Here is a 57671-nt window from a genome sequence, read left to right as displayed (position 1 = left end):
CTTCGACCTGTACGGGTGTCGAGATGTTCCGCAAGCTGCTCGACGAGGGCGAGGCCGGCGACAACGTAGGTCTGCTGCTCCGCGGTATCGACAAGAAAGAGGTTAAGCGCGGTATGGTAGTCGCTAAACCCGGCTCGATCACCCCGCACACCGAGTTCGAGGCTGAGGTCTACATCCTGAAGAAGGAAGAGGGTGGCCGTCACACGCCGTTCCACAACAACTATCGTCCCCAGTTCTATCTGCGTACGATGGACGTGACCGGTGAGGTTCACCTGCCCGCAGGCGTAGACATGGTTATGCCCGGCGACCACGTGACCATCACCGTGAAGCTGATCTACCCGGTAGCTATCAACGAAGGTCTGCGTTTCGCAATCCGCGAGGGTGGCCGTACGGTAGGTGCAGGTCAGATCCTGAAGATCGTGAAATAATTTTCACAACCTATAGGGAAGCGGTGTTCCGCACCGCTTCCCGCTTTTAGGAGCATAGTTCAAGGGTAGAATAGCGGTCTCCAAAACCGTTGATGGGAGTTCGAATCTCTCTGCTCCTGCCAAAGAGTAAAAGAAAAAAGTATGTTCAATTACGTTAAAGAATCCTACAACGAGCTTGTAAACAAGGTGACGTGGCCCACGTTTCCGCAGCTCCAGAGCTCTACGATCGTCGTGATGGTGGCTTCGGTCATTTTCGCCATTGTCGTGCTGGCTATGGACCTGACGTTCGAGAACCTGATGGCCGTCATTTACAAGACACTGGGTAATCTTGGCCGTTAATTGTTGCTGAAACGATGAGCGAGATTAAGAAGCAGTGGTATGTCGTCCGGGCTATCGGCGGTAAGGAAAACAAGGTCAAAGAGTATATCGAGGCCGAAATCCGCCATAATAATCTGGAGGAGTACATATCTCAGGTGCTGATTCCCACCGAAAAGGTATACACCATCCGCAACGGAAAGAAAGTCTCCAAGGAGAAGGTTTCTTATCCGGGCTACGTATTGGTGGAGGCCGCGTTTGTAGGTCAGATTCCGATTATAATTCGTAACACTCCCAATGTGCTGGGTTTCCTCGGCGATACCAAGGAAGACAGTCGCAAGATGAATGCCACGCCGCTGCGTCCGCAGGAGGTGGCCCGCATCCTCGGCCGCGTCGATGAGATGAACGCCATGGAGGAGGAGAACGAAATACCATTCTTTGTCGGCGAGACCGTCAAGGTCACCGATGGCCCTTTCTCAAGCTTCCAGGGTACCATCGAGGCCGTCGACAACGAGCGCAAGAAACTCACGGTATCGGTGAAGATATTCGGGCGCAAGACTCCTATGGAGTTGGGTTTCACACAAGTAGAAAAAGAATAATTAACCAAGGAAAACTATGGCAAAAGAGGTTGCTGCATTTATTAAATTGCAGATCAAAGGTGGTGCCGCCAATCCTTCGCCCCCGGTTGGTCCCGCATTGGGTTCTAAGGGAGTCAATATCATGGACTTCTGTAAGCAGTTCAATGCGCGTACCCAGGACAAGGCAGGGAAGGTTCTCCCGGTCATCATCACGGTTTACAGCGATAAGTCGTTCGACTTTGTTGTAAAACAGCCGCCTGTAGCTATTCAGCTCAAGGAAGCAGCCAAAGTGCAGAAGGGTTCCGCACAGCCTAACCGCGACAAGGTCGGTCAGGTGACGTGGGATCAGGTGCGCGAGATCGCTCAGGACAAAATGCCTGACATGAACTGCTTTACCTTAGAGGCTGCTATGCGTATGATCGCTGGTACCGCTCGCAGTATGGGTATCAACGTCGTCGGTGAATTTCCTAATATGTAATCGAAGATGAGTAAGTTGACAAAAAATCAAAAGATCGCCTACGCCAAGGTGGAAGCCAATAAGGCTTACAAGCTCTCGGAGGCTGCCGCTCTTCTGAAGGAGATTACGTTCACGAAATTCGACGCTTCGGTTGATATCGACGTGCGTCTGGGAGTCGATCCCCGCAAGGCCAATCAGATGGTCCGCGGCGTTGTGACGCTGCCCCACGGTACGGGTAAGCAGGTGCGCGTGCTGGTGCTCTGTACTCCTGAGAAGGAGGCTGAGGCTCAGGCTGCCGGCGCCGATTACGTAGGTTTGGACGAGTTTGTTGATAAGATCAAGGGCGGCTGGACCGACGTTGACGTTATCATCTGCACGCCGAACGTAATGGGCAAGGTTGGTGCGCTGGGCCGTATTCTGGGTCCCCGCGGCCTGATGCCTAACCCCAAGACCGGTACGGTTACGATGGAGGTGGGCAAAGCCGTTCAGGAAGTGAAATCGGGTAAGATCGACTTCAAGGTCGACAAATTCGGTATCATTCACACTTCGGTAGGTAAGGTTTCGTTCTCGGCCGATCAGATCGTGGACAACGCGAAAGAGGTGCTGAACATGATTCTCAAACTGAAACCGGCTGCTGCGAAAGGTTCTTATGTGAAGAGTATTTATCTCTCGACCACGATGAGTCCCGGCTTGCAGATTGATTCCAAATCAGTAGAAACCAAATAAGAAGGAGGAGAGAAGAGATGACAAAGGAAGAAAAACTGGTCGTTATTAACGCCATTGCCGAGCAGCTCCAAGCTTATCCTCACTTCTATATCGCCGACATCGCGGCGCTTGACGCAGAGCAGACCGCTGCCCTGCGCCGCAAGTGCTTCGAAAACGACGTCAAACTGGTAGTCGTGAAGAACACGCTGCTGGGCAAGGCGCTGGAGAAGGTGGAGAAGGCTGACGCTGATCTGGTAAAAGTATTGGAGGGTCCGACCTCGATTATGTTCGCCAACGTTGCGAAGGCTCCTGCGGTCCTGATCAAGGAATTCCGCAAGAAGTCCGACAAACCCGTTCTGAAAGCGGCTTTCGCCGAGGGATGCGTTTACGTGGGCGACGATCAGCTGGACGCTCTGTGTAACATCAAGTCGAAGGAGGAGCTTATCGGCGATATCATCGCACTGCTCCAGTCTCCTGCGAAGAATGTTATTTCTGCATTGCAGGCTAATGCAGGCCAAAAGATTGCGGGCATCGTGAAGACGCTCGAATCGAGAAACAACTAATCACAATCAAGAATTAAACAAAATTTAATAAGCTTACAACTATGGCAGACGTAAAGAAACTTGCTGAAGAACTGGTAAACCTCAAGGTTACCGAGGTAAACGAATTGGCTACCATCCTCAAGGAGGAGTATGGCATTGAACCGGCTGCTGCCGCTGTTGCCGTTGCAGCTCCCGCTGCTGGCGCAGGCGAGGCTGCTGCCGCCGAGAAGTCGACTTTCGACGTGATTCTGAAGACCGCCGGTCAGGCAAAACTTCAGGTTATCAAGGTCGTTAAGGACCTCGCTGGTCTTTCGCTGGGCGACGCTAAAGCTCTCGTTGACGGCGCTCCCAAGGCTGTTAAAGAGGGTGTCTCCAAGGAAGAGGCCGAGTCGATCAAGGCTCAGCTTGAGGAGGCTGGTGCTGAAGTTGAGCTTAAGTAGCATTGCTGCTTAAGTCGTTTCAGACGATTCAGGTATAGGGCTTACCGGCGTGTAAGCTCTATGCCTTTTCTTGGTCTAAAGACTGGAAGTGCCGAGCAGGAGCTGTGTCCACTCTTTGGAAGAAAGGATGCTCCCGGGGCGAAATACGCCTGCAAACGGGGGCATTGGCGGGATAATAAATACCCGGCAACGCGGGGGAGCGTAACCCACCAGAATTACACTTCAACATAATTTGGATTTTACGATGTCCACAGCAAAAACACAACAAAGAATTAGCTTTTCTACAGTCAAGAACCGGGTGCCTTATCCCGATCTGCTGGAGGTACAGCTTAAATCATTCCGGGACTTTTTCCAGATGGACACCACGGCCGAAAATCGTAAAAACGAGGGGCTGTACAAGGTGTTTCAGGAGAATTTCCCCATTACGGATACCCGGAACAATTTCGTTCTGGAGTTCATCGACTACTATATCGACCCGCCGCGCTACTCGATCGAGGAGTGTCTGGAGCGCGGGCTGACGTACAGCGTTCCCCTGAAAGCCAAACTCAAGCTTTACTGCACGGACGACGAGCACGAAGATTTCGGTGTCGTCGTTCAGGATGTGTACTTCGGTACGATTCCCTATATGACCGAACGCGGTACGTTCGTCATCAACGGTGCGGAGCGTGTCATCGTATCCCAGCTGCACCGTTCACCGGGCGTGTTCTTCGGACAGAGCATGCACACCAACGGCACGAAGCTCTATTCGGCGCGTATCATTCCTTTCAAGGGTTCGTGGATCGAATTTGCAACGGACATCAACAACGTGATGTATGCCTACATCGACCGTAAGAAGAAGCTTCCCGTCACCACGCTGCTGCGCGCCATCGGCTACGAGGCGGACCAGCAGATTCTCGAAATCTTCGATCTGGCGGACGAAGTGAAGGTCACGAAGGCCAACCTCAAGAAGGCTGTGGGCCGCAAGCTCGCCGCACGCGTGCTTTCGACGTGGGTCGAGGACTTCGTGGACGAAGACACGGGCGAGGTGGTTTCCATCGAGCGCAACAACGTTATCGTGGACCGCGAGACGGTCCTCGAAGAGGAACATGTGGACCAGATTCTCGAAAGCGGCGCCAAGACGATCCTCCTGCATAAGGAGAGCCTGTCGGGCATCGACTTCTCGATCATATACAATACCCTGCAGAAAGACCCCTGCAACTCCGAGAAGGAGGCTGTCGTTTACATCTACAGGCAGCTGCGCGCTTCGGAGCCGCCCGATGAGGCGACGGCGCGCGACGTCATCGAGAAGCTGTTCTTCTCGGACAAGCGCTACGACTTGGGCGACGTGGGCCGCTACCGCATCAACAAGAAGCTGGATCTGGATACCGATCCGGCCATTCGCACGTTGACGCGCGAGGACATCATCGCCATTATCAAATACCTGATCCAGCTGATCAACTCCAAGGCCGACGTGGACGATATCGACCACCTGTCGAACCGCCGCGTGCGCACCGTGGGCGAACAGCTGTCGAATCAGTTCTCGGTAGGTTTCGTGCGCATGGCGCGTACGATCCGCGAGCGTATGAACGTGCGTGACAACGAGGTGTTTACGCCGGTGGATCTGATCAACGCCAAGACGTTGTCTTCGGTGATCAACTCGTTCTTCGGCACTTCGCAGCTCTCGCAGTTCATGGACCAGATCAACCCGCTGGCCGAAATTACGCACAAGCGCCGTCTGTCGGCCCTCGGCCCCGGCGGTCTGTCGCGTGACCGCGCCGGTTTCGAGGTGCGAGACGTACACTACACGCATTACGGCCGTCTCTGCCCGATCGAGTCGCCGGAAGGCCCGAACATCGGTCTGATTTCGTCGCTCTGCGTTTATGCGAAGATTTCGCCGATGGGATTCATCGAGACTCCCTACCGGAAAGTCGAGAACGGACAGATCGACATGAACAACGACGACATCCGCTACTACTCGGCCGAAGAGGAGGAGGGCAAGATCGTCGCGCAGGCGAACATGCCGATCGACGACGAAGGCCACTTCCTGCAGCCCGACCGTATCAAGGCGCGCGAAGGCGCCGACTTCCCGGTGGTTACCGCCGAGGAGGTGAATCTGATGGACGTGGCTCCGAACCAGATCGCTTCGATCGCCGCGAGCCTTATCCCGTTCCTCGAACACGACGACGCCAACCGCGCCCTGATGGGTTCGAACATGATGCGTCAGGCCGTGCCTCTGGTGACTACGGACGCTCCTATCGTCGGCACGGGCATCGAGAAGGACATGATCTCTGACAGCCGCATCCAGATCGTGGCCGAAGGCGACGGCGAAGTGACTTTCGCCGACGCGACGAAGATACAGATCAGGTACGAGCGTACGGAAGACGAGATTCTGGCGTCGTTCGAGCCGGAAGTGACCACATACGAGCTTCCGCGCTACCGCCGTACCAACCAGAATACTTCCATCACCCTGAAGCCCATCGTACTGACGGGCGACAAGGTCGTGAAGGGACAGATCCTTACCGAAGGCTATTCGACGCAGCACGGCGAGCTGGCTCTGGGCCGCAACCTGAAGGTGGCGTTCATGCCTTGGAAGGGTTACAACTTCGAGGACGCCATCGTGATTTCGGAGCGTATCCAGCGTGAGGACATCTTCACGTCGGTGCACGTCGACGAGTACATCATGGAGGTGCGCGACACCAAGCGCGGTGTCGAGGAGCTGACTTCGGACATTCCGAACGTGAGCGAGGACGCCACCAAGGACCTCGACGCGAACGGTATCATCCGTATCGGCGCCAACGTGCATCCGGGCGACATCCTGATCGGTAAGATCACCCCGAAGGGCGAGAGCGATCCTTCGCCTGAGGAGAAGCTGCTCCGCGCCATCTTCGGCGACAAGGCCGGCGACGTGAAGGACGCCTCGCTCAAGGCGCAGCCTTCGCTGCACGGCGTGGTGATCGACACGAAGCTCTACAGCCGTGCCAACAAGGAGGGCAAGAAGGGCAAGAGCGCCGAGAAGGTGCAGATCGAGAAACTCGACGAGAAGTTCGCAGCCGAGATTGCGGAGCTGACCAAACGGCTGGTGGCCAAGTTGTGGACCCTGCTTCAGGGCAAGACCACGACCGGCGTCACCGACTACTTCGGCGTGGAACTCTATCCCGCAGGCACGAAATTCTCGCAGAAGATGCTGGAGGAGATCGCCCGCAAGACCACGGACGAGAAGACCGGCGTGGTGATGGGTTATCTGAATCTCGGCACCTGCAAGTGGACGGGCGACGCCCACACCGATGCGCTGATCGAAGCTACCATTAACAATTATACCATCGAATGGAAGAAGGCCGACGCCGCCATCAAGCGTGAGAAGTACAACATCACCAACGGCGACGAGCTTCCGCAGACGGGCGTCATTCAGATGGCCAAGGTCTACATTGCCAAGAAGCGCAAGCTCAAGGTGGGCGACAAGATGGCAGGACGCCACGGCAACAAGGGTATCGTAGCCCGTATCGTGCGCGACGAGGACATGCCGTTCCTCGAAGACGGTACGATCGTCGATATCTGTCTGAACCCGCTGGGCGTGCCTTCGCGAATGAACCTCGGACAGATTTACGAGACCGTGCTCGGATGGGCGGGCCGTGAACTGGGCCTGAAGTTCGCAACGCCGATCTTCGACGGTGCGTCGCTCGACCAGATCAACGAGTACACGGCCAAGGCGGGTATTCCGCACAGCGGCCGTACGTACCTCTACGACGGCGGCACGGGCGAAATGTTCGACCAGCCGGCGACGGTGGGCGTGATCTACATGCTCAAGCTCGGCCACATGATCGACGACAAGATGCACGCCCGTTCGATCGGTCCCTATTCGCTCATCACGCAGCAGCCGCTCGGCGGTAAGGCCCAGTTCGGCGGCCAGCGTTTCGGTGAGATGGAGGTTTGGGCGCTCGAAGGCTTCGGCGCCGCCAACATCCTGCAGGAGATCCTGACCATCAAGTCCGACGACGTGATGGGCCGCGCCAAGGCTTACGAGGCGATCGTCAAGGGCGAGAACCTGCCCAAACCGGGTATTCCGGAGGCTATGAACGTGCTGCTGCACGAGCTTCGCGGTCTGGCCCTGTCGGTCAAACTCGAATAAGGTATAATTTGAGGATAAGAAAAACGAAGAACAAATATGTCAATTTCCAAAGACAATAAGACGAACAATGGTTACAGCCGCATTTCGATTGGCTTGGCCTCCCCTGAGGAGATTCTGGCCCAGTCGAGCGGCGAGGTGCTCAAGCCCGAAACCATTAACTATCGTACCTACAAGCCTGAGCGCGACGGTCTGTTCTGCGAACGCATTTTCGGTCCCGTCAAGGACTACGAATGCCATTGCGGCAAGTACAAGCGTATCCGCTACAAGGGTATCGTCTGCGACCGCTGCGGTGTGGAGGTGACCGAGAAGAAGGTGCGCCGCGAGCGTATGGGCCACATTTCGCTGGTCGTGCCCGTGGTTCACATCTGGTACTTCCGTTCGCTGCCCTCGAAGATCGGTTACCTGCTGGGTATTCCGTCTAAGAAGCTGGAGGCGATCATCTATTACGAGCGTTATGTCGTGATCAACGCCGGCGCCGCCGCCGAGCAGGGCATCGAGCGTCTGGCCACGCTTTCGGAGAAGGAGTATCTCGACGTGCTGGCCGCGCTGCCGAAGGGCAATCAGGCGCTGGATGACAGCGATCCCAACAAGTTCGTCGCGCAGATGGGCGCCGAGGCGATCTACACGCTTCTGAAGACCGTGGACCTCGATTCGATGTCTTACGCGCTGCGTCACAAGGCTTCGACCGAGACTTCGCAGCAGCGTAAGAGCGAAGCCCTCAAGTGCCTGAACGTCATCGAGTCGTTCCGCGCGTCGGAGGGTAAGAACAAGCCCGAATGGATGGTGCTGAACGTCATCCCGGTCATTCCGCCCGAACTGCGTCCGCTGGTGCCGCTGGACGGCGGCCGTTTCGCCACGTCGGACCTGAACGACCTTTACCGTCGTGTCATCATCCGCAACAACCGTCTGAAGCGGCTCATCGAGATCAAGGCTCCGGAGGTGATTCTGCGCAACGAGAAGCGCATGCTGCAGGAGGCTGTCGATTCGCTGTTCGACAACTCGCGCAAGAGCAACGCCGTGAAGAACGAGTCGAACCGTCCGCTCAAGTCGCTGTCGGATTCGCTCAAGGGCAAGCAGGGACGTTTCCGTCAGAACCTGCTGGGTAAGCGTGTCGATTATTCGGCCCGTTCGGTCATCGTCGTCGGCCCTGAGCTGAAGATGCACGAGATGGGTATTCCGAAGGACATGGCGGCCGAGCTTTACAAGCCGTTCGTGATCCGCAAGCTCATCGAGCGCGGCATCGTGAAGACGGTGAAATCCGCGAAGAAAATCATCGACCGGAAAGACCCCGTGATCTGGGGTATTCTGGAGAATGTCATAAAGGGACACCCCGTGCTGATGAACCGCGCCCCGACCCTGCACCGTCTGGGTATTCAGGCGTTCCAGCCCAAGCTGATCGAGGGCAAGGCAATGCAGCTCCACCCGCTGGCATGTACGGCGTTCAACGCCGACTTCGACGGCGACCAGATGGCCGTGCACCTGCCGCTGGGAAATGCCGCCATTCTGGAGGCCCAGCTGCTGATGCTCGGTTCGCACAACGTCCTTAACCCCGCCAACGGCGCGCCTATCACCGTGCCGTCGCAGGACATGGTCCTCGGTCTGTACTACATCACCAAACCCCGCAAGGGCGTGAAGGGCGAAGGCCGCGTATTTTACGGTCCTGAGGAGGCTATTATCGCCTACAACGAGCGTCAGGCGGACCTGCACGCCATCGTGAAGTGTCTGGTGGACGACATCGACGAGAACGGCAATCCGATTACCGAATTGAAGGAGACGACCATCGGCCGCATCCTCTTCAATCAGGTGGTGCCCAAGGAGGTCGGTTATATCAACGAAATCCTCACGAAGCGTTCGCTGCGCGACATCATCGCCGTAGTGATGAAGAAGGCCGGTGCCGACAAGGTGGCCGCTTTCCTCGACGATATCAAGCACATGGGTTACCAGATGGCCTTCCGCGGCGGTCTGTCGTTCAACCTCGACGCCGTGATTATCCCCGAAGAGAAGGAGAAACTCGTGCAGGAGGGTTACGAGCGTTCGGACTCCATCATGGAGGACTACAACATGGGTCTGATCACCAACAACGAACGTTACAACCAGATCATCGACGTCTGGACGAACATCAATACCAAGCTCACGAAGGTCGTGATCGACACGCTGATCAAGGACGACGACGGTTTCAACCCGGTATACATGATGCTTGACTCCGGCGCCCGCGGTTCGAAGGAGCAGATTCGTCAGCTGAGCGGTATGCGCGGTCTTATGGCCAAGCCGCAGAAGTCGGGCGTCGAGGGCGGTCAGCAGGTCATCGAGAACCCGATCCTCTCGAACTTCAAGGAGGGACTTTCGGTGCTGGAGTACTTCATTTCGACGCACGGTGCCCGTAAGGGTCTTGCCGATACCGCGCTTAAGACCGCCGACGCAGGTTATCTGACCCGTCGTCTGGTGGACGTTGCGCAGGACGTGATTATCAACGAAGAGGACTGCGGTACGCTCCGCGGCTTGACGGCTACGGCCATCAAGCGCAACGACGACGTTGTGCAGACACTCTACGACCGTATTCTCGGCCGTACGGCACTGAACGACGTGATCCATCCGCTTACGGGCGAAGTGATCTGCAAGGCCGGCGAGGAGATTACCGAGTCGATCGCCGAAGCGATCGAGAAGTCGCCGCTGGAGTCGGTCGAGATCCGCTCGGTGCTGACCTGCGAGGCGCGCCGCGGCGTATGCGCCAAATGCTACGGCCGCAACCTTGCCACTGCCCGCATGGTGCAGAAGGGCGAAGTGGTCGGCGTGATCGCCGCCCAGTCGATCGGCGAGCCGGGTACGCAGCTTACGCTCCGTACGTTCCACGTCGGCGGTGTGGCCGGCGGTACGGCCGTCGAGACCAATGTCGTTTCGAAATACGAAGGCCGTCTGGAAATCGACGAACTGCGCACCGTCAAGGGCAAGAACGCCATGGGCGAGGCGATTGACATCGTTATCTCGCGTCAGTCGGAGTTCCGCATCGTCGATCCCAAGACTGAAATCGTTCTTTATACGCACAACCTGCCTTACGGCGCGACGCTCTTCATGGCGGACGGCGCCGAAGTCAAGAAGGGCGACATGATCTGCGAGTGGGACCCCTACAACGCCGTTATTATTTCGGAGTACGAGGGCCGCGCCGTTTACGAAAACATCATCGAGGGCGTTACCTACCGCGATGAGCGCGACGAGCAGACCGGACTTTCGGAGAAGGTGGTCACCGAGTCGAAGGACAAGACCAAGAACCCCGTCATCAAGATCGTCAACAAGGAGGGCGAGGAGGTCAAGCAGTACAACCTGCCCGTTTCGGCCCACGTCGTGGTGAAGGATAACGCCAAGATCAAGGCCGGCGATATCCTGATCAAGATTCCGCGTGCCGTCGGCAAGTCGGGCGGTGACATCACCGGCGGTCTGCCGCGTGTTACCGAGCTGTTCGAAGCCCGCAACCCGTCGAACCCCGCCATCGTTTCGGAAATCGACGGCGAGGTGTCGTTCGGCAAGATCAAGCGCGGTAATCGTGAGATCATCATCACCTCGAAACAGGGCGATATGAAGCGTTACCTCGTGCCCCTGTCGCGTCAGATCATCGTGCAGGAGAACGACTACGTGAAGGCCGGAAGCCCGCTGTCGGACGGCGCCATCACTCCGAGCGACATCCTCAATATCCTCGGCCCGACGAAGGTGCAGGAGTACATCGTCAACGAGGTGCAGGAGGTGTACCGCATGCAGGGTGTGAAGATCAACGACAAGCACTTCGAGGTCATCGTCCGCCAGATGATGAACAAGGTGCGGATCGAGGATCCGGGAGACACCCGTTTCTTCGAGGACCAGACCGTCGACAAGTGGGAGTTCATGGACGTCAACGACGAACTTTACGACAAGGTGGTCGTTACCGATGCCGGCGATTCGACGTCGCTGCAGCCCGGACAGATCGTTTCGCTGCGCAAGCTCCGCGACGAGAATTCGAGCCTCAAGCGCCGCGACATGAAGCCCGTGCAGGTGCGCGATATTATTCCCGCAACCTCGACGCAGGTGCTGCAGGGTATTACCCGCGCCGCGCTGCAGACTTCGAGCTTCATCTCGGCCGCATCGTTCCAAGAGACCACCAAGGTGCTCAACGAAGCTGCCATCCAAGCGAAGGTCGATCCGCTGGAGAACCTCAAGGAGAACGTCATCTGCGGTCATCTGATCCCCGGCGGTACGGGTCTGCGCGAGTACGACAACCTGGTGGTCGGTTCGAAAGCCGAGCTGGAATCGCTTCAGCAGGCGCAGTAAGCCGACGTTACCTATACGATTCGAAAGAAGCCGTTCCCAAAGGAACGGCTTCTTTTTTACCGTGTCCGGATTATTTCATTGTCTTTATCACGTCACTGTCCCGATAATTATGCGTAAATCGAAATGGTTCATACTCCCGGCGGCTTGGCTAGCCGTTTTCTTATCGGTCGGATGCGTTGGCCGCCTCAAACCGGGTGTTGCGGCGCAAGCGGAGATGACCGCTGACGGAGTTGCTGCGGATGGCTGAAAATCCTGTACGCTGCAGCGAAGCGTGCTTGGCGCTGTTCGAACTTACGGGACCGGTGAAAACCTGCCAAGCAGAAGCTGGCAGACCGGAACAGCCGAAAAAAAGTGCGAGGAGTGGAGGGGATGCGCAGGCCGGGATGTCGGCAGTGCTGACCTGTGATACCGCAGGCCGGATCGTTGCGCAGAGGCTCGAATACGGGGGCGATGCGGTGGGGGACGGCGAGCGGCCTGCCGAATTTTCATACGATGACGCCGGGCGGCTGACGCGGACCCATGCGAATCCCGGCCCGTAAAAACGGCGGGTTCCTGCCGGGGAGAGCCTGTCCGGGTTATTTTTTGTCGTTGTAACGCTTGGCGAGACCTCCGGTCGATGTTTCGCGGTAGAGACTCGGCAGGTTGTGGCCGGTTTCGTTCATCACCTCCACGACCTTGTCGAAACTGACCATATGCGAACCGTCGGAGAGCGTGGCGTAGGCGTTGGCGTCGAAGGCTCTGGCCGCGGCGATCGCGTTGCGTTCGATGCAGGGGACCTGCACAAGTCCGCAGACGGGGTCGCAGGTCAATCCCAGATGGTGTTCGAGTCCCATCTCCGCGGCGTATTCGATCTGCGCAGGCGTGCCGCCGAACAACTGGCAGGCCGCGGCGGCAGCCATGGCGCAGGCCACGCCGACCTCGCCCTGACAGCCGACTTCGGCGCCCGAAATCGAAGCGTTGGTCTTGGCGACGTTGCCGAAGAGTCCCGCCGTGGCCAGCGCCCGCAGGATGCGGATGCGCAGGAAGTTGCGCGAATTGGCCAGATGGTAGAGCACCGCCGGGACGACGCCGCACGAGCCGCACGTCGGGGCCGTTACGACGGTGCCGCCGGAAGCGTTCTCCTCCGAAGTCGCCAGCGCATAGGCGTAAATCTGGGCGCGGGATTTCAGCGAATCGGTGTAGCTCTTCGATTTGACCCAGTAGGTGCTGGCTTTGCGGGCGACTTTAAGCCCTCCGGGCAGTACGCCGTCGTTGTTCAGGCCGCGCTGGATCGTCTCGCACATCACGGTCCATATCTCGTCGAGGTAACCCCAGATTTCGGGACCTTCGCAGTCGGTTACGTATTCCCAGTAAGTCTTGCCTTCGTGGCTGCACCACGCTTTGATCTCGCTGACGGTAGTCAGCGGGTAGATGCTGTGCGGCGTTTCGAGACGCGACGTCTCGTTTGCCAGCGCACCTCCGCCGATGCTGTAGATGGTCCAGCTGTCCGCGACATTGCCTGCCTTCAGCCCTTCGAACAGCATGCCGTTGGGGTGGAAGGGCAGCACGACCTCCGGTTTCCAGACGATTTCGGTCGGAGCGAGAGACGCCAGCACCGAGAGGATCGCGGCGTCGGTAAGGTGGCCTTTGCCGGTGGCGGCCAACGACCCGTACAGCGTCACGCGGTAGGCGTCCGCATCGTGACAGCGTTCGGCGAAACGTTCGGCGGCTTTCTTGGGACCCATCGTGTGGCTGCTCGACGGGCCGTTGCCTATTTTGTACAACTCCTTGAGTGATTCCATCGTATCGTTGTTTTCGGGGCAAAGACAGTGCAGGCCGGGGGCAGAGACGAATTTATTCGAACCGTGCCGGGACGCCGCCTGTCTGAGCGGAGGTTTATCCGCCGCAAAGATAATGTAAATGTCGGAATTTTCTCTTCCCGAAAGAGATTTGAAGAGATCGGAGGCCTGCCCGGCGGGTTTATAAAACAGGAGAGAAACCGAGGTTTCTCTCCTTGTAGTCTCACCGCGACTCGAACGCGAATCTAGGGTTTAGGAAACCCTCGTTCTATCCCTTGAACTATGAGACCCTGAAAAAAGCGGTGCACCTCCGATGAAGCGCACCGCAAAGATAATAATTTTTCCCGTTTTTAGAAACTGAAACCTACGCCGATCGAGAACGTGTGGGCGCGGGCGGTGTAATTACCCGAAAAATCGGCGATCGGGCTGGTGAGCTGGCTTTCGGGAACGCCTGCCGCCGTCAGTTTTTCGTTCACGATGCCCAGCACCGAATTGGTGTAGGGATAGGAACCCGTGCGCTCCGGATCGGCCGAATTGACATAGCCGTAGGCGATGTCGATGTTCATCCATTTGATCGGGCGGAAGGTGACGCCGGCCGTATAGGCGAGCTTGGTCATCGACGGGGTTTCGGGATTGAGGTAGTCGCTGCGCACGGGGCTTTCGTCCACGTACATACCCATGCGGGCCGTCAGCCAGTCGAGAGCGTGGTACTGGCCGCCGAAACGGAACGCCAGCGTATTGGAGTATTTCTTGTCGCTGACCGGAATGTTCAGCACGGGAGTATTGCTGTCGGGGTCGAGAATCCGGACGTCGAGCTGGTCGTAGGCGCTCCAGAGCACATATTGCAGATCGACGGCGAATTCCCACTTCGGAACGGGGCGGAAGCTGACGCCCCACGTCAGCGACGCCGGCAGGGGCAGTTCGGTCTTCACGACGGCCGACGTGAGTTTGGCGGGGTCGAGACCCAGCTGGGGCAGGAGCTGGCCGATTGCCTGAGCGATCTGGGCGTTGTCGATCATACGCAGGTCGATCGAACCCGAATCCACCTTCATTTTGAGTTTCGAACGGTAGGTGAAGCCCAGCGACCACTGTTCGTTGATGTCCCACATCATGCCGAGGTTGACGCCGACGGCCATCTTGGCTTTGCCTTCGAGGCCCAGCGACATCAGGTTTTTGTCCCCGGCCATTTCGAAGAGGTTGGGCATTTGCAATGCGCCCATGAGCGCATTGTTCTGCGCGTTGTCCGCACCGATAGGCAGCAGCGAACGCGAAAGGTCGAATTTACCCCAAGTCATCATCAGACCGCCGCCGACGGAGAGGTGCTCGCAGAGTTTGAACGAGACGGTCGGCTGGACGTTGTATGCCTTGAGATTGATCGACTGCACGAGCTGCGCTCCCGGCCAGTTGTTGCCCCAGTCCATCGAGGAGCCGAACGGCGTGTTGAAGGCCAGACCGACCGACATCCAGTCGAGGGGTTTGTAGTTGAAGTAGGCGTAAAGCGGAGTGGCTATGCTGTTGTCCGAGGTGTAGTGCTGCGGTTTGGTCTTGCCCGTATAGTCGGGGAGCGACGTATAGGTAGCCTTCGAAGCGATACCCGTGATGCCGACCGAAATGTCGAACTCGGAGTCCTGAAACGAAGCGGCGGCGGGGTTGAACCAGATCGATTCGGAGTTGAGTTTCATGGCTGTACCCACATGGCCCATACCGTTCTGCTTCGAGGAGAGGTTGTTCACCTGATATCCTTCGGCGTATGCTCCGGAGGCGGCGGCAGCGGCGGCCAGAAGTAGGAAGATTTTTTTCATAACGTATTGGTTTGGTTTATACTGTCCGCACTGCGGAGTGCGAAAAATCGAGGGCAAAAGTATAAAAACTATTCCCGCCACCCAAACTTTTTGGCCTAAAATTCCTGAAAATTGACCTGAATGGTATAGGATTGGCCGAAAGGACGGGTGGGGCGGGGGATGCGCTGCCGCATGAAAAAAGTGCGGCATGTGTCATGCCGCACCTGAGTCTTCGTTCCATGCCGGATTATTTCCGGTTGTTGTACGCTTCGAGCGCTTTGCCCAGAATGAGCAGCGAGCGTTCGAGGTCCTCTTTCTTGAGGACATAGGCGATGCGGACCTCGTTGCGGCCGCGGGTCGGGTCGGAGTAGAAGCCCGAAGCCGGGGCGAGCATGACGGTCTCTCCCTCGTATTCGAAATCCGAAAGACACCATGCGCAGAAGTCGTCGCTGTCTTCGACCGGGAGCCGCGCCACGGTGTAGAAGGCGCCCATCGGAATCGGCGAATAAACGCCCGGAATGCGGTTGAGACCGTCGATCAGGCACTTGCGGCGTTCGATATACTCTTCGTAGACTTCGGTGCTGTAGGAGCGCGGAGCGTCGATCGAAGCTTCGGCGACGATCTGGCCGATCAGCGGCGGCGAGAGCCGCGCCTGACAGAATTTCATCACCGCGTCGCGCAGTTTTTTGTTCTTGGTGATGAGCGCGCCGATGCGGATGCCGCATTCGGAGTAGCGTTTCGACACCGAGTCGATCAGCACGACGTTCTGTTCGACGCCTTCGAGGTGGCAGGCCGAAATATAGGGCGAACCGGTATAGATGAACTCGCGATAAACCTCGTCGGAGAAGAGGAAAAGATCGTATTTCTTCACCAGATCGCGGATGCGCTCCATCTCCTTGCGGGTGTAGAGGTAGCCCGTGGGGTTGTTGGGGTTGCAGATCAGGATGCCGCGCGTGCGCTCGTTGATCAGTTTTTCGAACTCCGCGACGTCGGGCAGCGCAAAACCCTGTTCGATCGACGAGACGACCGGACGGATCACGGCGCCCGCCGAGATGGCGAAAGCCATATAGTTGGCGTAGGCCGGTTCGGGCACGATGATTTCGTCGCCGGGGTTCAGGCACGACATGAAGGCGAACAACACCGCTTCGGAACCTCCCGTGGTGACGATGATCTCTTCGGGCGAAAGTTTGATCTGGTATTGCTGGTAGTAGCCCGCCAGCTTTTCGCGGAGCGACCGGTAACCGTCGCTGGGGCTGTATTCGAGTACTTTGCGGTCGATCTTCTTCAACGCTGCGAGTCCCGTCTGGGGCGACGGCAGATCGGGCTGGCCGATGTTGAGGTGGTAGATTCTGATTCCCCGCGACCGGGCGGCTTCCGCCAGCGGAACGAGTTTGCGTATCGGAGATGCCGGCATCAGCTCGGCGCGTTGTGAGATTTCGGGCATGCGTGAAAAGGTTTTTGAATGACGCAGCAGACTATTCAAGCTCGATCGTCGGACGAAATTTGACGGCCTTGCGGGGCGGGATCTTCACGGCCGCACTCGTGCGGGGATTGCGGCCTACGCGCGCGGCTTTCTGCTGCACGCTGAACGTTCCGAGACCCGTGAGGGTAAGACGCTCCCCTTCGCGGAGCGACTGTACGGTCACCCGGATAATGGCATCGACGGCTTTGCGCGCGTCGATTTTCGAAATGTTCGCATCGAGAGCGATAGCCTCGACCAACTGCGCTTTGTTCATATTATTTGCGTGTGAAAAGTTGCGTCTCTTCCTAACCTATTGGCAAAGATATGCAATTTTCCTAAAAGTCAAAAATTATAGTGCGGAATTGGAACTTTGCCGCCCTCCGTCGGGAATAAACGGGATAAAGATTTGGCAGAATGGAAAATCCGTGCTACTTTTGTCCCCGGAAAGATGGCAGAGTGGTCGATTGCGGCGGTCTTGAAAACCGTTGAGCTGCGAGGCTCCGGGGGTTCGAATCCCTCTCTTTCCGCCAAAGTACTACGAATCGACAGTAAGAGGGGCTATTCAGCAGCCCCTCTTATCTTTTGGTTGTGATTGTCACCCGTTTTTGGATGCAGCTATCGCTCGCTCAGCTCCTTATAGCGTTCCAGCCGCAGTTCGCAGTAGTTTTCGATTATTTCGGCCGCCTTTTGAACACGATCCATGTGCATCTCCAACTCCTGCGGAGCCATGTAAAACTCGGCGCTGTAAGGTGTTTTCATCAGTATTTGTTTCAGACACGGCAGCGTAAAGATGTTTTCAATATGGTTGTCGTCGAATACCAGCATTAGCTTCGTTGAAAGTGTCCGCATCCGGTCGTGCATCACCACCGGATCGTGGATGTCGAACTCCATCCCGTGATAGACGTAATAGAGCGTATGGTAGAAATAGACTACGGCCTGCGCCGTGAACTGCGCCGCCAGACGCACGTTGCGGCTCTCGACAAACGCATCCTGCGCCTGTTCCAATAGGTCGTTGCCCAGCGTGCGGAAGGTGTCGAAATGGAATCTGGCATCGGCGTAGGACGCGGCGAAATTGCAGGGGTGCTTCGGGCGGCGGAAATGGTGGCGGTCGCTGCAATAGAGTAACTCACCCTCGCTGCGGGCGAAGTAGAGGAACGGCGTCCAATTCGATTCGACATAGTTCAGCGGCAGGATATAGAGATTGATGTAGGTGATCTTGCGGTGGCGGTAGGGCATGCGGTACCGCAGGATGCGTTTGGCCCGAATCCAATCGTATTCGGGTGTTTCGCGCACGACCATCAATAGGTCGTAAGCCATCGCGTCGCTGTGGGGCGTGCCGCCGACCAGTTTGCCGAAAAGCAGGATGTATTCGGGGTCGAAATAGCCGTCGGTCAGGTGGAGGACAATCTGCGCCGCTTCATTGGGGTCGTAAAGTTGTCCGGCGGGGGCGGGGTGATCGGGTTGAAGTTCAGGGACAGATTGTTCCGGAGTGGTGGCGGGCTGTTCTGAGGCGGATTGCGCGTTCGGTTGTCCCGGAACGAGTTGTTGTCCGGGCTGAACGGTTGCGGACGTTTCGGGGACTATGGGTTGCGCAGGATTTTCGTGCGCGGGATTTTGATTCGTTTCCATTTTTGTTCGATTTTTTTAGATTGCAGACGAAGCCTGCGGGGTTTGAAAACATGCGCAGCGTGTTTGCAGACCTCCGCCGGGGACGGCTTCGGTCTGCCGCTGCCGATGGCAGCGAATACGATGGGCATAAAAAGGGCTGTCCTTATCGTGCGACGAGGCACAACAAAGAGAATAACAATTTGGTTAGCAGTCGTTTGCTAATCGGGTGGGGGCCGAAACGAGTGGTTGCACGGCGGAAACCGCCTGCGGCTGGCCTTGCGGCGTGTCTGTACCGGAGTACGGACGGAAGATAGTGTTCGCATAATACAAAAAAAGTGTGCGCAGCTGCGAACACTATCTTCACCTTTTTATGGGCTCAATACAGGTGCCGTTCGCGGGATTGCTCCCCAACGGCTCTGCGCATACTTTTTTCGTGGCTTCCCATATTGAGAATCCTAAAAAGGTATTACTGAAAATAATGTTCGCAGAAGCAAAGGTAAGAAAAAAATGTGATGCAGAATAAATTAAAAGAATTATTCTTATATTTAAATACCCAAGCAAAATAAATTTACTTTTATGAATGAAGAAAAAGAGTGTATTGTCATTATTGACAATTCTAATGTCTGGATTGAAGGTATGAAATTGTCTGCACTGAAAGAAGGCATTAAGTCATCACCTATAAAAGAAAAAGAACCATGTGATTATTCTTGGAGGTTAAGTTTTGGAAATTTATTGAACAAAGTATCAGAGGGCAAAAAAGTTGTAAGTACTTTATTAGTTGGTTCTCGTCCCCCCAAAAATGATAGTTTGTGGACTTCCGCAAAGAAACAGGGCTTTCAAGTTAGTGTTTTTGATAGAAATACTCAAGGAAAAGAAAAAGCCGTGGATGCACAAATCGTTGCTCAAGGGACAAAAATGATATGCACACATCCAAATAAAGGCGTATTGATTTTATTGTCAGGAGATAGTGATTTTATTCCACTACTGGAAATTTGTAATGAATTAGGCTGGGAATCTGAAATATGGGCCTTTAAAAGTGCTCTTCCTTGCGCTAAAAAAATGATACAATATGTGACTCGTGTTAATTATCTTGATTCAATATTTTCTGATATTGGCTATCGTCAAAAGAAAAAATAAATTGAACGGGAATTTGATATTTTAAATTAGAAATATACTTTTGTCTTAACCAAGTGCAACACAGGGTGAAACAATGCAAATCGGCTGTGGGCTATTCGGTGTACTCATATTGAAGTCGAAACACAACAGACTGATATACGGATGATTCAGGGAATGATTCAGGGAATGATTCTGTTCCCTCTCTTTCCGCCAAGGAAGAGTGCGACAATTTAGGTTGCATTCTTTTTTATATGTTTCAATTCGGAGGGGGGGGGATGAAACAAGCCCCGAAAAATCGGGGCTTGTTCTATTGCGGTTATTTGCGTTTCTTGCCTTTGGCGGCGATTCGCTGGGCGGCCGTGACGGTCCGCTTGGGTGTCTTGCGGACGCTTTTGGCGCCCTTGCCTTTGCCGTTCTCGTCGCGGCCCCATGCCGTGCCGTCGTCGAATTTCATGAAGGCCGACCAGTCGAAACCTTCGTTCGACATTTTGCTGAAATCGGGGATTTCCGGACGGGGTTCGGTTTGGATCTTGGTTTTGAGCTTGCGGCGCGGCGCGGCGGATTCGTCGCCGGCGGCCGGGGCGGTTTGTGCCGGGGCGGCCGGTTTCTCCCTGCGGACGGATTTTTTCGGGGCCGGGGCGTATTCCTCTCCGCCGGCGTCGGCCGTTTTCGCGCGCCGGGGTTTGCGGGCTGCGGCTTCCTCGCCGTCGCGGGCGATTTCGGCTATCGGCCGGCGGCCCCGGTTCAGGCGGTTGAGCTTGCGGACGATCTCTTCGGCATCGTGGAACGGCACGCTCACGAACGAGAAGTTGTCCGAGATCTGGACGTCGTTGATGTATTTGTCGCGCAGGCCGCACTTGAACTTGAGCATATCGACCAGCTTGCGCGCCGTGTAGCCGTCGCGTCTGCCCACGGCGAGGAACAGCCGCGCCGTGCCTTTGCGGTCCACCGAGAACGAACGGATTTCGGGGTAGTTGCTCTGGTCGAGTTCGCTGCGGAACGCCAGACGCAATAGGGCGCCCAGCGCCACGTCGGGCGTGTATTCGGCCAGCAGTTCTTCGGCGAACTCCCGGTATCCGTCGTAACTTTCGTTTTCGACGATCTCCTGCATCTCATCCTTGATCTTCAGCCGTTTCATCTCGACGATGTCCTGCGGCGAGGGGAGGGTTTCGCGCTTGATCTCGACCTTGATGTCGCGCATCAGGTTGTTCAGTCCCCGGAATTCGGAGGGCGAGACGAAGGTGATGGCTGTGCCCTGCTTGCCGGCGCGGCCCGTGCGGCCGATGCGGTGCACGTAGCTCTCGGAGTCCTGCGGCAGCGAGTAGTTGATGACGTGGGTCAGATTGCCCACGTCGATGCCGCGCGCCGCCACGTCGGTGGCGACGAGGATATTGACCGAGCGGTCGCGGAACTTGCGGAGTATCTTTTCGCGCTGGGCCTGCGAGACGTCGCCGTGCAGCACCTCGGCGGCATAGCCGCGGGCGGCGAGCCGCGATACGGTTTCGTCGGCCCCGATCTTGGTGCGGGCGAAGATGATGCCGTAGAATTCGGGCTCGACGTCGATGATGCGGGTCAGGGCGTCGAACTTGTCGGCTTCGCGCACCTCGAAGTAGATCTGCTCGGTGAGGTCGGTCGTGAGCTGCTTGTTCTCGACGCGCACGATCTCCGTGTCGCGCATGTAGGTTTTCGAAAGCCGGATGATGCGTTCGGGCATCGTCGCCGAGAAGAGCAGCACGCGCCGCTCCTCGCTGGTGTGGCTCATGATCTCCTCGACGTCCTCCACGAAGCCCATGTTGAGCATTTCGTCGGCTTCGTCCAGTACGAGGTAACGGACGTTTTCGAGTTTCAGCGTGCCGCGGCGGATGTGGTCCCGCACGCGGCCCGGCGTGCCGACGACGATATCGACGCCTTTGGCGAGCCGGCGCAGCTGTTCGCTCATTGCGGCGCCGCCGTAGATGGCGGTGATCGAGAGCCGTTTTTCGCGGTTGTAGGAGAGCAACTCCTCGGCGGCCTGCAGCGCCAGTTCGCGCGTCGGCACGAGGATAATGGCCTGAACCGGTCCGCGGGCGGGTTCGAGTGACTGGAGTATCGGCAGGCCGTAGGCCGCGGTTTTACCCGTACCGGTCTGCGACTGGGCTATGATGTCGTTGGTTTTGGTAAGCAGGTGGGGGATTGTGAGCTTCTGGATTGCGGTGGGCGTCTCGAATCCCTTGGCGCGGACTGCGGTGAGCATCTGCTCGGAAAGCCCCAGTGCGCTGAAATCGTCTGTAATGGTCATGTGCATATTTTAATCGGGGGCAAAGGTACGATAAATAAAGCAGATAGATACTGCGGCGCGCGAAAAAAGATGAAAGTCCGGCGGCGGGCGTTTGCCGGGATGCAGCCGATTTATACCCGATCCGGGCGGTCGGCGCGGTCGATTGAAATATTTTTGTTATATTTGCCCGAATTTTTAATCTAAATAGGATGGCATACAATTTATTGAAAGGCAAGAAGGGCCTTATTTTCGGAGCACTCAACGAGCAGTCGATCGCATGGAAAGTGGCGGAACGCGCCGTTGAAGAGGGTGCCGAAATCGTCCTCACGAATACTGCCGTATCTATTCGCATGGGTACAATCGGCCGGCTGGCTGAAAAATGCAATACGATCGTCGTTCCGGCCGACGCCACGAGCGTCGAGGATCTGGAGAATCTGATCGACAAGACGATGGAACATTTCGGGGGCAAGTTCGACTTCATGCTCCACTCGATCGGCATGTCGCCCAACGTCCGCAAGGGCCGCACGTACGACGATCTGGATTACGATTATCTCTCGAAGACGCTCGATATTTCGGCCATTTCGTTCCACAAGGCGATTCAGGTGGCACGCCGCAAGGACGCCATCAACGACTGGGGTTCGATCGTGGCGCTGAGCTATATCGCCGCGCAGCGTACGCTTTACGGCTACAACGACATGGCGGACGCCAAGGCGCTGCTGGAGTCGATCGCACGCAGTTTCGGCTATATCTACGGTCGTGAGAAGCACGTGCGCATCAACACCGTATCGCAGTCGCCGACCCCGACGACCGCCGGAAGCGGCGTGCTGGGACTGGGCGACCTGATGGAGTTCGCCGAGAACATGTCGCCGCTGGGCAACGCTTCGGCGGAGGACTGCGCCGACTATGTGCTGACGCTCTTCTCGGACCTTACGCGCAAGGTGACGATGCAGAACCTCTACCACGACGGCGGTTTCTCGTCGATGGGTATGAGCCGCCGCGCCATGAAGACCTACGAGAAGGGACTTCGTTTCGACGACGTGCACCAGAATCAGTATCCGTTCGGCGATGGCGAAAAATAGCCGGCGGAAAAGGTCGGAATAAAAAAAGGGGGAAAGTCTCAGACTTTCCCCCTCTTTCGTGTCAATACATATGGTCGTTCCCGCGTATCTCTTCGCGGGTGATCGGCTTGCGGTTCATGGCCCGCCATGCGTACCAGATATAGGCTGCGACGAACGGGATCATCAGCGAGACGACGCTCATCACTTTGAGCGTGAATTCGCTCGACGACGAGTTGTAAATCGTCAGCGACGACTGCATCTCCGCCAGCGACGGGTAGTAGGCCGTGTTGTTCCATCCGGCGCACAGCAGCAGGGCCAGTACCGTCAGCACGGTGCCCGCGCCGCCGAACCAGACGGCGTTGCGCTTCCCGCGCCAGCCCGAATAGATGCTCCACAGCACCGATACCACGCCGATCAGCAGCGCTGCGGCCACGTAGGGCATTTCGAGCATGTTGTGCAGGTATTTATAAGGCTCAGCCGAAATGCGGCCTGCGGCATCGACCGCCAAGCCGTCGGAAAAGAGCAGCCAGACGAAGAACGTCAGGAAGAAGACGAGGAACGGGGCGGCGAGCGTCAGCATGCGCCTGCGGGCGCGGGCGAAGAGCGTCTCGTCGGCAATGTTGTTCATGAAATACTGGCAGGCCAGCATCCCGGCGAGGAACATCACGGCCAGCCCCAGCGCCACGTTGCGCATGTCTCCGAGCGCTTCGAGACCGTGCCACGGCGTGGTCCACTGCGAGATGACCGTTGCGCTGCCGCTGCCTGCGCCGTTGGCCAAGTTGAGGCGGTCCACCGTGAAGTTTGCACCCGTGAAGAGCGTCCCGACGGCCGTGCCCAGCAGCAGGGGACCTGCGATGCCGTTGATCGTCAGGAAGACGTCGAACGTCTTTTCGCCGAAAACGTTGCCCGCCTTGCGGCGGAACTGGTAGGCGACGGGCTGTATGACGAAACTCAGCAGAATGGTCATCCACACATAGTAGGCGCCGCCGAACGAGGTGGAGTAGAAGAGCGGGAACGAGGCGAAGAACGCGCCGCCGAACGTCACGAGCGTCGTGAAGGTGAACTCCCATTTGCGGCCCAGCGAATTGACCAGCATGTTGCGTTCCTCCTCGGTCCTGCCGAGGCTGTAAAGCAGTCCCTGTCCGCCCTGCACGAAGAGCAGGAAGACCAGCAGCGCTCCCAACAGGGAGATGATCAGCCACCAATAATGTTGCAAGAGTGTTATAGTTTCCATAGTAGTTTATTCTTTTTCTTGTTCGGGACCGATTTTAATCTGACGGAACAGAATGCTCAGTTCGGCGATCAGCAGCGCTGTGAAGAGCGCGAGGAAGATGAAGAAAGTGGCCGTGACCGACGTGCTGCCGATCTTCGACGCGGCGATGCCCACGGGCATCAGGTCCTGAATGGCCCACGGCTGCCGGCCGACTTCGGCCAGCACCCAGCCCGCCTGAGACGCGAGGTAGGCCAGCGGTACGGACCATACGGCGATCCATAGCAGCCAGCGTTTGTCCGCCAGCCGGTCCTTGCGGTTTAACCACCAGACGACTCCCAGCAGCAGGATGAAGAAGCATCCGGCGCCCACCATCACGCGGAACGAGTAGAACAGCAGCGGCACGTCGGGAACGATGTCCTGCGGTGCGTCGAGGTAGCCGTAGCCGAAGTAGGCGAAGTATTCGCGCAGGAACTCCTCGCCTTGGGGCGTCGCGGGATCGAATTTGGCGGTGACTTCGTCGATCGTGGCTTGGTCGCCCTCGTCGAGCGCCTTGCGGTAGCGGGCCAGCTCGCCGACGGCCACGCGGCCGCGTTCGATTTTCTCGCCCGCCGACATGACGCCGTACCGCTCGTTGCCGTTCACCAGATCGTTGATGCCCGCCACATAGGCGTCCGCATCGCGGAAACTCATGATGGAGAGCAGTTTCGGAATGTCGATTTTGAAGTAGAACGCGTCTTCGTTCGACGTGCGTTCGGCTTCGGGCTTCACGATGCCGATCGCCGTCAGGGGGGCGCCTTGCGAACCGTCGTAGAGGGCCTCCATGGCCGCGAGTTTCATCGGCTGCACGCGGGCGATGACCGCGCCGGACCGGTCGCCGGTCGTGGCTGTGATCAGCGCGAAGATGAAGCCGAAGGCCGAAGCGATGGCGATGCTCTTGCGGGCCATCTTCTGCTCGCGCCGCCTGAGCAGGTACCATGCGCTGACGCCCACGACGAACAGCGACGCCAGCACGAACGACGAGGTGACGGTGTGGAAGAACTTGTTCATCGCCACGGGCGAAAAGAGCACGTCCCAGAACGAGGTCATCTCGTTGCGCACCGTTTCGAGGTTGAACGTACAGCCTACGGGATACTGCATCCATGCGTTGGCGACCAGAATCCACAGGGCCGAGAGGTTGGCCCCGATGGCCGTGAGCCATGTCGCCGTGAGGTGGAAGCCCTTCGAGACCTTGTTCCATCCGAAGAACATGATGGCGATGAAGGTGCTCTCCATGAAGAAGGCCATGATGCCCTCGACAGCCAGCGGGGCGCCGAAGATGTCGCCCACGAAATGCGAGTAGTTGGACCAGTTGGTGCCGAATTCGAATTCGAGGATGATGCCCGTCGCCACGCCGATGGCGAAGTTGATGCCGAACAGGCGCATCCAGAATTTGGTGGTCCGTTTCCAGAATTCGTCGCCCGTGCGGACGTAGAGGGTCTCCATGATGGCGAGGATGAAGCCCAGTCCCAGCGTGAGCGGCACGAAAAGCCAGTGGTAGATGGCCGTCATGGCGAACTGCGCACGCGACCAATCGACTGTTTGCAAGTAATCGGATAGCATAGATACGGAGTTATTTTTCGGGGGTTAGTTCCTTCATCACCGAGCGGCTGCGCTCTTCGGGGCTTTGGCCGGCCAGAAAATCGGGAAAGAAAAAGAGTTTGAGAATGGCGAACATGATGAACAGCTTGACCAGAATGATGGCCCAGAGTGTCTTGCCTACAGTCATGCTGCGGAAGCCGTCCACATAGAACCGGAACACTTTTTTGAGAGTCTGAACTGCCATTGTGTCTGCATATTTAATCAAAAATAGATAAAAAATCGGAAATAAAAAAGAATGCCGCCCCGAAAAGCCGCACCCGTATATTATCCGGCCGGAAATGCTTATCGCCGGTCATGCCGCAGGCGCTCTTTCGCCCGTCTGCGGGGAGTGTCGTATTTGCTGGGCGCCCGAATTGATTCTGGAAAACGATAAATATTTTCTATATCTTCGGTTGAAAGAAAATTTATTTACTAAGCATTTTGGGGTGGTGTTTTGGGTTAGTCGTCAGATATTCAATATGTTTGTGTTATTGCGCTCTGTAAAAATATTTTATTTGTGTTTATTTTAAAGTAAAAAATATTATTATAAAAGTTTTGTATAATAATTTTAATTATTACATTTGTTGGCGAACATACAATAAATCTGTTCAGAATATATATAAGGTATCCGAACCGAACCAAAACCCAATGCTGACTGAAATATGAAACTAAAATTTCTTGGCTTCGCCCTGCTTGCTGTCTGCGTCTGCGCCGTGTGCTGTATGTGCGGCAGCGATTCGAAAACGCCCGACTATGAATTTCCCGACGGACCTGATCCCGATCCCGACCCTCAGCCGGGCGATTATCCTGCCGGCCTGACCGTAACCGAGTTCACGGACGATCTGGGCGGCGGAAAACAATGTCTCGGATTCGTGGCCGTGGCCGACCTGAAAGCCAATCCCAAACTGCGCTTCAACGCCGTGCATCTGCCGCAGCAGAAAATCCCGTCGCGCATTCATGCCGAATTCGCTTCGGCCAACCGGGGAACGGCTTGTGTGACGATCAATGCCGGGTATTGGTGGGCCGGGAACTCGCTGAGCCTGCTTGTTACCGGCGGTACCGTCAAGTCGATCGAGAATCAGACGGTGACACGTAACAATCAGACGGTTTATCCCGTGCGCTCCTCGTTCGGGCAGATGGCGTCCGGAGGGTTCGAGACGCACTGGATTTACTGCGTTCTCGACGACGGCAACAAGCCTTATGCCTTCCCGTCCGCACTCGACAACGACGAACGTACGAATACGTATATGTCCGCGCCACCGACTTCGAAGACGCCCGGCGCCGTGCTCTGGACGCCGCAGGAAGCCGTCGGAGGCGGTCCGATGCTGGTCAAGGAGGGGAAGAATGTCGCCGTGGAGAATTATTGGAAAGAGGTGTTCGACGGCGGCGGCATCGCCGGGACTTCGCGTCAGCCGCGTACGGCGGTCGGCGCCACGGCCGACGGAAAACTGATCCTGCTGGTGTGCGACGGACGCAATATGCGGGGCAGCGCCGGGTTTACGCTGGCCGAACTGGCCGACAAACTGATCGAGCTGGGTGCCGTCGATGCGGTCAATCTCGACGGCGGCGGATCTTCGACCATGGTCGGCAGCGACGGCAAGGTGCTCAACCGTCCCAGCGACACGGGTAGCGCCGAGGTGATCGTCGAGCGCAAGATTTCGACGGCGGTCGTCATCTCCGAAGTGAACTAATCCATAAAGAATCATATGAAGAAACTTCTCTTTATCTGTCTCGCGGCCTTTGCAGCCGCCTCCTGCACGCAGGAAAAACAGCAGTCGAAACCGCTTTACATGTGGTTCGACTGCGAAGGCAATTACGCTACGCTGAGTCATCCCGATTCGATCCGTTATTACGTGTCCAAAATCCACGACATGGGCTTTACCGATGTGGTGGTAGACGTGAAGTCGATCATGGGCGAAACGCTCTACAAGAGCGACATTGCGCCTTACATGGGCGAATGGGACGGCGTGACCCGTCCTGAGAACTACGATCTGCTGGGCTATTTCATCGAGGAGGGACACAAGCTGGGCATGCGCGTGCACGGTTCGCTCAACGTGTTCGCCGGCGGTCACAACTTCTTCGACCGGGGAATCATCTACGGCGATCATGCAGACTGGCAGTCGCAGGTCTATACGGAAGGGAAGATCGTGCCGATCAGCGAAATAAAGAGCAACTACAACGGCATGCTCAACCCGGCTAATCCCGAAGTGCAGGAGTACGAGCTGGCGATTCTTAGGGAGTTCGCCGAGAAGTATCCCGACGTGGACGGCATCGTCTTCGACCGGGTGCGTTTCGACAATATCACCTCCGATTTCAGTCCGCTGTCGAAGGAGCTTTTCGAAGCCTATGCCGGAACGAAAGTCGCCGATTATCCCGATGATATACTCCGCTGGACGCAGGATGCCGACGGCAAGTGGGACTGGTCGCAGGGCCCGCTGTTCCGCAAGTGGATCGAATGGCGCGCATCGGTTATCAAGGACTTCGTGACCGAAGCCCACAGGCAGCTCAAGGAGATCAATCCCCGGCTGCTGGTCGGCGACTATACGGGCGCATGGTACCCGACCTATTATTACGTGGGCGTCAACTGGGCCAGCGAACAGTTCGATCCCGCCCGCTATTTCGATTGGGCGACGCCCGAATACAGGAATACGGGTTATGCCGACCTGCTCGACATCTATATGACCGGGCTTTACTATACGCTGGTTACCAAAGCCGAAGTCGACAAGGCAAACGGAGTTGTCGGGCAGCGTACCGAAGCGGGAATGTCCGACGAGCAGAATTACTGGTACTGCATCGAGGGCGGCGCCGAATGGGCGAAGAAAATCACCTGCGGCGTGGTTCCCGTGACGGGTTCGATCTATGTCGAGCAGTACGAGGGCGACGCAGCGCAATTCACCCGCGCCGTGGCGCAGGCGCTCCGCGACACCGACGGACTGATGATCTTCGATATCGTCCATATCATCAACCGCGGCTGGTGGTCGGAGCTGGCGGCCGGAATCGCCGAAGGAAGCAACTGATCTGCAACCAATATAAAACACTAAAAACTTAACCTTAAATGTAATTCTATGAAAGAGTTTTTCTCTAGATTCAGAGATTCTCTGGCGGCGAGGACGTGTCTGTGGACATTGTTCCTGCTGTTGGCGGGGGCCGGGACGGCCTTTGCGCAGCCTACCGTCGGGGGTACGGTTACCGATGAACAGGGCAATCCGCTCGTCGGTGTGACCGTGGTGGTCGTGGACTCGAACAAGGGTACGACGACCGACATAAACGGACAGTATTCCATTGCGGTTCCCAAAGGCGGTATACTGGAATTTACGTATATCGGAATGTCCTCACAGAGAATAACTTGTGGGGGGGGGGATTTCCAACCTTGACGTTACGATGAAAGAGGATGCCGCCCGTTTGGACGAGGTCGTCATCCTCGGTTACGGCTCGCAGCGCCGCGCCGACGTGACGGCGGCCGTGTCGCAGATCGACGGTAAGGAACTTCAGAAGATGCCGATGTCCAATATCTCGCAGGGACTGGCCGGCCGTCTGCCGGGTCTTATCTCCGTGCAGAATTCCGGACAGCCCGGTCAGGACCAAGCCAGCATGACCATTCGCGGCGCGAAGTCGGGTATTCTCTATATCGTCGACGGCGTGCAGCGTTCGATCAATGACATCGACCCCAACGATGTGGAGTCGGTATCGCTGCTGAAGGACGGCGCCGCCGTAGCGGTTTACGGTCTCGAAGCAGCCGGCGGTGTGATGATCGTAACGACCAAGAAGGGCAGACAGGGTGCGATGAATCTGACTTACAAGGGGTCCTACGGTGCGTCGTTCAATACCTCGTATCCCGAATTCCTCGACGGTCCGGGTTATGCTTACTGGTACAACAAGGCGCTCGAACTCGACGGTCAGGAGCCGATCTTCACGGCCAAGCATGTACAGATGATGCGCGAAGGCACGAACGGCTGGGGCAACACCAACTGGATCGACGAAATTTTCGGAACCGGTACGATTCAGCAGCACAGCGTCACTTCGACGGGCGGCAGCGACCGGATCAGTTATTTCGCTTCGCTGGGCTATATGAATCAGACCGGTAATGTCAAGAATTTCGATTACGACCGCTACAACCTGCGTACGAATATCGAAGCCAAGATTGCCAAGAGTCTGACCTTTACGTTTGGAGTGGCAGGTCAGATAGGAGATCGGAAGGAACCCGGATTCCCTGCCGGAGGAACTTCCGGCACCAGCGTTTCGACGGCCCCGTGGCTCTCGATTGCCGAGCAGGCCGCCTATGCGCATCCTTATCTGCCGAAGACCTATGACGGACTTCCGACCGCGAGCCAGAATAATTACGGGAATACGATCAATCCGATTGCCGCTACCGAACTGTCGGGCTATTCGAAATCACAGACCGTAGCCGTACAGACCAACGCTGCCCTGCAATGGGATCTTCCGTGGGTAAAGGGTCTCAGCCTGAAGGTTATGGGTGCGTACGACCGCAGCTCTACGACATCCAAAATCCTGAGTACGCCTTACTTCCTCATGTTGGCCAGCACGCCGAATTCGACCAGTCAGGATATCACTTATTCCAAGGCGTCGGATCCGCGCAACGATGCGAACGTCACGACCGGCAAGAAAACCAATAACCTGACCGAAGGATTCTCGCAGTGGCGCCGAATTACCTCTCAGGCCAGCATCAGCTATAAAAATACCTTTGCGGAGAAACACAAAGTCGATCTGTTGGCGCTGATCGAAACCCGCGATTACAAGACCAATAAATTCTCGGCTTCGGGTAAGGACATTCCGTTCCCGCAACTGCCCGAACTGGACCAAGCGACGACTCCGGCAGATAAGCCGATAGGCGGTTCCAGCGACGCTTCGCGTAAGGTCGGACTGGTTTTCCGCGGACAGTACAATTATGCCGATAAATATCTGTTCGAATTCTCAGGACGTTATGACGGGTCTTATAAGTTTATCGGCAACGTTTCGGGACGCCGCTGGGGATTCTTCCCTTCGGTATCGCTCGGATGGCGCATGTCGGAGGAGAACTTCTTCGCTCCCCTGCGCAACGCGGTCGACAACTTCAAACTCCGTGCATCGTTCGGTTCCTTGGGCGACGACTCCGGCTCGGCGGCCTATGCTTTCCTGAGCACGTTCTCCAATGTCAGTACGGCACCGAGCGTCGTTCTCGGCGGCGTGGGGCAGAACGGTATCATGACGTCGCTGGTTGCGAACGAACTTCTGACTTGGGAGCGTAATTATTCCTACAACGTAGGTTTCGATCTGGCGATGTGGAGCGGAAAACTCGGAGTGGAGTTCGATGCTTTCTACAACTATATTTTCGATATTCTGGGATCGAACACCGGAAAACCCGCTTCGATGGGCGGCTATTACCCCACTTACATAAATAACAATGCGCAGGATGTAAAGGGTATCGACGTCAAACTGACTCATCGTAATCACATCGGCAAAGATTTCCAGTATGGCGTGACCGTCAATATGACTTGGGCGAAAGATCGCTGGCTCCGTTATCAGGACAGCCCCAATACGCCCGATTACGCCAAGCGCACCGGCAAGAGCCGCTACATGACGATGGGCTTTATGGCCGACGGCCTGTTCCAGAGTGAAGAGGAGATCGACAATTCGCCGTGGATCTCCGGCTCGCGTCCCCGTGTGGGCGATATCAAATACAAGGATCTCAACGGCGACGGCGCCATTACGTACGATCAGGACCGCGCCTATCTCGGTCGCGGCCAGCGTCCGCAGTTCAACGGCAGTGTCAATCTCAATGCTTCGTGGAAAGGACTTGAATTCGATATTCTGTTTGTCGGGGCTGCCGTTTGCGACGTTTCGCTGACGGGTACTTATTACAACTGGAATGAGGACAATACGATTTTCACCCGTCCGTTCAAGGCCGGCGCCAACTCGCCGCGTTATCTCGTAGAAAAGGCATGGACGCCCGAAAATCCCAATGCGGAGTATCCCCGTCTGTCGCTCAATCCGCCTAACACGAACAACTCCTATGCTTCGTCGTTCTGGTACCGCGACGGAAAGTATCTGCGTCTGAAATCGGTTCATCTGGGCTATACGCTGCCCAAAAACTGGACCAACAAACTGCGCATCCAGAAGGTGAAGGTTTATATCGAAGGCAACAACCTCTGCACATGGTCGGGTCTGCCCGAAGGCGTCGATCCCGAATGGCCGGGCGTGACCAACGGTTACTATCCGCAGCAGCGTACGGTTGTGGGCGGTCTCGAAGTTTCGTTCTAACCGACAAAATTCAAAATCATGAAAAAGAAAATCATAAATATCGTTTTGCTGGCTGCTACGGTCGCCATGACGGGCTGTAACGATTGGCTCGACATGAGTCCGACCAACAAGGTGTCGGAAAAGATCGTATGGAGCGACGTCAATTATGTGACTCAGTATGTCAATGGGTTTTATCCCTACATCTCCCGGTACGGGGCGTTTGAGACCGGCGACAGTCAGGTCGGCCTGACGGACGGCCTGACCGAGACGCTCAAGTTCGGATCCGCCACGCCGGGCACGAACGTGGGGTTTGCCAATATCATCGCTTTCGCCGAGGGCGGACTTGCCGCATCGACGGCCGCTTTCCATTTCGGAGCATGGGATGATACCTACACTCGTATCCGTCGCGTCAACGAGTTCCTTTACGGACTGAAAAAATACGGAAGCAATTTCGACGGCGACACTTACAAGCGTTTCGAGGCCGAGGCCCGGTTCTTCCGCGGATTCCTCTATTTCCAGTTGCTGAAGCGTACTCCGGAGGTGATTCTCTATAACGAGGATTTGCTGGCGATTACCGAGAATAAGGCCCTCTCGACCGAGGAGGAGGGGTGGAATATGGTCGAAAGCGACCTTTCCTATGCCGCCAAGACCCTTCCGGCCAAATGGGACAACGAAGCGGGGCGCATTACTTCCGGTGCCGCGTATGCGATGCTGTCGCGTGCGATGCTCTATGCCAAACGCTGGCAGTCGGCCAAAACCGCGGCTGAAGAGGTATTCAAACTCGGTTATGTGCTGATGCCGGGCAAAACGGCTGCCGATTACGCCAAGGCGTTTACCTCGATGCGCGACGGTAATACGGAGTCGATTCTGGAATACAACTATCTGGTCGGCGGCCCGAACCATAGCTGGGACAAGCTCTTTATGCCGGGCGGCGACAATACGACCATGGGCGGACGGGCCACTCCGACGCAGGAGATGGTCGAGTCGTACGAACTGGCGACGACGGGCGGTTATCCCGACTGGACGCCGTGGCACAATACGACGACCGGTACGACCGATACGCCGCCTTATGCCCAATTGGAACCCCGTTTCCATGCTTCCGTGCTTTACAACGGGTGCGAATGGAAAGGCCGTGCTCTCGAACCTTATGTGAGCGGTAAAGACGGCTATGCCGTTTACGACGACGGTTCGGCGCTCAACGGCCGTACGACCACGGGTTATTATCTGCGCAAAATGCTGAACGAAGGCTATACCGACTATTCGAAAGCCTGTACGCAGCCTTGGATCGCCATTCGTCTGGCCGAAGTCATTCTGAATCATGCCGAGGCGTGCTACATGCTGGGCGCCGACGGTGCGAACGACGACCTGCGCCAGATTCGGGAGCGCGTAGGCCTGCCTTACTCCAATAAGTCCGGCGAGGCGCTGATGGCGGCGATCCGGCAGGAGCGGAAGATCGAACTTTACTGCGAAGGACATCGTTATTGGGACATGCGCCGCTGGAAACTCGCGCATACGGCTTATTCCGGTCAGAACAGCCGCGTACACGGTCTCAAGATCGAAAAGCAGGGTGCCGAGTTTATTTATACCTACGTCGACTGCGACCGTAAGGACCGCCTTTTCGAAGAGAAGCTTTACCGTATTCCGCTGCCTGAAACCGAGCTGAGCAACAATTCGGCCGTCAAGCAGTTCCCTGAGTGGTTATAATCTCTAAAAGAAACCGAAACCATGAAAAATAGCATTAAATTATTTGCATTGGCGGCTCTGCTCGGCTTAGGCGGCTGCCATGAGCCGGATGAGCTGACCCCGTCGGTCGTGGATCAGGGGCTGAACACCATCTCGGCGCAGTTCGCTACCGGGGAGTATAAAAACGACCCGCTGGCAAAATTCACCGCGGCGGTGACCGAGGGACAGGAGCGTATCGTGATCGATGTTCCTTACTATTATCCCGAAAATTCGTCGAATACCACTTCGATTACCCAGATGCGCGTCACGGCTAATCTGGATGACAACTGTTTCATCACGCCGATGCTTGGGGTATTGGATCTGACGAAGGAAAACTGGTTTACGCTGACGCGTGTCGACGGTTCGAAGCGCAATTTCTGCGTGACGGGCAATATCAAGAAATCGGATAAATGCGAGATCATCTCTTTCGCCACCGACGAACCTGCTATTCAGGGTGTGATCGATAACGACCGTAACACGATTTCACTCATTACGGTCGATGACCTTTCGTCGGTGACGGCGCAGGTGATTCTTTCTCCCCACGCCACGATCTCGCCCGATCCCGCCGTTGCGGCCAATTACGAGGGCGAGGGCGTGAAATTTACGGTTACGGCGCATGACGGCGTGACCAAGCGGGTTTATTCCGTGAGCAAGGAGATTCCGCCCAAGATCAAATACGGTTGGCGTGCGGGCAGCGAGACGGAGGTTTGGCAGAACGTATCGCTCGACAAACTCGGAATCGTCAATGCCGGCGGTAAGATCTATTCGCTGGCGGCGTCGGGCAACAAGCTCGTGCTTTCGACCGGTGCGGACAAGTTCCTGTTCAACCGCGCGACAGGTGATTTCTTGGGTACACACGACATGAAGGGCGTAGCGGCCGACGGCGGTATGACCTCGGACGACGCGGGCAACATCCTCTATGCGAACTTGGCTAATCCCAATGCCGAATTCAAGGTTTATGCGGCGGCATCGACGGATGAAATGCCTGCCGAGCTGCTCTCCTATACGAACGCTACGGGCGCTTCGATGGGCAAGCACATTTCGGTGCAGGGCAACGTGAAGGGCGATGCGATCGTTACGGCCGTGATCTATACGTGGAACGGTGCTGTTTGCAAGTTCCTCCGCTGGGTGATTACCGGAGGCGTGCCGGCCAAGCCGCAGATGATCTCGGTTACGGGGGCGACCGCCGGCTGGAACGGCAACGGCCACGCCGACGTGGAGGCTTATTCGGCCAATCCCGACGATCCTTACTTCCTTGCCTACTACAGTGCCAATGCGCTGTATCGTGTCGATGCGACGGGCGCTGTAACCCACAAGATCGCCACTGCGACATGGGGTGCCAACTCCAACTACAACTGTGTGGATGTATGTACGTTCAATAACGCCAAATATGCGGCGATTTATGAGGGCGCGCATTTCACCTACGGAGAGTTCAAGGCCTACATGTTCGATGTGACGACGCCCGATCAGATGACGGGTGCGTGCGACACGTCGCCGTCGAAGGTTTTCGTATCGAACGAATACAAGCCTGCCGGGGCGGTGGTCAATGCGGCCGGCGACGTGCTGATGACGGCATCGGCCGACGGATACAAGATGAATCTCTACTATACGGACGCCAATACCAATGCGCTGGTCGCTTGGGAGTTCGACTGTATCGACAAGTAACACCCCTTTTGCCTGCATCCCTCTGACCGGGGATGCAGGTCCTAAAACAAACATAATTTTGAAGATGAAAAAGAATGTCAAATGGTTTGCGGCGGCTCTGGTGGTGCTGACGCTGGGATACGGGGCTGTTTCGTGCGGCTCGGATTCGAAAGAGCCTGAATGGGAGTGGCCCGATCCCGACCCCGATCCCGATCCGGAGCCGGGAGTGGAGAAACCCTGCTTCATCTGGGTCGATGCCGCGGCCAACTTCCCCGATTTCGCCAACAGCAAGGAGAATATACTGCGCGATCTGACCAAGGCCAAGGAGGCCGGATTCACCGATATCGTGGTCGATGTGCGGCCTACTACCGGCGACGTGCTTTTCCGTACGTCGGTGGTCGATCAGGTGGAATGGCTCGGCGCATGGCTGCCGGGCGGATATTCCAAGGTCGAACGCACGGCCACGTGGGACTACCTGCAGGCGTTTATCGACGCCGGAAAGTCGCTCGACCTGCGCATTCACGCCGCGATCAATACCTTTACGGGCGGCAACCAGACCTTGCTGGGCGGCGCCGGAGTCGTTTTCCGGGATGAGGCCAAGCGGGCGTGGACGACCGATCTGAATCTGGCGGGCGGCATCACGAACATCATGTCAACCTCGCAGTCCGCCAAGTTCTTCAATCCGGTATTGCCCGAAGTGCAGGAGTATCTCTGTTCGATGCTCAGGGACCTCGCGGCCTATGACGGACTGGCGGGAATCTTCCTCGACAGGGGGCGCTTCGACGGATTTACCAGCGATTTCTCGAATTATACGCGCAAGGAGTTCGAGAAGTATATCGGCCAGTCGGTTGCCGGTTTCCCCGCCGACATTCTGCCTGCCGGCCATACTTCGGGCATACCCTCGCCGGTGCCCGTGCATATGAAGCAGTGGCTCGAATTCCGGGCGAAGGTGATCCACGACTTTATGGAGAAGGCGCGCGCCGCCGTCAAGTCGGTCAATCCGTCGGTCAAGTTCGGCGTATACGTCGGAGGCTGGTATGCCAGCTATTACGACGTGGGTGTCAACTGGGCCAGTCCCAATTACGACACCTCGTCCAAATTCTCGTGGGCTACCAAGAAATACATGAACTACGGCTATGCCGACCTGATGGACCAGATGCTCATCGGCGCCTACGCCTCCCCGACGCGCGTTTACGGCACGACCGAATGGACCATGCAGGGATTCTGCCTGCTGGCCAAAGAGCGTACGATGGGAGCCTGCCCGATGGTGGCCGGCGGTCCCGACGTGGGAAACTGGGATGCCGACGACAAGGTGCCGCAGGAGGAGGAGAACCGGGCCATCACCGCTTCGGTCGCCGCCTGCATCAACGCCTGCGACGGTTATTTCCTGTTCGATATGATTCACCTGAAAAAAGCCGATCAGTGGTCGTATGTCAAGACCGGTATCGACGGCGTAATTAAAAAAGACTGATTATGAAACGCATCGTCATATTGTTTCTGGCCGCCCTTTTCGCGGCGTCCGGCGCTTCGGCGCAGAAATTCCATAACGCCTACTACGATACCCGCCGTGCGGCCCACGACGAAGAGGGACTGCAACAGGGGGCGATCGTCTTCCTCGGCAACAGCATTACCGAACAGGGGTGGTGGAGCCTGCTGCTCAAACGCGGCGACGTCGAGAACCGCGGCATCGGCGGCGACAACACTTTCGGCATGATCGACCGTTTGCCCGACATCCTGAAAAGCAAGCCCCGCAAAATCTTCCTGATGGCGGGCATCAACGACCTGACGGGCGGGCAGCCTGTCGATACGATCGTGATGAACATTACCCGCATGGCGGACATGGTGCACGAAGCCGTTCCCGGCTGCCGGCTCTATATCCAGAGCGTGCTGCCGGTCAATACCCGGCGGCTGGCATATCCCGGACTCAAGGGGCACAATCCGCAGGTGCGGGCGCTCAATGCGCGGCTGGTGCGGTTGTGCGACGCCAAGCCGTGGTGTACGTTCGTCGATCTTGCGCCGCTGCTTTCCGATGCCGACGGCGAGCTGCGCATCGACCTGACGAAGGACGGAATCCACCTCCATCCCGCGGGATATGTGATCTGGACCGATTACCTCAAGAAACAGAAATACCTGAAATAACGTAACGTGCAGATGGAAAAACGAGCTTATACGGTCGATTTGCTGCGGGGACTGGCTATCGTGGGAATGGTGCTGTCGGGGCAGATCCTGTGGCACGCCGAACTTCCTGCGTGGCTGTTTCATGCGCAGGTGCCGCCGCCGTCGTTCCGCTTCGACCCGTCGGTGCCGGGAATTACGTGGGTCGATCTGGTCTTCCCGTTTTTCCTCTTCTCGATGGGGGCCGCTTTCCCGCTGGCCCTGCGCCGGCGGCTGGAACAGCGGGGCGAATCGGTGGCGCTGATCCTGACGGTCGTGGCGCGCAGGTGGGCGTTGCTGGCGCTTTTCGCCATCGCGCTCGCCAACCTGCGTTCCGGAGTGACGGGAACGCTGCCGGGATGGGGCTCCTCGCTGCTGCAACTGGCGGGCTGGGGCTGTTTCTGTGCGCTTTTCATGCGCTTCGGCCGGCTTTCGGACCGGCAGAACCGCATGGTCTGTCTGGCCGGCGTCGCCGGCATCGCCGCCCTGCTGGCGGCCGCCCGGTGGATCTGGGGACTGCCCGTCTCGGCGGAGCGGAGCGACGTCATCATTCTGGTCCTTGCGAATATGGCGCTGTTCGGCAGTCTGGTGTGGCTCTACACGCGGAACAACCTGCTGGCGCGGTTGGGTGTGCTGGCGCTGCTGGCGGCACTGCGTCTGGGCAGCGGCGTCGAAGGTTCGTGGAACGAGGCGTTGTGGAACTGGTCGCCTGCGCCGTGGCTTTTCCGCTTCGACTACCTGAAATACCTTTGTATCATCATTCCCGGCACGATTGCGGGAGACCGTATCTACGAATGGATGACGCAGAGCGGCGAAGATGCGCCGGGGGCGTCCCGGCGGCGGGAGGTCTGGATACTCGTTCTGCTCGTGACGCTGATATGCCTGAATATGTGGGGGCTTTTCGCGCGGCAGCTGGTCGTGAATCTCGCGGCGGGCGTCCTGATCTGTCTCCTGCTCCGGCGTCTGCTGCGCGGGGACGGCTCGGCGACCGGAAGACTGCATGGTTCGCTTTTCGGCTGGGGATTTTTCTGGCTGATGCTGGGACTGGCGCTGGAGGCGTTCGAAGGGGGCATCAAGAAGGATTACGCGACGTTCAGCTATTTTTTCGTCACCTCCGGGCTGGCTTCGTTTGTCCTGATCGCCGCCGGAATCGCGATGCGGCGGCTGAATGTGCGTTTCTCGGCGCTGGTCAAATGCGGGCAGAATCCGATGGTGGCCTATACGGCGGCCGGATTCCTCATCATGCCCCTGCTGACGCTGCTGCATCTGGCGCCTTATTTACAGACCTTTGCCGAGCTATGCCCGTGGATGGGCGTGGTGCGGGGCGTGCTGGTCACGGCCGCGGTCATGGCCGTTACGGTCTTTTTTACGAACCGCAGGCTTTTTTGGAGAACCTGATTTGAAATTTAAATAAATGAATTATGCGAATAAAAGGAACTTTTCTCGACGAAATCAGTCATGATATTCCCCATCAGAACTGGGGCGAAGCCGAATGGGACCGTGACTTCGGCTACATGCGCGAAGCCGGCATCGACACCGTGATCCTGATCCGCTGCGGCTACCGCCGCTGGCAGACTTTTCCCTCGCGGGTGCTCACGGCCGAGGAGGGGTGTTACGAACCGCCCGTCGATCTGGTCGATATGTTCCTGCGCCTGAGCGACAAGTGGGGCATGAACTTCTGGTTCGGACTCTACGATTCGGGCAAGTACTGGGACCGCGGCGAATACGAACAGGAGGTTGCGCTGAACAAACGCGTGATCGACGAGGTGTGGAGCCGTTACGGACATTACAAATCCTTTGCGGGCTGGTATATTTCGCAGGAATGCAGCCGCAATACCGGCAAGATCGTCGATCTGTATGCGAGTCTGGGACGCTATTGCAAGGAGGTTTCCGGCGGTCTGCCGACCATGATTTCCCCTTATATCGACGGCAGCAAGAACGTCAGCCAATACAATGCTTCGACTTCGAAGCAGAACGTCGTGACGCTCGAAAGCCATGAACGCGAGTGGGATGCCATCTTCGCCGGAATCAAGGGCGCCGTGGATATCGTCGCCTTTCAGGACGGCCATGTGGAGTACGACGAGCTGGTCGATTTTCTGAAAGTCAACAAGAAACTGGCCGACCGTTACGGGCTGGAGTGCTGGACCAATTCCGAGACCTTCGACCGCGACATGCCGATCAAGTTCCTGCCGATCAAATGGGAGAAACTGCGGCTCAAGATGGGGCTGGCGGCTCAGGCCGGTTACCAGAACGCCATTACGTTCGAGTTCTCGCACTTCATGAGTCCGCAGTCGGCCTACCTGCAGGCGGGGCACCTGTACGACCGTTATATGGAGTATCTGAAAACCTTGGAATAGAGACCGATGAACGGACATTACCCTAAACCGGGCGGTTTGGCGGCGGCGTTGGCCGTGCTGATCGCAGTCGTGCTGGCGGCCTGCTCCCCGAAGGGTGCGGCGGGCGGCGACGCGGCCTGCGGCCTGTCGGACGACGATTTCAGAACAGAAGGCATTCTCCAAGCGATTCCCGTTCGTGCGACGTTCCTCGACGAGGTGAGCTGGGACATTCCCCACCAGAACTGGGGCGTCAGGGAGTGGGACGCCGATTTCCGGGCGATGAAAAACATGGGGATCAACACCGTGGTGCTGATCCGCGCCGGGCTGGGACGGTGGATCGCCGCGCCGTTCGAGTGCCTGCTCGAAAGCGAAGAGGTGTACTATCCCCCGGTCGATCTGGTGGAGATGTTCCTTACGCTGGCCGACAAATACGATATGGCGTTCTATTTCGGCATGTACGATTCGGGCAAATACTGGCAGGAGGGCCTCTTCCAGCGCGAGATAGACCTGAACCTGAAACTGATCGACGAGGTGTGGGCCAGATACGGCCACCACGAGTCGTTTCAGGGGTGGTATCTCTCGCAGGAGATCAGCCGCCGGACCAAGAACATGTCGCGCATCTATGCGGAAGTGGGCCGCCATGCCAAGGCGGTTTCGGGCGGTCTGAAAACGATGATCTCACCCTACATCCACGGCGTCAAGACCGATCAGGTGATGGCGGGCGACAAGGCCCTTTCGGTCGAAGAGCACCGCCGCGAGTGGAACGAGATACTGGGCAATGTCGCCGGAGCGGTGGACATCCTCGCGTTTCAGGACGGGCAGGTCGATTACCACGAGCTGTACGACTATCTGGTGGTGAACAAGGCGCTGGCCGACAAGTACGGCATGGAGTGCTGGACCAACATCGAGTCGTTCGACCGCGACATGCCGATCCGCTTCCTGCCGATCAAGTGGGAGAAGCTGCTGCTGAAGCTGGACGCCGCACGGCGGGCCGGGATGCGGAACGTCATCACGTTCGAATTCTCGCACTTCATGAGTCCCAATTCGGCCTATCCGCAGGCGGGACATCTTTACGATCGCTACTGCGATTATTTTAAAATCGACAACCCTTACCGGAAACGGTAAATATACTCCATGAAACGGCGCGGCAACATATCCTACATGCTTTTTCTTGCGGTCACGGCGGCCGTGGGCGGACTCCTGTTCGGGTACGACACTGCCGTGATTTCCGGCACCGTCGAGCTGGTGACGGCCCGCTTCGGGCTGGACAGCCTGCAGCAGGGGTGGTATGTGGGGTGTGCGCTGGCCGGCTCGATCGCCGGCGTACTCTGTGCGGGCGTGCTGAGCGACCGGCTGGGCCGCAGGCGGACGATGCTCGTCTCGGCCGTGCTGTTCACGGTGTCGGCCGCGGGGTGCGCCCTTTGCGCCGATTTCACGCAACTGGTCGTCTACCGGATCGTGGGCGGGCTGGGCATCGGCGTCGTTTCGGTCGTCTCGCCGCTTTACATCTCCGAGGTGTCGGCGGCGCGCCGTAGGGGCATGCTGGTGTCGTTTTACCAGCTGGCCGTCACGATGGGATTTCTGGCGGCCTATACGGTCAATTACCTGCTGCTCCGCATGGGACAGACCGCCGGTTTCGAAACGGCGTGGATGCAGCGGATCTTCGTCGATGAAGTGTGGCGGGGCATGCTGGGAGCCGAAACCCTTCCGGCGCTGGTTTTCTTCGTCATCATCTTCTTTATTCCCGAAAGTCCGCGCTGGCTGGCGCTGCGCGGACATACGGACCGCGCCCTGCGTGTGCTCGGCCGCATCAACGGCGACCGGGCGGAAGCCGCCGCCGAACTTGCGGCCATCGAAACGGCCGTCGGCGGCGGGCAGGCCCCGCAGTGGCGGCTCCTGCTGTCGAAAGGCATCCGGACGGCGGTGCTCGTCGGTGCGGCGATCGCCATTCTCGGACAGTTCATGGGCGTCAATGCCGTGCTTTACTACGGGCCGTCGATTTTCGAGCGGGCCGGATGGTCGGGCAGCGACTCGCTGTTCGCCCAGATACTGGTCGGAGCGGTCAATATGCTTACGACGGTGCTGGCGCTGGCGATCATCGACCGCGTAGGGCGCAAGAAGCTGGTTTACTGGGGTGTGTCGGGTATGGTGCTGTCGCTGCTGCTTATCGGGACCTGTTTCCTGACCGGTGAGCGGTCGGGGATGCCGGACGGCGTACTGCTGGCGGCGTTCCTGTGCTATATTTTCTGCTGCGCCATCTCCGTTTGCGCCGTGGTATGGGTGCTTTTGTCGGAGATGTATCCGATTCGTGTGCGCGGCGCGGCGATGTCGATCGCGGGTTTCGCACTTTGGGTGGGGACCTATCTGGTCGGGCAGCTTACGCCGTGGATGCTCGCGAACCTGACGCCGGCGGGGACCTTTTTCCTCTTTGCCGCGATGTGCGTGCCCTATATGCTGCTGATATGGAAGGCGGTGCCGGAGACGTCGGGCCGCACGCTCGAAGAGATCGAACGATACTGGACAAGATAACAATATAAATCAGATAAGATTATGGACTTCAAAAGATTAGCGGAACAGTACAAAACCGAATTGCTGGATGGCGTACTGCCTTTCTGGCTCGAAAAATCGCAAGATAGGGAATTCGGCGGCTATTTTACGTGTCTCGATCGTGACGGAAGCGTCTACGATACCGACAAATTCATCTGGCTGCAGGGGCGCGAAGTGTGGATGTTCGCCATGCTCTATAACAAGGTGGAGCGTCGCCCCGAATGGCTCGAATGCGCCGTGCAGGGGGCTGAGTTCCTGCGCAAATACGGCCACGACGGCAACTACAACTGGTATTTTGCGCTGACGCGCGAAGGCCGCCCGCTGGTGCAGCCCTATAATATTTTCTCCTATACGTTCGCGGCGATGGCTTTTGCGCAGGTCGCCGTTGCGACGGGCAGCGACGAGTACGCCCTGATCGCAAAGCGGACTTTCGACCGGATTCTGGAGAAACGCGCCAATCCCAAGGGCGAGTGGTGCAAGGCTTATCCCGGAACGCGTTCGCTCAAGAGCTTCGCCCTGCCGATGATCCTCTGCAACATGGCGCTGGAGATCGAGCCGATGATCGACAAACAACTGTTGGCCGACACCATCGGGGAGTGCCTGCACGAAGTGATGGAGGTGTTTTACCGGGAAGAGCTGGGGCTGATCGTCGAGAACGTCACGGAGGACGGACGGCTTTCCGATACGTTCGAGGGCCGTCAGATGAATCCCGGACATTCGCTCGAAGCGATGTGGTTCATCATGAACCTCGGCGTGCGTCTCGACGACCGTGCGCTGATTGACAAAGCGGTGAAAATCGCGCTCAATACCGCCGAATACGGCTGGGACAAGGAGTACGGCGGCATTTTTTATTTTCTGGACCGCAAGGGCGCGCCCCGCGTGGAGCTGGAATGGGACCAGAAGCTCTGGTGGGTGCATATCGAATCGACGATCGCGATGATCAAGGGCTATCAGCTGACCGGATCGAAGGAGTGTCTGGAGTGGTTCGGGAAACTGCACGAATATACGTGGGCGCATTTCAAGGACACGGAGCATCCCGAATGGTTCGGTTACCTGAACCGCCGCGGCGAGGTGCTGCTGCCGCTCAAGGGCGGGAAGTGGAAGGGATGTTTCCATGTGCCGCGCGGGCTGTTCCAGTGCTGGCAGATTCTCGAACAATGCAAATAGAACTAAAATACGGAACGATGAAAAGATATTTACTGACAATTCTGTTGTCGTTGTGGTGCGCCTGCGCATGGGCCGCGGGCAGCGTCACGGTCAAGGGGCGCGTCCTTTGCGGCGGCCGGGGCGTGGAAGGCGTCTGGGTCTCCGACGGCGAAGAGTTCGCGTGCACCGACAAAAGAGGAAATTACAGACTGCAGGCCGGCGCCGACAACCGCTTCGTCTTCGTTTGCGTACCTGCGGGCTACGACGCTCCGGTGGAAAAGGGCGTGGTGCGCTATTTTCACCCGCTGCCGGCCGACGGCAAATCCTGCGATTTTACGCTGCTCCGCCGTGCGGGCGACGATTCGCGTTACGGGTTCATCGCCATCGCCGATCCGCAGATATGGGCGCCGAAGGAGTTTGCGAAACTCGCGGCGGCGGCCGACGACATCGCCGCCACGGTCCGCAGTTACGGCGGCATGCCTTTCCACGGCATCTGCTGCGGCGACATCGTGTCGCACGACCATTCGCTTTACGGCCGGTACAACGAAGTGATGGAGCGTACGGGAATCACGTTCCGCAACGCGATGGGCAACCATGACATGAAGGTCTACGGACGCTCTTACGAAACCTCCTTCTCGAAGTTCGAGCAGATGTACGGTCCGGTCTACTATTCGTTCGACGTCGGACGCATCCATTATGTGGTGCTCGACGACAACTTCTTCATCGGGCGCGACTATTTTTACATCGGCTATCTCGAAGAGCGGCAGATGCGCTGGCTCGAAAAGGACCTTGCCCGCGTGCAGCCCGGTTCGACGGTGGTCGTCTGCCTGCATATCCCTTCGACCTGCGAGGAGCAGGACCGCAAGCAGTTCCGCTACGACCGCGCCGGATCGACGATGACCAACCACAGGGGGCTTTACGAAATTCTGAAACCCTACCGGGCGCATATCATTTCGGGCCATACCCATACGACCTTCAACCAGCCGATCGCGCCCGGCCTCTACGAGCATGTGACACCCGCCCTGAGCGGCGCATGGTGGCAGGGGCCGCTCTGCACCGACGGCACGCCCGCCGGGTACGGCGTCTATGAGGTGAACGGCGACCGGATCGACTGGTATTACAAATCGACGGGTTATCCGGCCGACTACCAGATGAAAATTTACAGCGGTCGCGAATATCCCCAGTTCGAAGGGTATGCCGTGGCCAACGTCTGGGCCAGCGACCCGGCGTGGGAGGTTCAGTTTACGATCGACGGCGTGCCGTGCGGTCCCGCCGAGCGGTTTCAGGCTTACGATCCCGCCGCGAAACAGATGTACTCCGATACCAGTCAGATGGACCACAAATGGATTTACCCTTCGATTTCGGACCACTATTACCGCGTCGCGCTGCCCGAAGGGGCGAAGCGCGTCGAGGTGTCGGCTACGGACCGCTTCGGGCGGATCAGTCGGGCCGCAGCCGATTTGAAATAAACGACCGAATATGAGATTTACCGGACTGAAATATTTGCAGCTGCTGGCATGCTTGGGGCTGTTTGCGTGCGGTTCCGCCGAGCGTTACGACGTGGTGATCGTCGGCGGGGGAGCGAGCGGAACGGCGGCCGGACTGCAGGCGGCCCGCATGGGGGCGCGAACCTTGATCGTCGAGGAGTTCGACTGGCTCGGCGGCATGCTCACCTCGGCGGGCGTGAGCGCCACCGACGGCAATTACCGCCTGCGCGGCGGCATCTGGGACGAGTTCCGGACGGAGCTGGCCCGGCATTACGGCTGCGATTCGGCCCTGATAACGGGGTGGGTCAGCAACGTGATGTTCGAACCTTCGGTGGGCGACAGTATTTTCAAACGGCTCGTCGCCCGCGAACCGAACCTCACCGTGTGGTACCGTTCGGCGGCCGAGACGGCCGAACGCGGGAAGGATGTATGGCGGCTGGGTGTCCGGCGTGACGGCCGGCTCCGGCAGGTCGAAGCCGGCGTGCTCGTCGATGCGACGGAGCTGGGCGACGTCGCCCGGATGGCGGGCGTCCCCTATGACGTCGGCATGGATTCGTCGGCCGTCACGCACGAGGATATCGCCCCGGCCGAAGCCAACGGCATCGTGCAGGACCTGACCTACGTCGCCGTACTGAAGGATTACGGCCGCGACGTCACGATTCCGCGGCCCGACGGGTACGATCCGTCGCTTTTCGCCTGCTGCTGCGTGAACGACCTCTGCATCGCTCCGAAGGAACCGCATCGCATGTGGTCCCGTGAGATGATGATTACCTACGGAAAACTGCCCGACGGCAAATACATGATCAACTGGCCGATCGAGGGCAACGATTACTACGTGGACATGATCGACATGACGCCCGAAGAGCGGGCCGACGCCGTCCGCAGGGCCAAGAATCATACGCTGTCATTCGTCTATTTCCTCCAGCATGAGTTGGGATTCAATACGTTGGGATTGGCCGACGACGAGTTTCCTACGGAGGACCGGCTGCCGTTCATTCCCTATCACCGCGAATCGCGGCGCATTCACGGGGTCGTGCGGTTTACGCTCAACGACATTACCGACCCCTACGCAGGAACGCTTTATCGTACGGCGGTCGGCGTGGGCGATTATCCGGTCGATCAGCACCATACCCGCTATTCGGGCTGGGACGACCTGCCCGACCTCTATTTCCATCCCATCCCCTCGTACGGTTTTCCGCTGGGCATCGTGATCCCCGCAGGATTTCCGGGGTTGCTCGTAGCCGAAAAATCGGTCTCGGTAACCAACCTCGTCAACGGCTCCACGCGCCTGCAACCCGTCGTGTTGCAGATCGGGCAGGCAACGGGAGCCTTGGCGGCGTTGGCCGCGGCGGCGGGCGTCGATCCGTCCGAAGTCGCGGTGCGCAGGGTGCAGGAGGCGGTGCTCGATGCGGGCGGCTACCTGCTGCCGTACCTCGACCTGCCGGCCGACGATCCGCGCTTCGGGGCGATGCAGCGGATCGGCGTGACCGGAATCCTCAAGGGGCGCGGAGCCAACGTCGGCTGGGAGAACCAGACTTGGTTCGACGCCGATCGGACGATCGCGGAATCCGAACTGCGCGAAGGGCTGCGCGAAGTCTATCCGTCGGTCCGGCCCTCCGTTCTGGAAACGCCGGTCGACGGGGCGCTCCTGACGGCGATGCTGGCCGAAGCGCTCGGCAAGCCGGCCGGGGATGTTGCGGCGCGGACGGAGCGTGCCGCCGCCGGACTGCTGTCCGGTTACGATCCGGCGCGTCCGCTCACGCGGCTCGAATGCGCGCTGCTGATCGACGCGGTGGCCGATCCTTTCCATGCGGACGAAGTCGATATTTACGGAAACTACAAACGAAAATAGCTTTTAATTTTTCATGAAAAAACTGCTGACTGTATGCCTGCTGGCCTTTGCCGCGGCAGGTGCGACCGGCTGCCGGAGTGCCGCCGAGGGGGTGAAACCCAAACTGATGTGGCTCGACTGTTCGGCCAACTGGGTGCGCTTCAGTTACCCCGATTCGATCCGTTATTATGTGAACAAGTGCCGGGAGGCCGGCATGACGGCGCTGGTGCTCGACGTCAAGGGCACTTCGAGCGAAGTGGTATATCCCAGCGAACATGCGCCCCAAGTCCGGGAGTGGAAAGGGTTTGCCCGCCCCGATTTCGATTTCGTGGGTACTTTCGTCGAAGCTGCGCACGATGCCGGACTGGAGATTTACGGTTCGTTCAACACTTTTGCCGAAGGCAACGGCGTATTCCGCCGCGGACTGATCTACGACGGGCATCCCGAATGGCAGGCCGTGAACTATATTCCCGGCAGGGGATTGGTCCCCCAGCTGGAGATTCCGGAGAAGAAGGTGCTGTTCGCCAATCCCGCGCTCCCGGCCGTTCAGGATCACGAAATCGCCATTTTCAAGGAAGTGGCGCAGAAGTACGATTTCGACGGTCTGCTGCTCGACCGCGGCCGCTACGACAATATCCAGTCCGACTTCTCGGATTTCTCACGCGGGAAATTCGAGGCTTATATCGGGAAAAAGCTGGATCGTTTCCCGGAGGATATCTATACGTGGGAGGAGGACGGCGACGGCGGCTGGAAACGCATCGACGGCCCTTATTTCAAGCAGTGGATCGAGTGGCGCGCGTCGGTGATCTACGACTTCTTCAAACGCACCAAAGAGGAGCTGAAAGCCGTGAAGCCCGGCCTGAAGTTCGGCGCTTATACGGGTGCGTGGTACCCGTCCTATTTCGAAGTGGGCGTCAATTGGGCCAGCAATACGTACGATCCTTCGCAGGATTTCGCATGGGCCACGCCCGGCTATAAGAATTACGGATATGCCGAACTGCTGGACATCTTCACCAACGGCAATTATTACTGGAACGTGACCGTCGACGAGTACCGTCGCAGCAACGGCCTGCATAAGAACGAGACCGACAGCGAAATGTCGAAGGGCGACCACCTCAGCGTCGAGGGCGGGTGCCGCTATTCGCGCCGTCTGCTGGGCGGCAGACCCTTCTTCGGCGGGATGTACGTCGAGGACTACAAACGCGATACGACCCAGTTCAAGCGGGCCGTGGAGATGAATCTCCGCGAATCGGACGGACTGATGGTGTTCGACATCGTGCATATCATCAACCGCGACTGGTGGGGACCGCTGCAGCGGGCCGTCAGCGCCTATGAAGCGGAGGCGAAGCAATGAGCAGACGGCTGATTTTTGCGGTGCTGGCGCTGTTGTGCGCCGGTGCCGTTTCCGCCCAGAAGCGGACGGAAGCGCCCGCCGCGTCGTCCGAGGTGCGCTATGTCGGACGTACGCAGACAAACGGCGGCGACGTGAGTTTCGACTGGAGCGGAACCAGCTTCGAGTGCCGTTTTACGGGCGGTTCGCTGGCCATGCGCGTTTCGGATACGAAAAAGAACTACTACAACCTGACCGTTGACGGCCGCGACGCCGGCGTCGTTACGACGTTCGGGACGGATTCGGTCGTGGTGCTGGCCGAGAAGCTGGGCCGCGGCGAACATACCGTGCGGATGCAGAAGCGCACCGAGGGCGAGCAGGGGCGTACGACGATCCATGCCTTCCTGCTCGACAGGGGAGGACGTCTGCTGCCTGCGTCGCCCGCGCCCGGACGGCATATCGAATTTATCGGCAACTCGCTGACCTGCGGTTACGGGACCGAGGGGCTTTCGAAGGACGAGCCGTTCAAACCCCAGACCGAGAACTGCAACAAGGCGTACGCCTGCATCATCGCCCGTTATTTCGGCGCCGACTATACGCTGATCGCCCATTCGGGACGCGGCGCGGCGCGCAATTACGGCGATAAGAACACCACTTCGCAGAATACGATGGCCGACCGCATCGCCAATACGTTCGACGAGGCGGCGGAACCGGCGTGGGACTTCGCGGCGTCGCCGTACCGTCCCGATCTGGTCGTCATCAATCTGGGATCGAACGACTTCTCGACCCTGCCGCATCCTTCGCGCGATGAGTTTGCGGCCGCCTACACCCGCATCCTGCAGACTCTGCGCGGCGCCTACGGCGACGAAATGCCGATCCTCTGCGTGGCGCCGCGCGTCAGCGAACCGGCCTTCACCTATATCCGCGACCTGTGTCAGTCCGCCGTCGTGCCGAACCTCCATTTCGCGGCCATCCTGCCCGGCTACTGCAACGACGGAAGCGAGCTCGGATCGTCGGCCCATCCCAATTACGCCGGCCAGCGCAAGATGGCGATGCTGCTGATCCCCTACGTTTCGACGCTGACGGGATGGGAGGCGGAGATCAAACCGGTCGAATAGGCGTTTGGCCGTATCGCGGCTTTTTGCTACTTTTGTCCCCGATTAGGAACGGAGTAGCGAATTATGGAATCTCACAAGAACAAATTGCCCTCGGCATGGGTGTCGGCGCTGCCGCTCGCAGTGCTGACACTCCTTTTATATGTGGTCATCCGCTGTTTCGGGGGCGATGCGATAAACGGCGGAAGCCAGATCGCGCTGCTCTCGGCCACGTCGGTCTGCGTGATGCTCTCGATCGGCATCTACCGCTGCAAGTGGTCGGTGCTTGAAGATGCGATCATCGACAACATACGCGCCTCGGCGTCGGCCATCATCATTCTGCTGCTGATCGGCGCCATCGCCGGATCGTGGATGGTGAGCGGCGTGGTGCCGACGATGATCTATTACGGGCTGAAAATCTTGCATCCCTCGTTTTTTCTCGTCGCCTCGTGCGTCATCTGCGCCGGCGTGTCGCTGATGACCGGCAGCTCGTGGACGACGATCGCCACGATCGGCGTGGCGCTGATGGGCATCGGGCAGGCGATGGGCTTTCCCGAAGGGTGGATCGCGGGCGCGATCATTTCGGGGGCCTATTTCGGCGACAAGATTTCGCTGCTCTCCGATACGACGGTGCTCGCTTCGTCCACCGTCGGCGTGCCGATCTTCACGCATATCCGCTATATGCTTTACACGACCGTTCCGTCGTTCGTCGTCGCGCTGGCGGTCTTCGTCGTCGCGGGGCTGACGCTGAGCCATACCGGCGGCGCGCATGCCGAACTTTACGCCGATTCGCTGCGCGGCGCTTTCCGCATTACGCCGTGGCTGCTGCTGGTGCCCGTGGCGACGGGCGTGCTGATCGTGCGGAAACTTCCGGCCATCGTGACGCTTTTCTGCGCCGCGGTCTTCGCCTGCGTCGCCATGCTGCTGGCGCAGCCCGAACTGGTGGTGAGGGTGGCCGGAGTCGAAGGGCTGAACTTCATGTCGGGATTCAAAGGCGTGCTGATGAGCTGTTTCGGGCCTACGGCGCTGGAGACCGGAAGCCCGCAGCTCGACGAGCTGGTGGCCACGCGCGGCATGGCCGGCATGCTCAATACCGTATGGCTCATTATCTGCGCCATGTGCTTCGGCGGCGTGATGACCGGCAGCGGCATGCTGGGTTCGCTGACGGCCGTTTTCCTGAAATTCGTCCGTCATAGCTTCTCGGCCGTGGCTTCGACGGTCGGGGCCGGAATCTTCTTCAACCTCTGCACCGCCGACCAGTATATCTCGATCATCCTTTCGGGCCGTCTGTTCCGGGAACTCTATGCCGAACGGGGGCTGGAATCCCGTCTGCTGAGCCGCTCGGTCGAGGATTCGGCGACGGTCTGTTCGGTGCTCGTGCCGTGGAACTCGTGCGGCATGACGCAGGCCACGGTGCTGGGCGTCTCGACGTTCGTCTACATGCCTTACTGTATCTTCAATATCGTCAGTCCGCTGATGTCGCTGTGCGTGGCGGCTCTCGGCTGGAAAATCAAAAAGGCCGCATCTTCTGCCGGCCGCAGACAATGATTATGGAAACGACTGTAAATACCGATCTGGTCATCTTCGACCTCGACGGCACGCTGCTCGATACGATCGGCGATCTGGCCGTCGCCTGCAACGCCGTTCTGGCCCTGCGCGGCCTTCCGCAGCACTCCTACGAGGAGTACTGCCATTTCGTCGGCAACGGCATCATGCGGCTCGTGGAGCGCGCGCTGCCCGAAGAGCTTCGCACGCCCTATACCGTAGCGGCCGTGCGCGCCGATTTCGTGAAATACTATACCGAGCATATCGACGCCTACACCAAGCCTTACGACAGGATTCCGGAGCTGGTCGCCGGACTCGTGCGGCGCGGCGTGCGTATCGCCGTGGCGTCGAACAAATTTCAGGCGGGCACCGAGAAACTCGTCCGGCTGTTTTTCCCCGACGTTCCTTTCGCCGCGGTCTTCGGCCAGCGCGAAGGGGTGCCTCTGAAGCCGGATCCGGCCGTGGTGGAGGAGATTCTCTCGCTGACGGGCGCGGCGAAGGAGCGGGTGCTCTACGTCGGCGATTCGGGCGTGGACATGCAGACCGCCGCGGCTGCGGGCGTACGCTCGGTGGGCGTCACGTGGGGATTTCGGGATCGGGAAGAGCTTGTCGAATCCGGAGCCGCTCATATCGTCGATAAACCTGCGGAAATCCTCGATCTGCTGTAATCGGGCAGTTCGGTTCGAAAAAGCGACAACCGGTCCGTAAGGGCCGGTTGTCGCTTTTTCAGCAGTAGGTCTTCACGTCGTCGAGCGTGATGCGCTCTTCGCTGAGGATGATGAGCCGCTCTATGACGTTGCGCAGTTCGCGGATGTTGCCGCTCCACCGCATCGCCTGCAGTTCGCGCAGGGCGTTGCTCTCGATGCGTTTGGGCGGGATGCCGTATTCGGCGCAGATCGTGCGGATGAAATGGTCGGCCAGCAGCGGGACGTCCTGCGCGTGGTCGCGCAGCGCCGGAACGCGCACCACGATCACGCCGATACGGTGGTAGAGGTCTTCGCGGAAGTTGCCCTTCGTGATCTCGTCGCGCAGGTTCTTGTTCGTGGCGGCGATCACCCGCACGTCCACGTCGATGTCCTTGTCGCTGCCCACGCGGCAGATCTTGTTCTCCTGCAGCGCGCGCAGCACCTTGGCCTGCGCCGCCAGCGACATGTCGCCGATCTCGTCCATGAAGAGCGTGCCGCCGTCGGCCTGCTCGAATTTGCCTTTGCGCTGTTTGATCGCCGAGGTGAAGGCACCCTTCTCGTGTCCGAAGAGTTCGCTTTCGATCAGCTCCGAGGGGATGGCCGCGCAGTTCACCTCGACGAACGGCGCCGCGGCGCGCGAGCTTTTGGCGTGCAGCCAGCGGGCGACAAGCTCTTTGCCGGTGCCGTTTTCGCCCGTGATCAGTACGCGCGCCTCGCACGGCGCCACCTTGTCGATCAGCTGGCGTACGTGTTCCATCTGCGGCGAGGTGCCGATGATTTGTTCCGTATGCATATTGCGCGAACGGCGCGAGCGGCGTGCGGGAGCTGCCGCGGGTGCGCAGGCGGGTGCGGGCGCCGGGTTGTCGATGGTGCGGTGTATGGACTGCAGCAGGCGGTTCATGTCGATGGGCTTGGTGAGGTAATCCTGCGCACCGTTGCGTACGGCTTCGACCGCCGAGTCGATCGACGCTTCCGCCGAAAGAACGATGAACGGGATTCCGGCGTCGGGAATCTTGCAGCCCCGGTCCGAAAGGATGACGTCGAACGGTATTTTCTCGCACATCGTCGATGCAGCCTCCTCATCTTCGGCGGCTTCGGTCGAGAAGCCTTCGAATTCGAGACGCTCGCGGAGCGTGTTTCGCATACTTTTTGATTGGTCCAGAATTAAAACCTTTGCCATAGCTTGTTTTTACTGAAATTTTACCTACTTTTGTCCCAAAGTTATGACTTTCTGCGGTGCAAAACCAATCTTGAGGGGCCTTGCCGAACAGGGTGGAGAGTCGGATAAAACGTCTTGAATCGGTCCATCGCGACAACCCCGCCGGACGCTCCGGCGGCCGTTTTGCAACAGTGCCGAGGACCACAATTACAATATGAAAAAGAATTACAATTACACACGACGCAAGTTGTACCTGCCCGAATACGGACGGCATATTCAGGAGATGATCGACTCGCTGCAGCTGATCGAGGACCGCCGCGAGCGCAACCGTCAGGCCCGTGCCGTGATCGCCGTGATGGGCAATCTCAACCCGCTGCTGCGCGATACCGCCGATTTCACCCATAAGCTGTGGGATCACCTCTTTATCATGTCTGATTTCCAGCTCGATGTGGATTCGCCCTATCCGCAGCCGACCCGTCAGGAACTGACTATCGCGCCGCGCCGCATGGCCTATTCGCAGGGACGCATCGCCTTCAAGCACTACGGCAAATACGTCGAGCGGATGATCGGGAGTCTGGCCGGCGACAAGGACCGCAGGGAGGTGTCGCGCACGGTGGACAATCTGGCCCGGTACATGCGCTCGAAGAGCTACGAATACAATCAGGAGCATCCCAACAACGAAGTGATCGTTAAAGACATCAAACGCATGTCCGGGGGTGCTATTGAAATAGATGAAGTTGCTTTAAACAATCTCCGAAGCGACTATAAACAGCACTTTACGGCACGTCCCCAGAAAGGTCCCCAGCAGCGCAATCAGCAGCGTCAGCAGAAAAACCGCAATCAGCAGCACAACCGCAATTTTTCGAAAAACAACGGTCCGCACCGCAATTCGTCGAAATAAGAGGTGCGTATTTTCGGAAATTTGCTATATTTGTGAGCATTTTACTGCAGAAACGTGAGATTAATGAACAAACAAACGCTTTTCGTCTCCCTGACCGCGGCCGTCATGTTGTGTGCCTGCCAGTCGTCGAAGGTGAAGATTTCAGGCCGCATCGTCGGCAACGACGCCAAAAATGTTTACTTGGAGCAGGTGTCTCCCCTGTCGCAGTCGGTCATCGACTCGGCCGTGCTCGACAAGGAGGGTAATTACCGTTTCGAGCTGAAGGGCGTGACCCGGACGCCTTCGCTTTACAATATAATTTACAACGGCGAACGTATTCCGCTCTTTCTGGCAGGCGGCGACCGCTTGTCCGTGAATTCCGTGGGCAGTTTCATCCGCAACTATACGGTCGAAGGGTCGAAGGAGACCGAGCTGCTGCGGCAGTTCTATCAGGCTTTCGTCGGCGGCGCCCAGCGGCTCGACAACATCGCCGGCCAGTTCGCCCGGACGAACCTCTCCGAAGAGGAGCGCAAGGCGCTGGTGAAGGAGTATACCGACGAATACTACCGCATCCGCCGCGAACAGCTGCGCTTCATCATCGAAAACAAGTCTTCGCTGGCGGCGGTTTACGCCCTGTACCAGCGGTTGCCGGGCGACACCTATCTGTTCAACGGTGACAGCGACGTGGTCTATTACCGCACGGTGGCCGAAGCGCTCGAACAATCCTATCCCGATTCGCCTTACCTGCAGTCGCTGCTGGCCGAGATTACGCGCATGGACGCCCGCATCAGCCTGACGTCGCGCATCTCCGAAGCGGGGTATCCCGATCTGGAACTCTCGGACATTTACGGCAAGAAGGTGCGGCTCTCGTCGCTGACGGGCAAGGTCGTGCTGCTGGACTTCTGGTCGGCCGAACTGGGCAACAGCAATACGCTCAATGCCGAGCTGAAGGAGGTCTACAAGAAATACGCCGACGCTCCGACGCCGTTCGAGGTTTATCAGGTGGCCGTCGATTCGTCGAAACCCCTTTGGATCACCGCCGTGCAGGAGCAGCAGCTGCCTTGGATCTCGGTGAGCGATCTGCGCGGTCAGGCTTCGACGGCGCCCCGGCTCTACAACGTGCAGAAACTTCCGGCCAATTTCCTGATCGACCGGGAGGGCACGATCGTGGCCAAGGATATTTACGGCAAGAGTCTTGAGCGGAAGCTCGACGAACTGACGAAATAGGGGCGTGTCCGAATCCCGGATGCTTTCCGGCTGCGCTCGGACAAACCTCGGAAAATGCGGCGTTTTGCCGTGCGAGTCCCCGGCAACGGGGATTCGGTCAATTGTTTAGAACGATTTATGAACCATTATTTCGCATCCGACATCCATCTGGGCGCAGGCGGCGAGGCGTTCGCCGGGGAAACCGAACGCCGTTTCGTGGCTTGGCTCGACGATGCGGCGAAGGATGCGGAGTCGATATTTCTGGTCGGCGACCTTTTCGACTTCTGGTTCGAATACCGCGAGGTCGTGCCGAAGGGCTTCGTGCGGACGCTGGGCAAGCTGGCCGAGCTGACCGACCGGGGCGTGCGGGTCGTCTTTTTTACCGGAAACCATGATATGTGGGTCGGCGACTACCTCGCCCGCGAATGCGGCGTCGAAGTCTACACTTCGCCGCAGCGGCTCTGCCTGAACGGCAAACATCTCTTTATCGCCCACGGCGACAACATGAAGATCGACGGACAGCCGGTGCTCAAACTGCTCAACACCGTATTTCGTTCGCGGACGCTGCGCTGGCTCTTTTCGTGGCTGCTGCATCCCGACTGGGCGATGCGTTTCGGCCATTGGTGGAGCGGCAAGTCGCGCAAGTCGCACGCCGCCGACACCCTCGACGTCTCGCTTACCGAGCCGCTGATCCAATACGCCCGCGAATATGCCGCCATGCACGATGTCGATCATTTCGTTTTCGGGCATATGCACTTCCCGCGCGACTTCCGCGAGGGGAATCTGCATGTGATAAACCTCGGCTGCTGGGAACAGTATCCCTCTTATGCCGTTTTGGACGCGTCGGGCGAAATGACGTTGAGGAGGCTCGAAGCGTTCCGTTAGTGCGGGGGCGCGGGGCGGCCCGCTGCTCCGCGCGGAAGAAATGTCTATTTGAGCGGAAAAAAATGTCTATTAAAGAAGAACGATGAAACAATACCTCGATCTGCTGCGCAGGATCAAGACCGAAGGCGTCGTGCGCGGCGACCGTACCGGCACCGGTACCAAAGGCGTCTTCGGACATCAGATGCGCTTCGATCTGGCGGAGGGCTTTCCCCTGCTGACGACCAAAAAAGTATTTCTGAAGGGCGTGATCCACGAACTGCTCTGGTTCTTGGCCGGCGATACCAATATAAAATACCTCGTGGACAACGGGGTGCATATCTGGGATAACGACGCATTCCGCTATTACAACGAGCTTTGCGTGCGCCACGGCGTGCTGCCTGTCGATCGCGACACGTTTCTGCGGGCGGCGCAGGAGGGTGTCGAATCGCCGGTCGAAGGATATAAGTTCGGCGACCTGAACCACGTTTACGGCTATCAGTGGCGCAGCTGGCCCAAGCCCGACGGTACCGTCGTCGATCAGATCGCGCAGGCGGTCGGGCTTATCAGGAGCAATCCCGAATCGCGGCGCATTCTCGTCTCCGCATGGAACGTCGCCGAGGTGGAGGATATGGCCCTGCCGCCGTGCCATGTGTTGTTCCAGTTCTACGTGGCCGAAGGAAAACTCTCGTGCCAGCTTTACCAGCGCAGTGCCGATACGTTTCTGGGCGTGCCGTTCAATATCGCCTCCTATGCCCTGCTGACGTTGATGACGGCGCAGGTCTGCGGCCTGCAGCCCGGCGAATTCGTCCATACGCTCGGCGACACGCACCTCTATCTGAACCATCTGGAGCAGGTGGACGAACAGCTTGCGCGCGAACCCCGTCCGCTGCCCGTAATGCGGCTCAATCCTGCCGTAAAGTCGCTCTTCGACTTCCGCTACGGGGATTTCACGCTCGAAGGCTACGATCCGTGGCCGGCGATCAAGGCGCCGATGTCGTTCTGAGGCTTTTCGCTCCCGGCAGGGGCGGCGAATCACTTGCGTGCTGATCCGCCGGAACCGAAAACAACAGGCGTCCCTGCAAAGGGGACGCCTGTTTTCGCTGACTGTTTCGCTGACCGTTATTTCCGGACGATGCTGATTTTCCCCGGCTTCTTGTAGCGGTTGTTTTCGATGACGACCTGCTGCGAGCTGCGGATGTCGATCGTCGGGAGGTCGTTGTAAGGCTTGTACTTCTCCGATAATTCGATGGTGTTGTCTCTGAAAATCAGTCCTCCGACGGATTTCGCCCGGAGCAGCTGCTCGTTGAAGGTCCGGAACAGATTGCCTTCGATGGTGATGTTGCGTTCGTAGGGATGGCCCGGAACCTCTTTTTTCTGGTGCGGGTTGATGAAGATCGTCGGGAAATCGGCGCCGCCGTATGTGCCGTCGAGAAACCTGTTGTTGCGGATCGTCACGTCGCGCACGGCTCCCGATTCGTACCAGTGGTCCATGTCCCCCTCGAACAGAATGGCGGACATCATGGACGAGAAGGTGTTGCCCTCGACGACGACTTTCCGGGGCGTGCTGACCAGAATGCTTCTCGCCCGGTTGTTGCGCACGACGTTGTTCCGGAAGATCAGTTCCGGGTACCACGACATGTTTTCCAGCCCGTCGCCGACCGTGAGTCGGCCTTCGACGGGAGCGGTGAACGTCAGCCGGATGTAATGGGCGTTGATGCGTTCCGATTTTTTCACCCGCAGGGTGTGTTTCGCAAGCAGGGTCTCCGCGTCCACGACGTCGATTTCGTCGCCCTTTCCGGCAAACTCATACCCGGCCTGCTGGGGGTGGTTGATGCGGGCGATGACCTGATCGGGCGCCGTGATGCCGGTCACGCGGACGTAGGAGCCGTGTACGTTGGTCGCATCGTCGAGCATGTTCTCGAAAAACGCACTCTTCGATCAGGACGTTGAATCCCTCCTTCTCGAAGACCTTCTGTATCTGGATGATGATGCGCGGGAAAAACGAATTGACGAATTCGGGTACGACGACGCCGATGACCTTCGAGCG

Annotated in this window: 45 protein-coding genes, 3 tRNA genes and 1 pseudogene (2 of these 49 cut by a window edge); 36 read left to right on the top strand and 13 right to left on the bottom strand. The window is 58.0% G+C overall.

The window, feature by feature from the left end; genetic code table 11:
• The 10 genes from tuf to rpoC all read left to right on the top strand — a co-directional run.
• On the top strand, nucleotides 1–428 hold the 3' end of the coding sequence (gene tuf, locus HMPREF9720_RS01710) for an elongation factor Tu (protein ID WP_009596396.1). Its footprint begins 760 nt before the window's first position; the window shows 428 of its 1188 coding nt (coding positions 761–1188); the start codon falls outside the window, past its left edge; its stop codon occupies nucleotides 426–428.
• Between the two features lie 48 nt (nucleotides 429–476).
• Nucleotides 477–550 (top strand) — tRNA-Trp (locus tag HMPREF9720_RS01705).
• Between the two features lie 19 nt (nucleotides 551–569).
• Complete coding sequence (gene secE / locus HMPREF9720_RS01700; protein ID WP_009596332.1) at nucleotides 570–767, top strand: preprotein translocase subunit SecE; 198 nt, start codon at nucleotides 570–572, stop codon at nucleotides 765–767.
• 14 nt (nucleotides 768–781) lie between these two features.
• A complete protein-coding gene (gene nusG, locus HMPREF9720_RS01695; protein ID WP_009596421.1) occupies nucleotides 782–1342 on the top strand; it encodes a transcription termination/antitermination protein NusG in 561 nt (186 codons plus the stop codon).
• Nucleotides 1343–1358: 16 nt separating this feature from the next.
• Nucleotides 1359–1799, top strand: coding sequence for a 50S ribosomal protein L11 (rplK, locus tag HMPREF9720_RS01690; protein WP_009596474.1), 441 nt, complete (start codon nucleotides 1359–1361; stop codon nucleotides 1797–1799).
• Between the two features lie 6 nt (nucleotides 1800–1805).
• Entirely contained in the window at nucleotides 1806–2504 is a 699-nt protein-coding gene (gene rplA, locus HMPREF9720_RS01685) for a 50S ribosomal protein L1 (RefSeq protein WP_009596498.1), read from the top strand.
• Nucleotides 2505–2521: 17 nt separating this feature from the next.
• Entirely contained in the window at nucleotides 2522–3046 is a 525-nt protein-coding gene (gene rplJ / locus HMPREF9720_RS01680; protein WP_009596430.1) for a 50S ribosomal protein L10, read from the top strand.
• A gap of 41 nt (nucleotides 3047–3087) precedes the next feature.
• Nucleotides 3088–3465, top strand: a complete 378-nt coding sequence (rplL, locus tag HMPREF9720_RS01675; RefSeq protein WP_009596324.1) for a 50S ribosomal protein L7/L12 — start codon at nucleotides 3088–3090, stop codon at nucleotides 3463–3465.
• Between the two features lie 244 nt (nucleotides 3466–3709).
• Nucleotides 3710–7570 (top strand): DNA-directed RNA polymerase subunit beta, encoded by a 3861-nt coding sequence (rpoB, locus tag HMPREF9720_RS01670; protein WP_009596390.1) that lies wholly within the window; start codon nucleotides 3710–3712, stop codon nucleotides 7568–7570.
• Nucleotides 7571–7606: 36 nt separating this feature from the next.
• Nucleotides 7607–11866: a DNA-directed RNA polymerase subunit beta' gene (rpoC, locus tag HMPREF9720_RS01665; RefSeq protein WP_009596320.1), complete on the top strand. Its 4260-nt coding sequence runs from the start codon at nucleotides 7607–7609 to the stop codon at nucleotides 11864–11866.
• 575 nt (nucleotides 11867–12441) lie between these two features.
• On the opposite strand, the gene HMPREF9720_RS01655 is transcribed toward rpoC, so the two are convergent.
• From HMPREF9720_RS01655 to HMPREF9720_RS01640, 5 genes and pseudogenes are all read right to left on the bottom strand, one after another.
• Nucleotides 12442–13647 carry an L-serine ammonia-lyase, iron-sulfur-dependent, subunit alpha gene (locus HMPREF9720_RS01655; RefSeq protein ID WP_009596377.1) on the bottom strand — a complete coding sequence of 402 codons (1206 nt, stop codon included), beginning with the start codon at nucleotides 13645–13647 and terminating at the stop codon, nucleotides 12442–12444.
• 215 nt (nucleotides 13648–13862) lie between these two features.
• Nucleotides 13863–13934, bottom strand: a tRNA-Arg gene (locus tag HMPREF9720_RS15560).
• A gap of 60 nt (nucleotides 13935–13994) precedes the next feature.
• Nucleotides 13995–15446 (bottom strand): OmpP1/FadL family transporter, encoded by a 1452-nt coding sequence (locus HMPREF9720_RS01650; RefSeq protein WP_039939554.1) that lies wholly within the window; start codon nucleotides 15444–15446, stop codon nucleotides 13995–13997.
• A gap of 226 nt (nucleotides 15447–15672) precedes the next feature.
• Complete coding sequence (locus HMPREF9720_RS01645; RefSeq protein ID WP_009596435.1) at nucleotides 15673–16869, bottom strand: pyridoxal phosphate-dependent aminotransferase; 1197 nt, start codon at nucleotides 16867–16869, stop codon at nucleotides 15673–15675.
• A 31-nt stretch (nucleotides 16870–16900) separates the two neighbouring features.
• A pseudogene (locus tag HMPREF9720_RS01640) lies at nucleotides 16901–17164 on the bottom strand (HU family DNA-binding protein); the annotation flags it as partial.
• Nucleotides 17165–17329: 165 nt separating this feature from the next.
• On the opposite strand from HMPREF9720_RS01640, the gene HMPREF9720_RS01635 reads away from it, so the two are divergent.
• A tRNA-Ser gene (locus HMPREF9720_RS01635) sits at nucleotides 17330–17417 on the top strand.
• An 85-nt stretch (nucleotides 17418–17502) separates the two neighbouring features.
• Here the strand turns inward: HMPREF9720_RS01635 and HMPREF9720_RS01630 are convergent.
• Nucleotides 17503–18516, bottom strand: coding sequence for a hypothetical protein (locus tag HMPREF9720_RS01630; RefSeq protein WP_009596375.1), 1014 nt, complete (start codon nucleotides 18514–18516; stop codon nucleotides 17503–17505).
• 555 nt (nucleotides 18517–19071) lie between these two features.
• On the opposite strand from HMPREF9720_RS01630, the gene HMPREF9720_RS14920 reads away from it, so the two are divergent.
• Entirely contained in the window at nucleotides 19072–19632 is a 561-nt protein-coding gene (locus HMPREF9720_RS14920) for an NYN domain-containing protein (RefSeq protein WP_009596442.1), read from the top strand.
• Nucleotides 19633–19927: 295 nt separating this feature from the next.
• On the opposite strand, the gene HMPREF9720_RS01625 is transcribed toward HMPREF9720_RS14920, so the two are convergent.
• Nucleotides 19928–21889 carry a DEAD/DEAH box helicase gene (locus HMPREF9720_RS01625; protein ID WP_009596344.1) on the bottom strand — a complete coding sequence of 654 codons (1962 nt, stop codon included), beginning with the start codon at nucleotides 21887–21889 and terminating at the stop codon, nucleotides 19928–19930.
• A 188-nt stretch (nucleotides 21890–22077) separates the two neighbouring features.
• On the opposite strand from HMPREF9720_RS01625, the gene HMPREF9720_RS01620 reads away from it, so the two are divergent.
• Nucleotides 22078–22947, top strand: coding sequence for an enoyl-ACP reductase FabI (locus HMPREF9720_RS01620; protein WP_009596461.1), 870 nt, complete (start codon nucleotides 22078–22080; stop codon nucleotides 22945–22947).
• A gap of 61 nt (nucleotides 22948–23008) precedes the next feature.
• Here the strand turns inward: HMPREF9720_RS01620 and HMPREF9720_RS01615 are convergent, their stop codons facing one another.
• Genes HMPREF9720_RS01615 through HMPREF9720_RS01605 form a run of 3 tightly spaced genes read right to left on the bottom strand, consistent with a single transcriptional unit; the run spans nucleotide 23009 to nucleotide 25961 of the window.
• Nucleotides 23009–24160, bottom strand: coding sequence for a cytochrome d ubiquinol oxidase subunit II (locus HMPREF9720_RS01615; protein ID WP_009596349.1), 1152 nt, complete (start codon nucleotides 24158–24160; stop codon nucleotides 23009–23011).
• A 6-nt stretch (nucleotides 24161–24166) separates the two neighbouring features.
• Nucleotides 24167–25738, bottom strand: a complete 1572-nt coding sequence (locus HMPREF9720_RS01610; protein WP_009596473.1) for a cytochrome ubiquinol oxidase subunit I — start codon at nucleotides 25736–25738, stop codon at nucleotides 24167–24169.
• A gap of 10 nt (nucleotides 25739–25748) precedes the next feature.
• Complete coding sequence (locus HMPREF9720_RS01605; protein WP_009596367.1) at nucleotides 25749–25961, bottom strand: DUF4492 domain-containing protein; 213 nt, start codon at nucleotides 25959–25961, stop codon at nucleotides 25749–25751.
• 457 nt (nucleotides 25962–26418) lie between these two features.
• Here HMPREF9720_RS01605 and HMPREF9720_RS01600 point away from each other — a divergent pair, with 457 nt between their 5' ends.
• From HMPREF9720_RS01600 to HMPREF9720_RS01515, 19 genes are all read left to right on the top strand, one after another.
• On the top strand, nucleotides 26419–27447 hold the full coding sequence (locus HMPREF9720_RS01600; protein ID WP_009596458.1) for a phosphodiester glycosidase family protein: 1029 nt from the start codon (nucleotides 26419–26421) through the stop codon (nucleotides 27445–27447).
• A gap of 15 nt (nucleotides 27448–27462) precedes the next feature.
• The gene (locus tag HMPREF9720_RS01595) at nucleotides 27463–28773 is read left to right on the top strand and encodes an alpha amylase family protein (protein ID WP_009596345.1); all 1311 of its coding nucleotides are present in this window, start codon (nucleotides 27463–27465) and stop codon (nucleotides 28771–28773) included.
• A gap of 48 nt (nucleotides 28774–28821) precedes the next feature.
• A complete protein-coding gene (locus HMPREF9720_RS15755; protein ID WP_022043572.1) occupies nucleotides 28822–29130 on the top strand; it encodes a carboxypeptidase-like regulatory domain-containing protein in 309 nt (102 codons plus the stop codon).
• A 7-nt stretch (nucleotides 29131–29137) separates the two neighbouring features.
• Nucleotides 29138–32014 carry a SusC/RagA family TonB-linked outer membrane protein gene (locus HMPREF9720_RS01590; RefSeq protein WP_229100489.1) on the top strand — a complete coding sequence of 959 codons (2877 nt, stop codon included), beginning with the start codon at nucleotides 29138–29140 and terminating at the stop codon, nucleotides 32012–32014.
• Between the two features lie 18 nt (nucleotides 32015–32032).
• Nucleotides 32033–33697 carry a RagB/SusD family nutrient uptake outer membrane protein gene (locus tag HMPREF9720_RS01585; RefSeq protein WP_009596361.1) on the top strand — a complete coding sequence of 555 codons (1665 nt, stop codon included), beginning with the start codon at nucleotides 32033–32035 and terminating at the stop codon, nucleotides 33695–33697.
• Nucleotides 33698–33718: 21 nt separating this feature from the next.
• Nucleotides 33719–35380, top strand: coding sequence for a DUF5018 domain-containing protein (locus tag HMPREF9720_RS01580; RefSeq protein ID WP_009596496.1), 1662 nt, complete (start codon nucleotides 33719–33721; stop codon nucleotides 35378–35380).
• A gap of 64 nt (nucleotides 35381–35444) precedes the next feature.
• Nucleotides 35445–36830: an alpha amylase family protein gene (locus HMPREF9720_RS01575; protein ID WP_039939549.1), complete on the top strand. Its 1386-nt coding sequence runs from the start codon at nucleotides 35445–35447 to the stop codon at nucleotides 36828–36830.
• A 2-nt stretch (nucleotides 36831–36832) separates the two neighbouring features.
• A complete protein-coding gene (locus HMPREF9720_RS01570) occupies nucleotides 36833–37498 on the top strand; it encodes a GDSL-type esterase/lipase family protein (RefSeq protein WP_009596485.1) in 666 nt (221 codons plus the stop codon).
• Between the two features lie 12 nt (nucleotides 37499–37510).
• Nucleotides 37511–38911 (top strand): DUF5009 domain-containing protein, encoded by a 1401-nt coding sequence (locus HMPREF9720_RS01565; protein WP_014775730.1) that lies wholly within the window; start codon nucleotides 37511–37513, stop codon nucleotides 38909–38911.
• A 23-nt stretch (nucleotides 38912–38934) separates the two neighbouring features.
• Complete coding sequence (locus tag HMPREF9720_RS01560; protein WP_009596508.1) at nucleotides 38935–39870, top strand: DUF4434 domain-containing protein; 936 nt, start codon at nucleotides 38935–38937, stop codon at nucleotides 39868–39870.
• 6 nt (nucleotides 39871–39876) lie between these two features.
• Nucleotides 39877–40974, top strand: a complete 1098-nt coding sequence (locus HMPREF9720_RS01555; RefSeq protein WP_009596353.1) for a DUF4434 domain-containing protein — start codon at nucleotides 39877–39879, stop codon at nucleotides 40972–40974.
• Between the two features lie 9 nt (nucleotides 40975–40983).
• Entirely contained in the window at nucleotides 40984–42378 is a 1395-nt protein-coding gene (locus HMPREF9720_RS01550; protein WP_009596413.1) for a sugar porter family MFS transporter, read from the top strand.
• 21 nt (nucleotides 42379–42399) lie between these two features.
• A complete protein-coding gene (locus HMPREF9720_RS01545) occupies nucleotides 42400–43563 on the top strand; it encodes an AGE family epimerase/isomerase (protein ID WP_009596356.1) in 1164 nt (387 codons plus the stop codon).
• 17 nt (nucleotides 43564–43580) lie between these two features.
• A complete protein-coding gene (locus tag HMPREF9720_RS01540; protein WP_009596341.1) occupies nucleotides 43581–45011 on the top strand; it encodes a calcineurin-like phosphoesterase C-terminal domain-containing protein in 1431 nt (476 codons plus the stop codon).
• A 10-nt stretch (nucleotides 45012–45021) separates the two neighbouring features.
• Nucleotides 45022–46881 (top strand): FAD-dependent oxidoreductase, encoded by a 1860-nt coding sequence (locus HMPREF9720_RS01535; protein ID WP_009596380.1) that lies wholly within the window; start codon nucleotides 45022–45024, stop codon nucleotides 46879–46881.
• 13 nt (nucleotides 46882–46894) lie between these two features.
• Nucleotides 46895–48214: an alpha amylase family protein gene (locus HMPREF9720_RS01530; RefSeq protein ID WP_009596368.1), complete on the top strand. Its 1320-nt coding sequence runs from the start codon at nucleotides 46895–46897 to the stop codon at nucleotides 48212–48214.
• Nucleotides 48211–49308 carry an SGNH/GDSL hydrolase family protein gene (locus HMPREF9720_RS01525; RefSeq protein ID WP_009596489.1) on the top strand — a complete coding sequence of 366 codons (1098 nt, stop codon included), beginning with the start codon at nucleotides 48211–48213 and terminating at the stop codon, nucleotides 49306–49308. The genes HMPREF9720_RS01530 and HMPREF9720_RS01525 overlap by 4 nt, the downstream gene beginning before the upstream one ends.
• 63 nt (nucleotides 49309–49371) lie before the next feature.
• The gene (locus HMPREF9720_RS01520) at nucleotides 49372–50832 is read left to right on the top strand and encodes a Na+/H+ antiporter NhaC family protein (RefSeq protein ID WP_039939546.1); all 1461 of its coding nucleotides are present in this window, start codon (nucleotides 49372–49374) and stop codon (nucleotides 50830–50832) included.
• Complete coding sequence (locus HMPREF9720_RS01515; RefSeq protein WP_009596523.1) at nucleotides 50829–51497, top strand: HAD family hydrolase; 669 nt, start codon at nucleotides 50829–50831, stop codon at nucleotides 51495–51497. The genes HMPREF9720_RS01520 and HMPREF9720_RS01515 overlap by 4 nt, the downstream gene beginning before the upstream one ends.
• 58 nt (nucleotides 51498–51555) lie before the next feature.
• Here the strand turns inward: HMPREF9720_RS01515 and HMPREF9720_RS01510 are convergent, their stop codons facing one another.
• Nucleotides 51556–52695 carry a sigma-54-dependent transcriptional regulator gene (locus HMPREF9720_RS01510; protein WP_009596437.1) on the bottom strand — a complete coding sequence of 380 codons (1140 nt, stop codon included), beginning with the start codon at nucleotides 52693–52695 and terminating at the stop codon, nucleotides 51556–51558.
• Nucleotides 52696–52888: 193 nt separating this feature from the next.
• Between HMPREF9720_RS01510 and HMPREF9720_RS01505 the strand changes: the two genes are divergently transcribed.
• From HMPREF9720_RS01505 to thyA, 4 genes are all read left to right on the top strand, one after another.
• Entirely contained in the window at nucleotides 52889–53575 is a 687-nt protein-coding gene (locus HMPREF9720_RS01505; protein WP_009596402.1) for a DUF4290 domain-containing protein, read from the top strand.
• A gap of 63 nt (nucleotides 53576–53638) precedes the next feature.
• Nucleotides 53639–54781, top strand: coding sequence for a TlpA disulfide reductase family protein (locus HMPREF9720_RS01500; RefSeq protein WP_009596519.1), 1143 nt, complete (start codon nucleotides 53639–53641; stop codon nucleotides 54779–54781).
• 54 nt (nucleotides 54782–54835) lie between these two features.
• A complete protein-coding gene (locus tag HMPREF9720_RS01495; RefSeq protein WP_009596335.1) occupies nucleotides 54836–55645 on the top strand; it encodes a UDP-2,3-diacylglucosamine diphosphatase in 810 nt (269 codons plus the stop codon).
• An 82-nt stretch (nucleotides 55646–55727) separates the two neighbouring features.
• Nucleotides 55728–56627, top strand: a complete 900-nt coding sequence (gene thyA / locus HMPREF9720_RS01490; protein ID WP_009596467.1) for a thymidylate synthase — start codon at nucleotides 55728–55730, stop codon at nucleotides 56625–56627.
• Nucleotides 56628–56743: 116 nt separating this feature from the next.
• On the opposite strand, the gene HMPREF9720_RS01485 is transcribed toward thyA, so the two are convergent.
• The gene (locus HMPREF9720_RS01485) at nucleotides 56744–57538 is read right to left on the bottom strand and encodes a right-handed parallel beta-helix repeat-containing protein (RefSeq protein WP_009596412.1); all 795 of its coding nucleotides are present in this window, start codon (nucleotides 57536–57538) and stop codon (nucleotides 56744–56746) included.
• Nucleotides 57429–57671, bottom strand: partial view of a LacI family DNA-binding transcriptional regulator gene (locus HMPREF9720_RS15555; RefSeq protein WP_254654349.1) — the 3' portion only. Its footprint extends 180 nt past the window's final position; the window shows 243 of its 423 coding nt (coding positions 181–423); its start codon lies off the right edge, out of view — the gene reads right to left on this strand; its stop codon occupies nucleotides 57429–57431. The genes HMPREF9720_RS01485 and HMPREF9720_RS15555 overlap by 110 nt, the downstream gene beginning before the upstream one ends.

The sequence above is a fragment of the Alistipes sp. HGB5 genome (assembly GCF_000183485.2).
In the GTDB taxonomy this organism is placed as follows: Bacteria; Bacteroidota; Bacteroidia; order Bacteroidales; family Rikenellaceae; genus Alistipes; species Alistipes finegoldii.
The sequence above is the reverse complement of the archived record's forward strand: the minus strand, read 5'-3'. Positions and strand labels throughout refer to the sequence as shown.

Excerpts from the sequence above, each read along its gene's own strand:
- secE (WP_009596332.1), top strand. The coding sequence starts at position 570 with ATGTTCAATTACGTTAAAGAATCCTACAACGAGCTTGTAAACAAGGTG.
- nusG (WP_009596421.1), top strand. The coding sequence starts at position 782 with ATGAGCGAGATTAAGAAGCAGTGGTATGTCGTCCGGGCTATCGGCGGT.
- rplK (WP_009596474.1), top strand. The coding sequence starts at position 1,359 with ATGGCAAAAGAGGTTGCTGCATTTATTAAATTGCAGATCAAAGGTGGT.
- rplA (WP_009596498.1), top strand. The coding sequence starts at position 1,806 with ATGAGTAAGTTGACAAAAAATCAAAAGATCGCCTACGCCAAGGTGGAA.
- rplJ (WP_009596430.1), top strand. The coding sequence starts at position 2,522 with ATGACAAAGGAAGAAAAACTGGTCGTTATTAACGCCATTGCCGAGCAG.
- rplL (WP_009596324.1), top strand. The coding sequence starts at position 3,088 with ATGGCAGACGTAAAGAAACTTGCTGAAGAACTGGTAAACCTCAAGGTT.
- rpoB (WP_009596390.1), top strand. The coding sequence starts at position 3,710 with ATGTCCACAGCAAAAACACAACAAAGAATTAGCTTTTCTACAGTCAAG.
- rpoC (WP_009596320.1), top strand. The coding sequence starts at position 7,607 with ATGTCAATTTCCAAAGACAATAAGACGAACAATGGTTACAGCCGCATT.
- HMPREF9720_RS01655 (WP_009596377.1), bottom strand. The coding sequence starts at position 13,647 with ATGGAATCACTCAAGGAGTTGTACAAAATAGGCAACGGCCCGTCGAGC.
- HMPREF9720_RS01650 (WP_039939554.1), bottom strand. The coding sequence starts at position 15,446 with ATGAAAAAAATCTTCCTACTTCTGGCCGCCGCTGCCGCCGCCTCCGGA.
- HMPREF9720_RS01645 (WP_009596435.1), bottom strand. The coding sequence starts at position 16,869 with ATGCCCGAAATCTCACAACGCGCCGAGCTGATGCCGGCATCTCCGATA.
- HMPREF9720_RS01630 (WP_009596375.1), bottom strand. The coding sequence starts at position 18,516 with ATGGAAACGAATCAAAATCCCGCGCACGAAAATCCTGCGCAACCCATA.
- HMPREF9720_RS14920 (WP_009596442.1), top strand. The coding sequence starts at position 19,072 with ATGAATGAAGAAAAAGAGTGTATTGTCATTATTGACAATTCTAATGTC.
- HMPREF9720_RS01625 (WP_009596344.1), bottom strand. The coding sequence starts at position 21,889 with ATGACCATTACAGACGATTTCAGCGCACTGGGGCTTTCCGAGCAGATG.
- HMPREF9720_RS01620 (WP_009596461.1), top strand. The coding sequence starts at position 22,078 with ATGGCATACAATTTATTGAAAGGCAAGAAGGGCCTTATTTTCGGAGCA.
- HMPREF9720_RS01615 (WP_009596349.1), bottom strand. The coding sequence starts at position 24,160 with ATGGAAACTATAACACTCTTGCAACATTATTGGTGGCTGATCATCTCC.
- HMPREF9720_RS01610 (WP_009596473.1), bottom strand. The coding sequence starts at position 25,738 with ATGCTATCCGATTACTTGCAAACAGTCGATTGGTCGCGTGCGCAGTTC.
- HMPREF9720_RS01605 (WP_009596367.1), bottom strand. The coding sequence starts at position 25,961 with ATGGCAGTTCAGACTCTCAAAAAAGTGTTCCGGTTCTATGTGGACGGC.
- HMPREF9720_RS01600 (WP_009596458.1), top strand. The coding sequence starts at position 26,419 with ATGAAACTAAAATTTCTTGGCTTCGCCCTGCTTGCTGTCTGCGTCTGC.
- HMPREF9720_RS01595 (WP_009596345.1), top strand. The coding sequence starts at position 27,463 with ATGAAGAAACTTCTCTTTATCTGTCTCGCGGCCTTTGCAGCCGCCTCC.
- HMPREF9720_RS15755 (WP_022043572.1), top strand. The coding sequence starts at position 28,822 with ATGAAAGAGTTTTTCTCTAGATTCAGAGATTCTCTGGCGGCGAGGACG.
- HMPREF9720_RS01590 (WP_229100489.1), top strand. The coding sequence starts at position 29,138 with ATGAAAGAGGATGCCGCCCGTTTGGACGAGGTCGTCATCCTCGGTTAC.
- HMPREF9720_RS01585 (WP_009596361.1), top strand. The coding sequence starts at position 32,033 with ATGAAAAAGAAAATCATAAATATCGTTTTGCTGGCTGCTACGGTCGCC.
- HMPREF9720_RS01580 (WP_009596496.1), top strand. The coding sequence starts at position 33,719 with ATGAAAAATAGCATTAAATTATTTGCATTGGCGGCTCTGCTCGGCTTA.
- HMPREF9720_RS01575 (WP_039939549.1), top strand. The coding sequence starts at position 35,445 with ATGAAAAAGAATGTCAAATGGTTTGCGGCGGCTCTGGTGGTGCTGACG.
- HMPREF9720_RS01570 (WP_009596485.1), top strand. The coding sequence starts at position 36,833 with ATGAAACGCATCGTCATATTGTTTCTGGCCGCCCTTTTCGCGGCGTCC.
- HMPREF9720_RS01565 (WP_014775730.1), top strand. The coding sequence starts at position 37,511 with ATGGAAAAACGAGCTTATACGGTCGATTTGCTGCGGGGACTGGCTATC.
- HMPREF9720_RS01560 (WP_009596508.1), top strand. The coding sequence starts at position 38,935 with ATGCGAATAAAAGGAACTTTTCTCGACGAAATCAGTCATGATATTCCC.
- HMPREF9720_RS01555 (WP_009596353.1), top strand. The coding sequence starts at position 39,877 with ATGAACGGACATTACCCTAAACCGGGCGGTTTGGCGGCGGCGTTGGCC.
- HMPREF9720_RS01550 (WP_009596413.1), top strand. The coding sequence starts at position 40,984 with ATGAAACGGCGCGGCAACATATCCTACATGCTTTTTCTTGCGGTCACG.
- HMPREF9720_RS01545 (WP_009596356.1), top strand. The coding sequence starts at position 42,400 with ATGGACTTCAAAAGATTAGCGGAACAGTACAAAACCGAATTGCTGGAT.
- HMPREF9720_RS01540 (WP_009596341.1), top strand. The coding sequence starts at position 43,581 with ATGAAAAGATATTTACTGACAATTCTGTTGTCGTTGTGGTGCGCCTGC.
- HMPREF9720_RS01535 (WP_009596380.1), top strand. The coding sequence starts at position 45,022 with ATGAGATTTACCGGACTGAAATATTTGCAGCTGCTGGCATGCTTGGGG.
- HMPREF9720_RS01530 (WP_009596368.1), top strand. The coding sequence starts at position 46,895 with ATGAAAAAACTGCTGACTGTATGCCTGCTGGCCTTTGCCGCGGCAGGT.
- HMPREF9720_RS01525 (WP_009596489.1), top strand. The coding sequence starts at position 48,211 with ATGAGCAGACGGCTGATTTTTGCGGTGCTGGCGCTGTTGTGCGCCGGT.
- HMPREF9720_RS01520 (WP_039939546.1), top strand. The coding sequence starts at position 49,372 with ATGGAATCTCACAAGAACAAATTGCCCTCGGCATGGGTGTCGGCGCTG.
- HMPREF9720_RS01515 (WP_009596523.1), top strand. The coding sequence starts at position 50,829 with ATGATTATGGAAACGACTGTAAATACCGATCTGGTCATCTTCGACCTC.
- HMPREF9720_RS01510 (WP_009596437.1), bottom strand. The coding sequence starts at position 52,695 with ATGGCAAAGGTTTTAATTCTGGACCAATCAAAAAGTATGCGAAACACG.
- HMPREF9720_RS01505 (WP_009596402.1), top strand. The coding sequence starts at position 52,889 with ATGAAAAAGAATTACAATTACACACGACGCAAGTTGTACCTGCCCGAA.
- HMPREF9720_RS01500 (WP_009596519.1), top strand. The coding sequence starts at position 53,639 with ATGAACAAACAAACGCTTTTCGTCTCCCTGACCGCGGCCGTCATGTTG.
- HMPREF9720_RS01495 (WP_009596335.1), top strand. The coding sequence starts at position 54,836 with ATGCGGCGTTTTGCCGTGCGAGTCCCCGGCAACGGGGATTCGGTCAAT.
- thyA (WP_009596467.1), top strand. The coding sequence starts at position 55,728 with ATGAAACAATACCTCGATCTGCTGCGCAGGATCAAGACCGAAGGCGTC.
- HMPREF9720_RS01485 (WP_009596412.1), bottom strand. The coding sequence starts at position 57,538 with ATGCTCGACGATGCGACCAACGTACACGGCTCCTACGTCCGCGTGACC.